At 64.7% G+C, this 57,360-nt stretch carries 50 protein-coding genes and 2 tRNA genes (1 of these 52 only partly in view); 38 read left to right on the top strand and 14 right to left on the bottom strand.

The features are described 5' to 3' along the window. The 10 genes from J8I34_RS26215 to J8I34_RS26170 form a co-directional block, all read left to right on the top strand. Positions 1 to 30 carry the final stretch of an aldehyde dehydrogenase family protein gene (locus J8I34_RS26215; protein ID WP_209807347.1) on the top strand. 1,446 nt of this gene lie to the left of the window's left edge, so the window shows 30 of its 1,476 coding nt (coding positions 1,447-1,476); its start codon lies off the left edge, out of view; it ends in the stop codon at positions 28 to 30. 9 nt (positions 31 to 39) lie between these two features. After that, positions 40 to 954, top strand: coding sequence for a DODA-type extradiol aromatic ring-opening family dioxygenase (locus tag J8I34_RS26210; RefSeq protein WP_209807346.1), 915 nt, complete (start codon positions 40 to 42; stop codon positions 952 to 954). 65 nt (positions 955 to 1,019) lie between these two features. Next, positions 1,020 to 1,901, top strand: coding sequence for a fumarylacetoacetate hydrolase family protein (locus J8I34_RS26205; protein WP_371748140.1), 882 nt, complete (start codon positions 1,020 to 1,022; stop codon positions 1,899 to 1,901). Next, positions 1,898 to 2,896 carry a 2-dehydropantoate 2-reductase gene (locus tag J8I34_RS26200; protein ID WP_209807344.1) on the top strand — a complete coding sequence of 333 codons (999 nt, stop codon included), beginning with the start codon at positions 1,898 to 1,900 and terminating at the stop codon, positions 2,894 to 2,896. Before J8I34_RS26205 ends, J8I34_RS26200 begins: the two co-directional genes overlap by 4 nt. Beyond that, positions 2,889 to 4,352 (top strand): aldehyde dehydrogenase family protein, encoded by a 1,464-nt coding sequence (locus J8I34_RS26195; protein ID WP_371748139.1) that lies wholly within the window; start codon positions 2,889 to 2,891, stop codon positions 4,350 to 4,352. Before J8I34_RS26200 ends, J8I34_RS26195 begins: the two co-directional genes overlap by 8 nt. Positions 4,353 to 4,394: 42 nt before the next feature. Next, on the top strand, positions 4,395 to 5,354 hold the full coding sequence (locus J8I34_RS26190; RefSeq protein WP_209807343.1) for an ABC transporter substrate-binding protein: 960 nt from the start codon (positions 4,395 to 4,397) through the stop codon (positions 5,352 to 5,354). Between the two features lie 40 nt (positions 5,355 to 5,394). Further along, the gene (locus J8I34_RS26185; RefSeq protein ID WP_029050016.1) at positions 5,395 to 6,309 is read left to right on the top strand and encodes an ABC transporter permease; all 915 of its coding nucleotides are present in this window, start codon (positions 5,395 to 5,397) and stop codon (positions 6,307 to 6,309) included. A 2-nt stretch (positions 6,310 to 6,311) separates the two neighbouring features. After that, positions 6,312 to 7,106 (top strand): ABC transporter ATP-binding protein, encoded by a 795-nt coding sequence (locus J8I34_RS26180; protein WP_029050015.1) that lies wholly within the window; start codon positions 6,312 to 6,314, stop codon positions 7,104 to 7,106. 36 nt (positions 7,107 to 7,142) lie between these two features. Then, positions 7,143 to 8,354, top strand: coding sequence for an amino acid aminotransferase (locus J8I34_RS26175; RefSeq protein ID WP_209807342.1), 1,212 nt, complete (start codon positions 7,143 to 7,145; stop codon positions 8,352 to 8,354). Positions 8,355 to 8,372: 18 nt separating this feature from the next. After that, positions 8,373 to 9,080: a B3/B4 domain-containing protein gene (locus tag J8I34_RS26170; RefSeq protein WP_209807341.1), complete on the top strand. Its 708-nt coding sequence runs from the start codon at positions 8,373 to 8,375 to the stop codon at positions 9,078 to 9,080. A gap of 1,042 nt (positions 9,081 to 10,122) precedes the next feature. Here J8I34_RS26170 and J8I34_RS26165 read toward each other — a convergent pair. The 4 genes from J8I34_RS26165 to J8I34_RS26150 form a co-directional block, all read right to left on the bottom strand. Continuing rightward, positions 10,123 to 10,554, bottom strand: a complete 432-nt coding sequence (locus J8I34_RS26165; protein ID WP_209807340.1) for a hypothetical protein — start codon at positions 10,552 to 10,554, stop codon at positions 10,123 to 10,125. Between the two features lie 115 nt (positions 10,555 to 10,669). After that, a complete protein-coding gene (mhpA, locus tag J8I34_RS26160; RefSeq protein WP_209807339.1) occupies positions 10,670 to 12,283 on the bottom strand; it encodes a bifunctional 3-(3-hydroxy-phenyl)propionate/3-hydroxycinnamic acid hydroxylase MhpA in 1,614 nt (537 codons plus the stop codon). 89 nt (positions 12,284 to 12,372) lie between these two features. Next, positions 12,373 to 13,335 (bottom strand): VOC family protein, encoded by a 963-nt coding sequence (locus tag J8I34_RS26155; RefSeq protein WP_209807338.1) that lies wholly within the window; start codon positions 13,333 to 13,335, stop codon positions 12,373 to 12,375. Positions 13,336 to 13,391: 56 nt separating this feature from the next. Next, positions 13,392 to 14,234 carry a fumarylacetoacetate hydrolase family protein gene (locus J8I34_RS26150; RefSeq protein WP_209807337.1) on the bottom strand — a complete coding sequence of 281 codons (843 nt, stop codon included), beginning with the start codon at positions 14,232 to 14,234 and terminating at the stop codon, positions 13,392 to 13,394. Between the two features lie 144 nt (positions 14,235 to 14,378). Between J8I34_RS26150 and J8I34_RS26145 the strand changes: the two genes are divergently transcribed. After that, a complete protein-coding gene (locus tag J8I34_RS26145) occupies positions 14,379 to 15,095 on the top strand; it encodes a TetR/AcrR family transcriptional regulator (RefSeq protein WP_245176145.1) in 717 nt (238 codons plus the stop codon). A gap of 9 nt (positions 15,096 to 15,104) precedes the next feature. Here J8I34_RS26145 and J8I34_RS26140 read toward each other — a convergent pair whose 3' ends face one another. Continuing rightward, positions 15,105 to 16,034, bottom strand: a complete 930-nt coding sequence (locus tag J8I34_RS26140) for a LysR substrate-binding domain-containing protein (protein WP_245176144.1) — start codon at positions 16,032 to 16,034, stop codon at positions 15,105 to 15,107. A gap of 128 nt (positions 16,035 to 16,162) precedes the next feature. On the opposite strand from J8I34_RS26140, the gene J8I34_RS26135 reads away from it, so the two are divergent. From J8I34_RS26135 to J8I34_RS26080, 12 genes are all read left to right on the top strand, one after another. Then, complete coding sequence (locus J8I34_RS26135; RefSeq protein WP_245176143.1) at positions 16,163 to 17,212, top strand: Bug family tripartite tricarboxylate transporter substrate binding protein; 1,050 nt, start codon at positions 16,163 to 16,165, stop codon at positions 17,210 to 17,212. Positions 17,213 to 17,237: 25 nt separating this feature from the next. Then, positions 17,238 to 18,908: an FAD-dependent monooxygenase gene (locus tag J8I34_RS26130; protein WP_371748138.1), complete on the top strand. Its 1,671-nt coding sequence runs from the start codon at positions 17,238 to 17,240 to the stop codon at positions 18,906 to 18,908. Between the two features lie 58 nt (positions 18,909 to 18,966). Continuing rightward, positions 18,967 to 20,070, top strand: coding sequence for a porin (locus J8I34_RS26125; protein WP_209807336.1), 1,104 nt, complete (start codon positions 18,967 to 18,969; stop codon positions 20,068 to 20,070). 17 nt (positions 20,071 to 20,087) lie between these two features. After that, positions 20,088 to 21,584, top strand: a complete 1,497-nt coding sequence (locus J8I34_RS26120; protein WP_209807335.1) for an amidohydrolase family protein — start codon at positions 20,088 to 20,090, stop codon at positions 21,582 to 21,584. A gap of 420 nt (positions 21,585 to 22,004) precedes the next feature. Next, entirely contained in the window at positions 22,005 to 23,228 is a 1,224-nt protein-coding gene (locus tag J8I34_RS26115) for an acyl-CoA dehydrogenase family protein (protein WP_209807334.1), read from the top strand. A gap of 12 nt (positions 23,229 to 23,240) precedes the next feature. Next, positions 23,241 to 23,789 carry a flavin reductase family protein gene (locus J8I34_RS26110; protein ID WP_209807333.1) on the top strand — a complete coding sequence of 183 codons (549 nt, stop codon included), beginning with the start codon at positions 23,241 to 23,243 and terminating at the stop codon, positions 23,787 to 23,789. A 39-nt stretch (positions 23,790 to 23,828) separates the two neighbouring features. Further along, a complete protein-coding gene (gene mdeB / locus J8I34_RS26105; RefSeq protein ID WP_209807332.1) occupies positions 23,829 to 26,486 on the top strand; it encodes an alpha-ketoglutarate dehydrogenase in 2,658 nt (885 codons plus the stop codon). Between the two features lie 18 nt (positions 26,487 to 26,504). Next, positions 26,505 to 27,824 carry a 2-oxo acid dehydrogenase subunit E2 gene (locus J8I34_RS26100; RefSeq protein ID WP_209807331.1) on the top strand — a complete coding sequence of 440 codons (1,320 nt, stop codon included), beginning with the start codon at positions 26,505 to 26,507 and terminating at the stop codon, positions 27,822 to 27,824. 34 nt (positions 27,825 to 27,858) lie between these two features. Beyond that, on the top strand, positions 27,859 to 28,437 hold the full coding sequence (locus tag J8I34_RS26095; protein ID WP_209807330.1) for a VOC family protein: 579 nt from the start codon (positions 27,859 to 27,861) through the stop codon (positions 28,435 to 28,437). A gap of 26 nt (positions 28,438 to 28,463) precedes the next feature. Continuing rightward, positions 28,464 to 29,330, top strand: coding sequence for a fumarylacetoacetate hydrolase family protein (locus tag J8I34_RS26090; protein WP_209807329.1), 867 nt, complete (start codon positions 28,464 to 28,466; stop codon positions 29,328 to 29,330). Beyond that, positions 29,327 to 29,725, top strand: a complete 399-nt coding sequence (locus J8I34_RS26085) for a nuclear transport factor 2 family protein (RefSeq protein ID WP_209807328.1) — start codon at positions 29,327 to 29,329, stop codon at positions 29,723 to 29,725. The genes J8I34_RS26090 and J8I34_RS26085 overlap by 4 nt, the downstream gene beginning before the upstream one ends. A gap of 112 nt (positions 29,726 to 29,837) precedes the next feature. Next, positions 29,838 to 30,317, top strand: a complete 480-nt coding sequence (locus J8I34_RS26080) for an Lrp/AsnC family transcriptional regulator (RefSeq protein ID WP_209807327.1) — start codon at positions 29,838 to 29,840, stop codon at positions 30,315 to 30,317. Positions 30,318 to 30,343: 26 nt separating this feature from the next. Here J8I34_RS26080 and ilvB read toward each other — a convergent pair whose 3' ends face one another. Further along, positions 30,344 to 32,125 carry a biosynthetic-type acetolactate synthase large subunit gene (ilvB, locus tag J8I34_RS26075; RefSeq protein ID WP_209807326.1) on the bottom strand — a complete coding sequence of 594 codons (1,782 nt, stop codon included), beginning with the start codon at positions 32,123 to 32,125 and terminating at the stop codon, positions 30,344 to 30,346. A gap of 250 nt (positions 32,126 to 32,375) precedes the next feature. On the opposite strand from ilvB, the gene J8I34_RS26070 reads away from it, so the two are divergent. Then, entirely contained in the window at positions 32,376 to 33,113 is a 738-nt protein-coding gene (locus J8I34_RS26070) for a TetR/AcrR family transcriptional regulator (protein WP_209807325.1), read from the top strand. Here the strand turns inward: J8I34_RS26070 and J8I34_RS26065 are convergent. Continuing rightward, complete coding sequence (locus J8I34_RS26065) at positions 33,089 to 33,817, bottom strand: TetR/AcrR family transcriptional regulator (protein ID WP_209807324.1); 729 nt, start codon at positions 33,815 to 33,817, stop codon at positions 33,089 to 33,091. The two genes, J8I34_RS26070 and J8I34_RS26065, sit on opposite strands and share 25 nt — an antisense overlap. Positions 33,818 to 33,985: 168 nt before the next feature. Here J8I34_RS26065 and J8I34_RS26060 point away from each other — a divergent pair, with 168 nt between their 5' ends. The 3 genes from J8I34_RS26060 (at position 33,986) to J8I34_RS26050 (ending at position 37,214) form a co-directional block, all read left to right on the top strand. Beyond that, positions 33,986 to 34,963 (top strand): amidohydrolase family protein, encoded by a 978-nt coding sequence (locus J8I34_RS26060; protein WP_209807323.1) that lies wholly within the window; start codon positions 33,986 to 33,988, stop codon positions 34,961 to 34,963. Positions 34,964 to 35,108: 145 nt separating this feature from the next. Next, positions 35,109 to 36,206, top strand: coding sequence for a porin (locus J8I34_RS26055; protein ID WP_209807322.1), 1,098 nt, complete (start codon positions 35,109 to 35,111; stop codon positions 36,204 to 36,206). A 27-nt stretch (positions 36,207 to 36,233) separates the two neighbouring features. Next, on the top strand, positions 36,234 to 37,214 hold the full coding sequence (locus J8I34_RS26050; protein ID WP_209807321.1) for a Bug family tripartite tricarboxylate transporter substrate binding protein: 981 nt from the start codon (positions 36,234 to 36,236) through the stop codon (positions 37,212 to 37,214). Between the two features lie 347 nt (positions 37,215 to 37,561). On the opposite strand, the gene J8I34_RS26045 is transcribed toward J8I34_RS26050, so the two are convergent. The 3 genes from J8I34_RS26045 to J8I34_RS26035 are packed head-to-tail and all read right to left on the bottom strand — an operon-like array spanning position 37,562 to position 43,449. Next, complete coding sequence (locus J8I34_RS26045; protein ID WP_029049737.1) at positions 37,562 to 39,010, bottom strand: short-chain fatty acid transporter; 1,449 nt, start codon at positions 39,008 to 39,010, stop codon at positions 37,562 to 37,564. Positions 39,011 to 39,041: 31 nt separating this feature from the next. Further along, complete coding sequence (lhpI, locus tag J8I34_RS26040; protein ID WP_209777206.1) at positions 39,042 to 39,986, bottom strand: bifunctional Delta(1)-pyrroline-2-carboxylate/Delta(1)-piperideine-2-carboxylate reductase; 945 nt, start codon at positions 39,984 to 39,986, stop codon at positions 39,042 to 39,044. 34 nt (positions 39,987 to 40,020) lie between these two features. Next, positions 40,021 to 43,449 (bottom strand): molybdopterin-dependent oxidoreductase, encoded by a 3,429-nt coding sequence (locus tag J8I34_RS26035; RefSeq protein WP_209807320.1) that lies wholly within the window; start codon positions 43,447 to 43,449, stop codon positions 40,021 to 40,023. 97 nt (positions 43,450 to 43,546) lie between these two features. On the opposite strand from J8I34_RS26035, the gene J8I34_RS26030 reads away from it, so the two are divergent. Further along, positions 43,547 to 44,455 (top strand): LysR family transcriptional regulator, encoded by a 909-nt coding sequence (locus J8I34_RS26030; protein ID WP_029049740.1) that lies wholly within the window; start codon positions 43,547 to 43,549, stop codon positions 44,453 to 44,455. Positions 44,456 to 44,761: 306 nt separating this feature from the next. On the opposite strand, the gene J8I34_RS26025 is transcribed toward J8I34_RS26030, so the two are convergent. Next, complete coding sequence (locus tag J8I34_RS26025; protein WP_209807319.1) at positions 44,762 to 46,285, bottom strand: flavin-containing monooxygenase; 1,524 nt, start codon at positions 46,283 to 46,285, stop codon at positions 44,762 to 44,764. Between the two features lie 185 nt (positions 46,286 to 46,470). On the opposite strand from J8I34_RS26025, the gene J8I34_RS26020 reads away from it, so the two are divergent. Both J8I34_RS26020 and J8I34_RS26015 read left to right on the top strand, forming a co-directional pair. After that, a complete protein-coding gene (locus J8I34_RS26020) occupies positions 46,471 to 46,908 on the top strand; it encodes a hypothetical protein (RefSeq protein WP_156914484.1) in 438 nt (145 codons plus the stop codon). Further along, positions 46,905 to 48,236 carry a GAF domain-containing protein gene (locus J8I34_RS26015; RefSeq protein WP_209807318.1) on the top strand — a complete coding sequence of 444 codons (1,332 nt, stop codon included), beginning with the start codon at positions 46,905 to 46,907 and terminating at the stop codon, positions 48,234 to 48,236. Before J8I34_RS26020 ends, J8I34_RS26015 begins: the two co-directional genes overlap by 4 nt. On the opposite strand, the gene J8I34_RS26010 is transcribed toward J8I34_RS26015, so the two are convergent. Continuing rightward, complete coding sequence (locus J8I34_RS26010) at positions 48,165 to 48,713, bottom strand: reverse transcriptase domain-containing protein (protein WP_500784438.1); 549 nt, start codon at positions 48,711 to 48,713, stop codon at positions 48,165 to 48,167. The two genes, J8I34_RS26015 and J8I34_RS26010, sit on opposite strands and share 72 nt — an antisense overlap. A gap of 443 nt (positions 48,714 to 49,156) precedes the next feature. Then, on the bottom strand, positions 49,157 to 50,059 hold the full coding sequence (locus tag J8I34_RS26005; protein WP_209807317.1) for a LysR family transcriptional regulator: 903 nt from the start codon (positions 50,057 to 50,059) through the stop codon (positions 49,157 to 49,159). A gap of 100 nt (positions 50,060 to 50,159) precedes the next feature. On the opposite strand from J8I34_RS26005, the gene J8I34_RS26000 reads away from it, so the two are divergent. The 3 genes from J8I34_RS26000 to J8I34_RS25990 are packed head-to-tail and all read left to right on the top strand — an operon-like array spanning position 50,160 to position 51,967. Then, positions 50,160 to 50,591, top strand: coding sequence for a DoxX family protein (locus J8I34_RS26000; protein ID WP_245176142.1), 432 nt, complete (start codon positions 50,160 to 50,162; stop codon positions 50,589 to 50,591). 21 nt (positions 50,592 to 50,612) lie between these two features. Further along, positions 50,613 to 51,041, top strand: coding sequence for a nuclear transport factor 2 family protein (locus J8I34_RS25995; RefSeq protein WP_209807315.1), 429 nt, complete (start codon positions 50,613 to 50,615; stop codon positions 51,039 to 51,041). Beyond that, entirely contained in the window at positions 51,041 to 51,967 is a 927-nt protein-coding gene (locus J8I34_RS25990; RefSeq protein ID WP_209807314.1) for an NADP-dependent oxidoreductase, read from the top strand. Before J8I34_RS25995 ends, J8I34_RS25990 begins: the two co-directional genes overlap by 1 nt. A gap of 7 nt (positions 51,968 to 51,974) precedes the next feature. Here J8I34_RS25990 and J8I34_RS25985 read toward each other — a convergent pair whose 3' ends face one another. Beyond that, the gene (locus J8I34_RS25985) at positions 51,975 to 52,868 is read right to left on the bottom strand and encodes an AraC family transcriptional regulator (protein ID WP_209807348.1); all 894 of its coding nucleotides are present in this window, start codon (positions 52,866 to 52,868) and stop codon (positions 51,975 to 51,977) included. Between the two features lie 285 nt (positions 52,869 to 53,153). Here J8I34_RS25985 and J8I34_RS25980 point away from each other — a divergent pair, with 285 nt between their 5' ends. From J8I34_RS25980 to J8I34_RS25960, 5 genes are all read left to right on the top strand, one after another. Further along, on the top strand, positions 53,154 to 53,894 hold the full coding sequence (locus tag J8I34_RS25980; protein WP_209807313.1) for an SDR family oxidoreductase: 741 nt from the start codon (positions 53,154 to 53,156) through the stop codon (positions 53,892 to 53,894). 51 nt (positions 53,895 to 53,945) lie between these two features. After that, complete coding sequence (locus J8I34_RS25975) at positions 53,946 to 54,707, top strand: SDR family NAD(P)-dependent oxidoreductase (RefSeq protein ID WP_209807312.1); 762 nt, start codon at positions 53,946 to 53,948, stop codon at positions 54,705 to 54,707. A gap of 53 nt (positions 54,708 to 54,760) precedes the next feature. Continuing rightward, a complete protein-coding gene (locus J8I34_RS25970; RefSeq protein WP_209807311.1) occupies positions 54,761 to 55,609 on the top strand; it encodes an SDR family oxidoreductase in 849 nt (282 codons plus the stop codon). Positions 55,610 to 56,170: 561 nt separating this feature from the next. After that, a tRNA-Leu gene (locus J8I34_RS25965) sits at positions 56,171 to 56,255 on the top strand. Between the two features lie 504 nt (positions 56,256 to 56,759). Continuing rightward, positions 56,760 to 56,847 (top strand) — tRNA-Ile (locus tag J8I34_RS25960). Positions 56,848 to 57,360 lie beyond the last annotated feature (513 nt).

The raw sequence follows: 57,360 nt of genomic DNA, 5'->3' as shown, positions 1-57,360 counted from the left end.
CCGTTTCGCGCAAGCTTTGCGCATCGATAGGAGCGAATGATGGGACAGATTGTAGGCGCAGCCATTGCGTCGCACCATCCTGGTCTGATGCAGTGCGAAGAATTCCGTCGCGCCATGGGCGCAGGCGAGGATTCGGACTTGATTGCAGGCTACGCGCGTTTGCGGGAGCGCATTACGGCGGCCAAGCCGGATGTTGTCGTGATCTTTGATAGCCATTGGTTCACGACCGGCTACCACCTGGTAGATGGTGGCGACCACTACGAGGGAACTTACCTCTCCGACGAGATGCCGTGGTACTTGCATGGCGTGCCGTACCGCTACCGTGGACATCCCGAGTTGGCGCTGGCCATCGAGGCGGTCTCGCGTGAACGCGGTGGATTCAACCGTGCCGTCAGCCACCCGGACCTGGGGCGACACTATGCGACGGTCAATCTGATCAAGCACCTTTGGCTCGAACTGTCCGACTTACCCGTCGTGACGGCGAGTTCGTGCCAGAACTGCGATTGGCCGCATTTCGTTACGTCGGGCGAAGCCATCGGCGAGGCCATTCGCCGAAGTGACCTGCGCGTCGTTCTGCTGGCGTCCGGAGCCCTCAGCCACAAGTTCAATGGTATCGACTGGAAGCCCAAACACCCGCGGATCTTCCACGAGAGCAACGTCTCATCGCCAGAGAACGTCGTCAGCGACAAGGGCGCGATCGAGCTGATGCAGGAAGGGCGGCATGACCTCATCCTGGATCGCTGGAATGACGAATACAGACGGTTGCCGTGGGAAGCGTTTGGTGCGCACTATCTGCAGATGCTCGGCGCAATCGGCGGGACCGAGTGCCGTGTAAAAGGGGAAGCGCTTTCTGAGTACGAGAACGCCCGCGGCACCGGCAACATCCACGTTTGGTTTGACACGCAAGCGAGCTCCGCGGCGCTCGCGGCTGCGCAAGGGGAGGGGGCATTGTGACGTTTGAATTTCCACTCCAGGAGCTTCCGGCCGTTATGCGGGGACCTCGCGTCGAGCGTCGACGCGTGCTGATCGGAGGCAGCGCGTTCTGGGGCACCATGGTCGAGAGCGGTCCCGATAAGGGAAAGCTGAAACTGGACGACGGCCGGACGCTGGTAGCCGACGCGCAGGTCTACCTGTCCCCGGTAAGCCCCTCAAAGATCATCGCGATCCACATCAGCTACACCTCGCGAAGCGTGGAGACGCGAAACAAGCCACGACCTACGGAGACGCCGACGTATTTCACCAAGCCGCCGACATCGCTCAACGGCCATGGCGGGCAGATTCACAAGCCCGCGGATTGTCGCTATCTGAACTATGAGGGCGAATATGCGGTGGTCATTGGACGGACCTGCCGCAACGTGACGCCAGATGAGGCGTGGGACTACATCGAAGGATTCTGTCCAGCCCTGGATATGGGCTTGCAGGATTTCCGGGATACCGATCAGGGCAGCATGCTGCGCGTGAAAGGTGCAGACACGCTGCTCCCCATTGGTCCCGGAATCGTTCGAGGCATCAATCTGTTTGAACAGACACTGCGTACGTACGTGAATGGCCGGATCGTTCAGGAAGCGCACATTGGCGAGGAAACGATCTGGGGACCTCACTACGTCGTTGCCGACATCGCTCGACACATCACGCTAGTTCCGGGCGACGTCATCCTAATGGGAACGCCCTGTCACTCGCGTAGCGTGGACGCCGGGCAAACGGTGGAGTGCGAAATCACTGGCCTGGGCAGAGTCGGTGGCAAGGTGATCGCCATCGATGCGCCTCGTGCGAGCGCGCTGGGCGTGGGACACGCTCCCACGGATTCGCCTGAAGTTCGGCGCGTCGCGCTCGGATTTGACGAACGCGTCCCCGAGCATTTCAAGGAGAATCTTCGCCTTTGCAAGGGAGATACCGTATGAAGAAGATCTGTATTGTCGGGGCCGGCGCGATCGGCGGTTTTCTCGGCGCCAAGCTTGCTGCGCTGGACGATGTCGAGGTTAGCGCTCTGGCACGCGGCAAGACACTCGAGGCCTTGCGCCAGCATGGCTGGCGACTCCGCACAGCCGAGCGTACCGTGAGTAGTCCGGTCCGCGCGAGCCACAGCGCATCGGAGCTCGGTCCTCAGGAGCTCGTCATCATCGCGGTAAAGGGCCCGGCTCTTGTGCAGGTCGCCGCCGAGATTGCTCCGCTGATCACGCAGGACACCGTTGTACTGCCTGCCATGAACGGCGTGCCCTGGTGGTTTGCAGGGGGTGTGGAGGCGCTCCGCGGCAAAACGCTGGAAAGTGTGGATCCGGGCGGCAGCATTGCGCGCGCTATCCCGCAGCGTCATGTCTTGGGCGCCGTGGTGCATGCCAGCACCTCCACGCCGGAGCCGGGGCTGGTCGCCCACAAGATTGGCAATGGACTCATCGTCGGCGAGCCGGAGGGCGGGGAGAGTGCGCGTGCCCGGCGGGTCGCCCAGCTGCTCTGCCGGGCTGGATTCGATGTCACGCTTTCCACCGGGATTCGTCAGGACATCTGGTACAAGCTTTGGGGCAATCTGACGATGAACCCCGTATCCGCCATCACCGGTGCGACGGTAGACAGGGTGCTGGCGGACCCCTTGGTGCGCGCTTTCTGTTCGTCGGCCATGGCGGAGGCGTCGCAGATCGGCGCTCGGATCGGCTGTGCGATCGAACAGAGTCCGGAGGACCGGCACGTTGTGACCGCGAAGCTTGGCGCATTCAAGAGCTCGATGCTCCAGGACGTGGAGGCCGGTCGTGCCATTGAGCTCGACAGCATTGTCTCTGCTGTCCGGGAACTCGGCCAACATCTTGGCATCCAGACGCCGAATATTGATGCATTGCTGGGCTTGGCCCGCCTGTTTGGGCGCGTCCGGGGGTTGTATCCGGAGGCGGAACATCGTGCCTGAGTATTCTCCTGTCTACTGCAACTACATCGCGGGCGACTGGGTGGCCGGCGATTCCTCCTCCGAGAACATCAACCCCTCGGACACACTAGATGTTATCGGCGTCTACGCCAGAGCGAGTCGCACCCAGGTCGAGACCGCCATCGGGGCCGCCGCGCAAGCGCAGCCGTGTTGGGCTGCGAGTACGCCGCAGCAGCGTTTCGACGCTCTCGATATGGTCGGCAGCGAAATCCTGGCGCGCAAGTCAGAACTGGGCGACCTGCTGGCGCGGGAGGAGGGCAAAACACTTCCCGAGGCAATCGGTGAAGTGGTACGCGCTGGGCAGATCTTCAAGTTCTATGCCGGCGAAGCGCTCCGCATCGCTGGCGAGGTTGTCGGCTCGATCCGGCCGGGGATGGAGGTGGAGATCACGCGCGAACCGGTCGGGGTCGTCAGCATTATCACGCCGTGGAATTTTCCGATGGCCATTCCGGCCTGGAAGATTGCGCCCGCGCTTGCCTACGGCAATGCGGTCGTTTTCAAGCCCGCCGACCTGGTATCGGGCAGCGCGTGGGCACTGGCAGAGATGGTCAGCCGTGCAGGCCTGCCGGCGGGCACGTTCAACCTCGTCATGTCCCGTGGCCGAGACGTTGGGGATCTGCTGTTCACGGACCCCCGCATTCAGGCAGTCAGCTTTACCGGATCGGAAGCGACCGGTCGGCAGGTGGCGCAGGGGTGCGTTGGCCGGCCGGGCACGATGGCGAAATTTCAGCTTGAGATGGGCGGGAAAAACCCTCTGGTTGTCCTCGACGATGCGGATCTGGACGTCGCGGTGGACTGTGCCGTCAATGGTGCGTACTTCTCCTCCGGGCAGCGCTGCACTGCCTCTTCGCGTCTCATCGTGAGTGACGGTATCCACGACCGGTTCGTTGCGGGATTGCGCGAGCGTCTGACTGCACTGACGGTTGGTGATGCCCGGCACCCTGACACCAAGATGGGGCCTGTCGTCGACGCCAAGCAATTGCAACAGGATCTCGACTACATCGAGATCGCTCGGCATGAGGGGGCGACCTTGGCTTTCGGTGGCGAAGCGTTGCCGAAGATCGACGGGAAACCGGGCTTTTACCTCCAGCCCACGCTCTTCACGCAGACCACGAATGCGATGCGTATTAACCGCGAGGAGGTATTCGGACCCGTGGCGAGCGTGATTCGTGTCGCAAGCCTCGAGGAGGCCATTGACGTCGCGAACGACACCCCATTCGGATTGTCGTCGGGAGTGGTAACGACCTCGCTCAAGCATGCGCAGCGCTTCAAGCGTGGGGCGCAGGCCGGGATGGTCATGATCAACGCACCGACGGCCGGTGTCGACCCGCACGTGCCATTTGGTGGCCGGAAGGGTTCGAGCTACGGGCCGCGCGAACAAGGAAGATACGCCGCCGAGTTTTACACGACAGTAAAGACCGCTTACGTCAATCCATAAGGCGAAAGCTCTGTGCCCCCTAAGGATAAGAAGGAAGAGACTATGAAAAACGCCCTCATTCACGCGGCATTTTGCGGCCTGATCTTCGTTGCCAGCGGCGTGGACGCCGCCGAAGCCAGGGTGGCGATGACGGCAATCGTGGATCACCCGGCGTTGGATGCCGCCACGAAAGGCGTCTCAGACGAGCTTAGCGAGTCCGGCTACGTACTGGGAAAGAATCTGCAATTGGAGTATCAAAGCGCGCAAGGAAACAACGGTATCGCGGCGCAGATAGCACGCAAGTTCATCGGGGATCGTCCCAATGTTATTGTGGCAATTGCCACACCGTCGGCGCAGGCCGTCGTCGCTGCCACGCGCGACATCCCCGTTGTCTTCAGCGCGGTGACCGACCCTGTCGCAGCAAAGCTCGTGAAATCATGGCAGGCCACAGGTGGCAACGTGACCGGAGTGTCCGACATGTCGCCGCTCGACCAGCACGTGAAGCTTGTCAAGCAGTTGGTGCCGGGCGCGAAGCGGATCGGGGTGGTCTACAGCCCCGGTGAGGCGAATTCTGTCGTCCTGGTAGAGGGATTGAAGCGGGCGGCAACTGCCGCGGGGCTGACGGTCGTTGAAAGCGCCGCGCCCCGGACTGTCGACGTTGCGAGCGCCGCGCAGAGCCTGGTGGGAAAAATCGATGTTTTCTACGCCCCGACCGACAACAACGTGACGTCAGCATTCGAATCGTTGGCCAAGGTCGCCAACCAGTCCCACATTCCAGTGGTTGCAGCCGATACGGACATGGTACGGCGCGGTGCCACCGCCGCATTGAGCCTCAATTACTACGACCTGGGGCGGCAGACGGGCAAGCAGGTGGTCCGGATTCTACGCGGAGAGGCGCCGGGGAAGATGCCGACGGAGCTGAGCAAGACACTGGAGCTTGAAGTCAACCAAACCGCGGCGCGCAAGCAAGGCGTGGTGATTCCTGGTGATCTCCTGTCGGTCGCCAAAAAGGTTTTCGAATAATCCTCCGCATCGCTGCCTGTTCATTTTCAGAGGTTTTACCATGTCGCTCATCGCAACCCTGGGCGCGTTGGAGATTGGCCTGATCTTCGGATTGGTCGCTCTCGGCGTGTATCTGTCCTTCCGCGTTATTAACTTTGCAGACCTGACGGTCGACGCCAGCTTCCCCCTTGGCGGAGCCGTTGCGGCGACGCTGATCACGTTGGGCTGGAACCCGTTCCTCGCGACAAGCGTAGCGTTCGCCGCAGGGGCGCTATCTGGCTTCGTCACAGGCTGGCTCAATGTCAGGCTGAAAATTCTGCAACTGCTCGCGGGCATCCTGGTGATGATTTCTCTGTATTCGATCAATCTTCGCATCATGGGCAAGCCCAATGTCGCGCTGATTAGCGAGCCGACGATATTCACCATGCTCGCGATCGACGGCGTGCCGGACTACTGGCTAAAACCGCTGGTGCTTCTCGTGACCGTCATTGTCGCCAAGGTCGTGCTGGACCTCTACTTTTCGTCGGAGGATGGTCTCGCGATGCGCGCCACGGGTGGCAATGCCCGCATGGCGCGAGCCCAGGGGATCTCCACTGACCGGCACACACTACTCGGACTCGCACTGTCCAATGGCATTGTCGCGTTGGCGGGCGCCTTCTTTGCGCAGTCACAGGGTGGCGCGGATGTCTCCATGGGCATCGGCACCATCGTGATCGGCCTGGCCGCCGTGATCATCGGGGAAACGCTGATGCCGTCCCGCAGCCTTCCCATCGCCACACTGGCATGTGTGCTGGGTGCCATTCTCTATCGCTTCTTCATTGCTCTGGCTCTCAACGTGGATTTCATTGGCCTAAAGGCACAGGACCTGAACCTGGTCACCGCGGTGCTGGTGGGCGTTGCGCTCGTGATGCCGGCATATCGTCAAAAGCTCGCTAGGCTGCGTGTGCCTCGCTCGCAGGTTCAGAAGGAGGCCTGATCATGCTGGAAGCCAAGGGTCTTGCCATTACGTTTCACCCGGGAACACCGATCGAGAACCGCGCGCTGCGCGGCCTGGATCTCACGATCCCGACAGGCCAGTTTGTCACCGTCATCGGCTCGAATGGCGCGGGAAAGTCCACATTCCTCAATGCGCTGAGCGGCGACCTGAAGGTCGACCAGGGTTCCATCAGCATCGATGGAAAGAATGTGACGCGACTGAATGCCTGGCAGCGCAGCCACCTTGTCGCTCGTGTATTCCAGGATCCGCTTGCCGGCACCTGCGAAGCGCTCACGATCGAGGAAAACATGGCATTGGCATGGCGGCGCGGAGACGCGCGCAGGCTCCGCTTTGCCGTGAATGCGGAACTGCGTGAGATGTTCAGGGAGAAGTTGAGCATTCTTGAGCTCGGCCTCGAGAACCGGCTGGAGGACCGCATCGGCTTGCTGTCCGGCGGGCAACGTCAGGCCGTCAGCCTGCTGATGGCTTCCTTGCGCCCATCGCGAATCCTGCTGCTCGACGAGCACACCGCGGCGTTGGACCCGAAGACGGCCGCGTTTGTGCTGGATCTCACCGCGCGGATCGTGGGGCGGGGGAAACTGACCGCCATGATGGTCACTCACAGCATGCGCCAGGCGCTCGACTATGGGGAGCGAACCATCATGCTCCACGAGGGGCGCGTGATCCTTGATGTGAGTGGCGAGCAACGGCGCGGGCTCGACGTGCCGGATCTGCTGGCAATGTTTGAACGCACACGTGGAGAAGCGCTCGCGGATGATGCGCTTCTGCTCAGCTAGGCCGGTTGGAAATTAGAGTAATCAAGGATTTTTGCTATGTTCGATAACGTCACCGCCTATGCAGGCGATCCCATTCTGAGCCTCAACGAGGATTTTCAACGTGACCCGCGTTCCGACAAGGTCAACCTGAGCATTGGCATCTATTTCGATGATGCCGGACGACTGCCGGTCATGGCCGCGGTGGACGAGGCAGAGCGGGAATTGGTCGCGCAGCGCCGCACTCGTCCGTACCTACCCATGGCGGGCATTGCAGACTACCGCGCTGCAGTGCAGGAATTGGTGTTCGGCGCCGATAGCGCCGCGCTGCGCGAAGCGCGGATCGCCACACTGCAGACAATCGGTGGGTCCGGTGCGCTAAAGGTCGGAAGCGATTTTTTGAAACGCTATTTTCCCGATTCGCAGGTCTGGATTAGCGACCCTTCCTGGGAAAACCACCGCGTGGTCTTCGAGGGCTCGGGATTTCAGGTCAATACATATCCGTATTATGACGGCGCCACAGGGGGTCTGCGCTTTGAGGATATGCTTAAGACAGTGGAAGGATTGCCTGCCGAGAGCATCGTCCTTCTTCACGCGTGCTGCCACAACCCGACCGGCGTGGACTTGAGCCAGGCGCAGTGGGAGGCCATCCTCCCGGTGCTCCGCGCGCGTCGTCTGATCGCGTTCGTTGACATGGCCTACCAGGGCTTCGGCAGTGACCTCGAGCAGGATGCCTTTGCGGTTCGCGCGCTTACCGACGCGGGCGTGACCTGCCTGGTTGCGAATTCCTTCTCGAAGAATTTCTCGCTCTATGGCGAACGCTGTGGTGCCCTTAGTGTCGTCTGCCGCAGCAGCGAAGAGGCCACGCGCGTGCTGGGCCAACTCACTTGCACGGTGCGCGCCAACTACAGCAATCCTCCGACACACGGCGCACGAATCATTGCACGCGTCCTTGGCGATGCTGCACTGCGCTCGAACTGGACGGCGGAACTTGCCGCCATGCGGGGGCGGATCCAGGTCATGCGTCAGGCAGTGCACAGCGGATTGGAAGGCCATGTGGCAGGGCGGGCGCTATCACGTTACCTGGATCAGCGCGGCATGTTTACCTACACAGGGCTGAGTCCGGATCAGGTCGACTGCCTCCGTGAGGTGCACGGCGTGTACCTCTTGCGGTCTGGCCGTATGTGCGTGGCTGGTCTGAACCAGCGCAACGTTGGAGTGGTCGCCGCGGCCATCGCGAGTGTGTTGAAGCATACGCCTGCTAACTGGTAGGCGTTGGGGAAGGAAGTGATGGAGTACCTCGTATCAGACGACATCTTTAGTGATCATCCGCACTACTGCCGCGGGGTCATCTTGGTCCAGGTCAGGGACAACCGTTCGGCGTCTCCGGAACTCGTCGCGCTCCTGCGTGCTGCAGAGCATGGTACGCACGCTTCGATCACAGGTAACGTTGCGGAGCATCCGCGGATCTCTGCCTGGCGGGACGCCTTCCGGCTTTTTGGAGCGAGGGCGTCGGAATACCGCAGCTCGATTGAGTCGCTCGTCAGGCGGGTCGCAAAGGGCGATGCGCTTCCTTCCATTAACCCGCTGGTTGATATCGGTACCATCGCTTCGCTTCGCCACCTCCTGCCCGTTGGTGTCCACCCCGTTCCTGCCAGCGCTGCACTGCAACTCCGGCGCGCGCGACCAGGCGACAGGTTTGCCCCACCGGATGGCGGGGCACCCGAGCCCATTGCGGAGGGAGAGATCATTCTCGCGGCATCCGCTGAAGTGCTGACGCGTCGGTGGACCTGGCGGCAGGCCGCTAACACCCAGACGCTGCCGGATACCTCAATGGTGTTCGTCAATATCGACGGCCTCCCCCCCGCTACGCGGGCCGAGGTTCAGGCCGCCATGCAAGACGTGCAGCACCTCATCGAGGCGCACGGTATCGGCGTGGCGGTACAGTCGGCAGTGCTCAGCCGCGAGCTGCCTTCCGCGCTCTTGCACGTTGGCTAGATAGCGGTCGCATATCCGCGTGCAGGATGTCGAGATGATGTTCCCAACCTCGCAGCGAGAAAATCTGCTTCATGCCATTCGCCGGGTCAGGCGGGAACTCGCAGGCAGCTCCCATCAAACCGATCTATGTCCGGAAAGGCTGAGGCATGCCGAGCACCGGGTAGATATGATGATGGAGATGCAACTGAGCCACGGGAGCGACGCAATGGCCATCATTGTGGCCGCCGCGGCCTCGGAGCTTGGCCTTTCCGTGACGGATGATCAGTGGGCGCGCTGCTTACTGGCCGCCGAGAGGTTGATGGATCATCGATTGTCTGGCTTGTTCTGGGCACTATCCCGTCGACGACAGCGGCGAGACAGCCATGTTGCGTCCCGAGGCGGCTGAACGCGAAGTCATCGCAGTCATGGGCTGGCGAGCCGCCTAACCTCGCTGGCTGCGATGCTTCCGCGATCGCCGCGAAGACGACATTCGACTTCGGGAACGCCGCCATGTCGATGCCGTGGTGTGGCTGAACGACAGATTCTTGGTTGGGAGCAGACATCCGACGTCCGGACAGCGACGTGGGCGAATGTCTCTTCATGGCCGGAAACCGACTTCCGCCGCATCAGTCTTGACGTTGCCTGAGCACCACCACATCGGAACCCAGCCGCGCCCGCAGCATGGCATTCTCAGCGAGCAAAACCTCCCCATTACCCAGGGTCACCAACACATCGCGACATTGCCGATACACCGGTTATCTTCGGCTGTGCACCACGCATGCCCGTTGCTGCGGATGGACGTACTTTCCGCCAACGACCGAACCATCTGGCGGTGGTCTTTGAAGATAGTGACGGGCTGGCTGTCCCGCCAGGAAACAATATTTGAACCGTAGCCTCCAGCCAGGGCGGTACCCGGTCGCAGCCAGCCTTCCGCAACGTCTGCCTTGATGTCGTCGAGCTCCGTCTGGATCTCTGGCAGCAGGGGCAGTACGGATCGGTCGGATGGATGAAGACGGTGGCCTTGCGCCGGTTCAGTTCGGCGAACACGGGATCGAGGCGCGCATCACCCAGATAGATGCCGTGGTAGTTGGACTCCATCACCACGCCGTCGGCGTGCGGCGGCATCGTCACCAAAATGCAGGCCGGGTGCCGAGATGGACAGCATGGCGGTGGCAATGCCGAGGCTGTCCATCAGGCCGACGTGCCCGGCGGCGCTCCACTGGGGTATCGCCGGCATGCCCGATGGCTTGCCGTGGCCGGCGGCTTCGAGCGCGGCACGGTATTCGGGGGGAACGTAGTGCGCGTGGACGTCGATGCGCCCCAATGCGTTCGATGCGACCGTAGTCGGCTCAGCCGCCGCAGCCGGCGATGCGCCCACCCCGAGCCCGCCCATGGCGGAGGCTGTGAGGCCGACGACGCTGGCCAGCGCCTGGCGTCGGCCCGTACTGATGGCAGGGTAGCTGTCCGCGTTCCGTCCTGTTCCCGCTTGCGACATGTTCGATGGTCTCCGTTATCGGTCCTGGAATGTGCTGTCGATTCTATGAGGTGCGCAGGGGGTGACCAAGATAGGGAATGCGCCCCGTTCGGCGTAGACAGTTGTGTACCGGCGCTCAGGCGGCCATGCGCTGCGGCGGGTCGTCGGTCAGGGCCAACTGCTGGCCCAGTCGTGCCAGCAGGGCGGGCAGCTGTGCCGGATCGCTGACGCCGCCGTAGACGTAGTAATCCGGGCGCACCACGATCACGCGCACGCCGTGCTCCGCGAAAAAGCGCGTATAGCGGCCGCTGACGTCGCGCAGCAAGCGGCCGGGGCGCACCAGTTTCGGATCGGTCGTCACGCCGATCGTGCTGCCGGCCAGCCGGGTGAGCAGGCCGGCCGATTCCCCGTCGATGTACTCGCCGGGATCGGCGTCGACGGCTATCACGTGGAAGCCGCCGGCGCGCAGGTCGTCAAAGCGCGCGGTGCGCCCGCTATCCTCGACTTGGCCATGCACGCTGAGCAGTCCGGCCACGCCCGCGACGCCGAAGTCCGCGCTGATGACGCCGCCGGTCAGGCCGGGGAAGGGCGGCAGCGGCGGTACCTGGCCACTCAGGAATGCGGCGTCGCGGCGCGCGGCGGCTTCGGGATCGGCGATGCAGACGACCTGACCCATGGCGATCGACGCATCGATGACGGCGCGCACCTGCGGCAGGCGCTCGGCGGTGTACGAGTCGAGCAGCGCATCGGTGGCGATGCCGCGAAGCAACAGGTCCAGACGCCACGCCAGGTTCCACGCGTCACGGATGCCGGAGCACATGCCCTGGCCCATGAACGGCGGCATCAGGTGCGCGGCATCGCCCGCCAGCAGCACGCGGCCATGGCGCCATTGCGTAGCCAGCAGCGAACGGAACCTGTAGACCGCGTGGCGCACCAGCGTCGCGTTGCCGGGATCGACCCACGGCGACAGCAGCTCCCACACTTTCTCGGGCTTTTGCAAATCCTCGATGGTCTCGTGCGGCAGCCGCATGAATTCCCAGCGACGGTAGCCGGGGCCGCCCGGCACCATCGTCGTGGGTCGCGCCGGATTGCACCACTGGCCGATGTCTGGCACGTCGAGCTTCACACCGGGATCTGGCTGGATATCGACGACGAGCCAGTCTTCCTGGAAGCCGAGGTCGTCCTGGCCGATCCCGACCGCCTTGCGCACGAAACTGTTGGCGCCGTCGGCGCCAATCACGTAGCGCGCACGCACCGTACGCGTCTGGCCGTCCGGCACCCATTGACCGTCCTGCAGGGCGCCGTCGCGCAACTGCAACTGGCAGTGATCGTCGTGCTGCACCAGTGCAGTGGCTTCCCAGCCCTGGTTGACCTCTACCGCCCGCAGCGAGCGCGCCCTGGCGTCCAGCAGGCCCTCCAGCATGGGCTGGTTGAACAGGTAGCCCACCGGCCCGTCGCTGATCGACTCGGCCGACCAGTCGATCTCCACCAGGGTCTTCCAGTCTGCGTTGAACCACTGGTATGCGGCCGACGGCTGGGAAATGGCGGCCACCGCGTTGCCGATGCCGATGGCATGGAACACGCGGCGGATCTCGTGATCGTGGAATACCGCGCGCGGCAAGGGGTAGAGCGATGGCCAGCGGTCAAAGGCCGCCACGCGGTAGCCCCGTTCGCCGAGCAGGATGGACAGGGATTGGCCCACTGGGCCGTAACCGACGATGGCCACGTCGAGGATCTGCGTATCAGTCATGATGCGTTCCGTGTAGCAGGCGCGAACGCTCCCCTGGCGGCCGAGGCGGTCGGCTGCCATGCGGAGGGCGTTACGCCAGGTTGCTGGGGTTAGTGCACGGGGGAGTCCGGCGCTTCCGTGTTGTGGATGAAGTCGGACGGCACGTCCGGACCCCATTGGTAGAGTGAATCCTCGGGTGCGAAGTCGCCCGCGGGCCAGGGGTGATCAGCGGCGACGAAATCGATGTCGGCCGAATACTCGTTGAACGACCCCCACGGATCCTGAACGTAGTGGAAGTAGTTGGAGCCCAGTACGTGGCGGCCCGTGCCCCAGCCGTGGGTGTAGCCTGCGGCGGCCATCTGGGCGGCGCCCTGGCCGACCATGTCAAGGTCGCGCACGTCCCACGCCGCGTGATGCCAGCCGCGTGCTCCGCTCTTCGCGAACGCCACCAGGTGATGGTCGCTTCCGTGCGGGGCATGCGTGAAGGCGATGATGTCGAGCGACTTGTCGGACAGGCGCAGGCCGATGGCACGCGCATAGAAGTCGATCGCGCGCAGCACGTCGGGCGTGAACAGCAGCACGTGCGACAGCCGCTCCGGATGTATCGTTTGCACCTGCGAGCGCATCACCGCACCGCGTGCATTGGCGCCGGCACCCACCGTGACGTGCGGTGCCTTGGCGCTGGGGCTGGGGCTGGTCTTGGGCCCGACCCGCACCTGCAGCAGGTTGCCATCCGGATCGTGGAACCACAGGCCACCGGACTCGGCACCCGGCGGGGCGTCGGCGCGTACGGCGCCGGACTGTTCGACCTGGCGCGCCAGCGCGTCGAAGTCGCGCGCGTAGCAGTTGAAGCTCAGGTATGCGAGCGACTTGGCAGCGGCGGGCAGGATGCGCGCCCAGCGGTGGCCGTCGGCGGCGCGCAGCTCAAGTTCGGTGCCGTCGTCGGATGTCTCCACGCCAAGGCCGAACGCGCGGTAGAAGCGGGCGGCGTCGGCGACGGACGGAACGTTCAGCGCGAAATGATCGATGGAATGCACGGCCGCATGCGGCCGTGCCGCCTGGATTTCGGTCATGGCTGTCTCCGGGGTGCGCCGCCGGCTCATTGTCGCCGGCGGTCGTTTCTGGGAATTTACCTGGCTTCGTCGACGATGGGGCTCGACAGCGTGCCGATCTTTTCGACAACCACCTCGCACACGTCGCCATGCTGCATCAGCAGCTTCGGCTCGCGCGCCCAGCCGATGCCGGCCGGCGTGCCGGACACGATCACGTCGCCCGCTTCCAGCGTGATGGCTTCGGAGATGGTCGCAATCAGCGTCTCGACGTCGAAGATCATGTCGTCGGTGCTGGCCGATTGCACCACCTGGCCGTTCAGCTTCGTGTGCAACTGCAGGCCGCGCGCCCCCGGCGGCAGTTCATCGGCTGTGACGAGGTCCGGCCCGAACGCGCCGGTGCCGTCGAAGTTCTTGCCCACCGTCCATTGCGGCGCCTTGAACTGGTACTCGCGCACCGAACCATCGTTGAACAGCGAGTAGCCCGCAACGTGCGACAGCGCGTCTTCCTTGCGGATATGGCGGCCGCCCTTGCCCAGGATCACGGCTACCTCGCCTTCGAAGTCCAGGCCCGCGCTGTCGTCGACGGCCGGACGCACCATCGGCTGCCCATGCGCGACCAGGCTCGTGTGCACGCGGAAGAACAGGGTCGGGTAGTTCGGCTGCTCGTACGGGCTTTCCTTGGTGTGGTCCGCGTAGTTGAGCCCCACGCAGATGATCTTGGGCGGGCGCGACAGCGGGGGCAGCAGCGTGACGTCGGCGGCGTCGAGCAACTCGCCGGACGCCTGACGGGCATACGCCTGCAGGTCCACACCACGCGCAAGCAGCGCTTCCAGCGATTCATTGCCCAGCACGCGGATCTGGCTGCCTTCGCGAACCCCCACGGCACGCTTACCCTGAAATTTAAAACTGACGTAACGCATCCTGGAGTCTCCGGTTTTCATCTTGACGAACTTGTCAGGACGAATTCTAGTTAAGTTGACGAATTCATCAATATGAAAATGCCCTAGGAAAAACCCGGAGTCGACATGCTGCTAGAATGCAATCCATTCCATGGAATGACAGATATGTCAGGCAATACAGAGATCGAGATACCTGAAGCCGGCACGGAAGACCACCGCACCCGCGTGGCGGCCCTGCGCCGCGAAAAGACGCGCAACCGGCTGATGGAGTCGGCCCTGGTGGTCTTCGCGGAAAAGGGGCCCGATGGCGCGATGATTGACGACTTCATCGCCGCTGCCGGCGTGGCGCGGGGCACGTTCTACAACTACTTCCGCACCACGGGCGAGCTGCTGTCGGCAGTGGCCGGCGAGGTGAGCGACGAGGTGCTGGCGGTGATCGACCCGGTGGTGCGGCAGTTCGATGACCCGGCCATGCGCATGGCGGTGGGCTGCCGGCTCTACATGCACATGGCGATCCGCTATCCGCTGTGGGGCGCATTCATCACGCGCGTGGGCACGCGGCGCGGTTCGCGGGGGCGCCTGCTGGACGCTTACATGACGCGCGACCTGGAGATCGGCATCGCGAGCGGACGATTCCCGATTGCGCAGGTGGAAGTGGCGCGCGACCTGTCGCTCGGGGCGCTCGTGTACGGCATCGGCACCATGCTGCGGCCCGGCGCGCCGGCCGACTATCCCGAGCAGGTGATCCTGGCCGTCCTGCGGGCGCTCGGACTGCCCGAAGCCGAGGCCGCAGCGCTTGCGCACGCGCCGCTGCCCGACACGCGGAAGCCGCAGGGTGTGATTTTCGAGCGGATTGCCGCGAATCCACCGGCCACGGACTGAACGCGTCGGCTAGCCGGGCATTGCCTGCCGCGTCACGCGCTGGCGGGCGTAGTGGCCGGCCTCGCGCTCGAACAGCGTGGCCAGATGCGACGCCGCGGGCGTCAGCGGCAGGCCGGCACGCGCGATGCGAACGATGTCGGCGCTGTCCATTCGCTCCGCGATGGCAATCATTTCCACCACGCCGGCGAACAGTGGCGAGTCGATCCACTGCCGGGGAAGCAGGGCGAGGGCGTCGGTCATGGAGAGCAGCGCCGCCACCCCGATCATCGATTCCGCCTGAACCATCGCTACCGGCGGGTTCAGGCCGTAGCCGGCAAACACCTCGGCAAACTCGCGGTCCAGCGGCTCTCGGGCGCCGGTCAGGATCCATTCCGCATTGACCAGTTCCGCCAGTTGCCGGGCCTGACGCAGCGGGTGGCCGCGGCGCCCGGCAACCACCCGGTCGTTCTGGAACAGCAGGTCCACGCTGTAACGGTCGGCATCGATGCGTTCGGGGCGGGGGCCAATGTAGAAATCGAGCGTGCCGTCCGCCAGGCGGCCCTCCAGCGCCGGAAAGAAGCCTTCCACCATCCGCAGGCGAACGTCCGGATGCGACTTGCGAAACGCGGGAAACACCTCGGGCACCAGGCCAAGCCAGGTGGCGCCGGACAGACCCACCGCGACGCTCCCCGTCTGCGTGCCACGCAATTGCGCAACTTCCTCCTGCGCCCGCCGGATTTCTTCCATGGCGGCATGCGCGCGACGCAGGAACGCCTGGCCGATAGGCGTGGGGATCACGCCGCGCGCGTGCCGCTCAAGCAGCGGCGCGCCCAGTTCGGTCTCCAGTTCGCGCAGGCTGCGCGTGAGCGCCGGCTGGGTCAGGCCGAGCTGGCGCGAGGCGCCACGGATGCTCCGTGTCTCGGCAATGGCGACAAAGTCGCGCAGATGATGAAGCTTCATTGGCAGCCCCGATTCGCGGTGACTGATGCCAAACAGGCATCGACGGGGCAATTTTGCCATCTGTTGGTTGTCAGTGGGGCTTTCTAGGATGTGGTCACACATACATAAGAATCAAACGGAGACAGTTCATGACACGCCCCTACGCTGGCCGCATCGTGCCGGGCGGCGCCCCCGCGCCCATTGCATTCTCACCTCGCGCCTTGCTGACCGTTGCGGCCATGTCCGCCGGCGCGGCGCTCGCACTGCTGGCGACGGCAGCGCCGGCGCACGCCCAGGCCTTTCCGTCGCGCGCGGTCCGGCTGATCAGTCCGTTCCCGGCCGGCAGCGGCCCCGACGCCGTGTCGCGCCTGCTCGGCGAGCAGCTGGGCAAGGCCTGGAACCAGCCGGTAATCGTTGATTCGCGCCCGGGTGGCAACGGCTTCATCGCGATGGAGGCGGGCAAGCGCGCGCCAGCCACCGGGCACGAACTGGTGGTGGCCGACGTGGGTCACCTGGCGATCAATCCGGGCCTGTTCAAGCGGTTGCCCTACGACCCGCGTCGCGACTTCGTGCCGGTCACCGGCCTGTACCGGACGGCCTTCTTCATCGTGGTGTCGCAGCAAAGCCCGATCCGCACCGTGCCCGAACTGATCGCGGCGGCGAAGAAGGCGCCCGATGCCGTGACCTATGGCTCGTGGGCGGTCGGCAGTACCGGCCACCTGGGCGCGGCACAGCTCGAAGCCGCCACGGGCACGCAGATGCTGCACGCCCCATACAAGGACACCGCGCAGCTCTACACGGCCGTGGCCAACGGCGAGGTTACATGGGCGCTCGGCACCTATGCCACGGCGGGTCCGCTGATCCAGGCGGGCAAATTGCGTGTGCTGGCAGTGGCCGACAGCGTACGGTCTCCCGTGCTGCCCAACGTGCCGACGCTGGCCGAAGCCGGCGGTCCCGCGGGCCTCGAGGCGTCGAGCTGGGTGGCACTGCTGGCACCGGCCGGCACGCCGCCGGCGACGGTCAGCGCCATCGGCAAGGCCGTGCGCACGGCGCTGGGCGACCCCGACGTGAAGGCAAAGCTGGCGACCTTCGGCTTCTCGCCGGCGCCGGGCAGCGGCGACGACGTGGCCGAATGGGTGGCGCGCGACAGCCAGCGCTATGCAGAGCTGATCAAGCGCACCGGCGCCACGGTCAATTAATCCAAAGCAGACAGGAAGGTCAGTTGTGAACACATCAGTTGCATACACCGTGGATACCGATGTCGTGATCGTCGGCGGCGGTCCGGCCGGATTGATGCTGGCCATCGAACTGGGCTGTCGCGGTGTGCGATGCCTTGTGCTGGAAGAGGATGTCGATCCGCCGGACTTCCCGAAAGCCAACGCCACCTCCGCCCGCACGATGGAGCACTACCGCCGCCGTGGCTTTTCGGCTGACGTGCGGGCGCTGGGCCTGCCGCCGGATTACCCGCAAGACCTGGTCTACTGCACGCGGCTGGCCCATGCCGAGCTGTCGCGGTTTCGCGTGCCGAGCCGCGCGCAGGCGGCCAGCCGGGAAGTGTTTGGCGACTACGGCGCGTCGGCATGGCCCACGCCGGAGCTGCCGCACCGGGCGCAGCAGATGTACATCGAACCGATCCTGCGCCGCGAAGCCGCCAGGTATCCGAGTGTCGACCTGCGCTTCGGGCATCGGGCCGTCAGGGTTGCCGACCTGGGCGATGGCGTCGAGGTGGACGCCGCACCGCATGACGGCGAGGCGCCATGGCGCGTGACGGGGCGCTATGTCGTCGGATGCGACGGCCCGCGCAGCCTCGTGCGCAAGACGCTCGGCATCCAGTACGAGGGGCAGGGCGCCGAGAAGCGCGACTTCTTCGGCGGCCAGATGCTGTCGATCTACTTCCGGTCCAGCGATCTGTACGACGTGCTGGGCAAGGAGCGGGCGTGGCAGTACTGGGCCGTGAACGCCAGCCAGCGCGGGCTGCTGATCGCCATCGATGGCGTCGACACGTTCCTGCTGGCCGTGCAGCTGAAGGACGGTCAGCAGCCGAGCGATATCGATCCGCGTGCGACGGCGCTGGCCGTAGTGGGCGCACCGCACGATTTCAGGCTGATCGGCATGATGCCGTGGGTGGCCGGCTACACGCTCGTGGCCACGCGCCTGGGCGCGGGCCGGTGCTTCCTGGCCGGCGATGCCGCGCACCTGTTCACCCCGACGGGCGGCATGGGCTACAACACGTCGATCGACGACGCCGTGAACCTGGGCTGGAAGCTGGCGGCCGTACTGCAGGGGAGCGCGCCGCCGGCGCTGCTCGATAGCTACGATCTCGAACGCCGACCGATGGCGGTGCGCAACACCGCGTTCGCGCGCCGCATGGCTGACAGCATCGGCAACGTACCGATCGCCCCAAGCCTGGAAACGGAGGGCACGCCGGGTGACGCGGCGCGCGCCGAACTTGGTCGTGCGCTGGCCGTGCATGTGGCGGCCGAGATCAATATCCCCGGGCTGCAACTTGGGGTGCGATACCTGGATAGCCCGATCGTCGCGCGCGAGCCGGGCACGCCGCCCCCCGACGACCCCAACCACTACGTGGCGAGCGGCTGGCCAGGCTCGCGGGCACCGCACGCGATGGTCGACGGCGCACCGCTGTTCGATCGCTTCGGCCGGGACTTCACGCTGCTGTCGTTCGACCGCGGGGATGCCGCGGCGTGGCGACAGGCCGCACAGGCGCTCGGCATCCGGCTCGACGTCCTGGAAGTGGACGACGCCGGGATTCAGGCGCTCTACGGCGCGCCCACGGTGCTCATTCGTCCCGACCACCACATCGCATGGCGCGGAAACGCGGCCGCGGATGCCGCCTCCGTGCTGGTGACGGTCACCGGAGGCGCCCGGCCCAACTGACTTCCAGCGGTACCCGGCCAGGCAGCCGGCACATTAAAAAACGACAAGGAGGAGACCCATGAAGTTTCGCAACCTGGTGCTGGCCGGTGCCAGCGCCATGCCCGCACTCGCCTGCGCGCAGGCATCGCCGTCGTCGGTCACGCTGTATGGGGTGGTCGATACGGGCATCGAGTATGTCAACCACGTGGGCGCGCCGAGCCAAAGCGTCGTGCGCATGAACTCGCTCTCCGGCATGGTCCCGTCGCGCTGGGGTTTGCGCGGCACCGAGGACCTTGGCGGCGGCACCAAGGCCAGCTTCGTGCTCGAATCGGGCTTTGCGCCGGACTCGGGTGTCATGAACCAGGGCGGCCGGCTGTTCGGGCGGCAGGCGTGGGTTGGCCTGTCGGGCAACTGGGGGCAGGTATCGCTGGGCCGCCAGTACACGATGCTGTTCTGGGCCATGCTCGATCCGGACATCCTGGGCCCGAACACGTTCGGCTCGGGATCGCTGGACAGCTACATTCCGAATGCCCGCGCCGACAACGCCATTGCCTACAAGGGAAAGTTTGGCGGGCTGACATTGGGCGCCACCTACAGCTTCGGCCGTGACGTGGCCAATGCCGGCCCCAGCCCAGCCGGCACCAACTGCGCCGGCGAAAACCCGGCCGCGCATTCCGACTGCCGGGAATGGTCGGCCATGATCCAGTACGAGACGCCGCGCTTTGGCGTGGCGGCCGCCTATGACTCGCTGCGCGGGGGACCGGGCGCGTTTGCCGGGCTGAATTCCGGCGGCAAGTCGGACGATCGGCTGTCGCTGAGCGCCTACGCGCTGTTCGACCGCACGAAGCTGGGCGCAGGCTGGCTGCGGCGCGACAACGACGGCAGTGCCACCCGGCTGAGCGACCTCTGGTATGCCGGCGCTTCGTACGATCTCACGCCCGCTTTCAACGTCGCGGGACAGGTGTACTACCTGCGCTACCACGGCAGCGACAACAAGGCCATGCTCTATGCGCTGCGTGGCACGTACAGCTTCTCCACGCGAACGGCAATCTACGCCACGGCGGGCTACATCAACAACGATGGCCAGCTCGGACTTTCCGTCAGCAGCGGATCGGCCGGCGCCAACCCGGCACCGGCGGGCTCGCAGCTGGGTGCGATGGTCGGCGTCCGGCACGTGTTCTAACGAGCACCGGAGCCGACATGAAGACTCGATTCCTGTTCACGGCCGTGCTGGTCGCGGCCGGCGTAGGACTGGCCGCGGCCTGCAACGGCGGCGACGACACCACGCCGGTGACTTCCGGCACGGTCATCGACCACGTGGCGATCGTCAACACGCGTGACGGCAGCACAAGTTCCGACATGGCCGTACTGGTCGACGGCGGTGTGATCCGCAGCATCGCCCGGGGCGGCAGCTTCCGCGTCGAGGGCGCCGCGACGCGCGTGGATGGCACCGGTCAGTACCTGGTGCCGGGCTACAACGACATGCACACGCACGTGCTCGACCAGGCGGACCTGCCGCCCACGCACTTTTTGCAGATGATTGCCAACGGCATCACGGGTTTCCGCGAGATGGCCGGCTCGGCGGCGCTGATTGCGCGGGCGAAGACACTCAACGCCGACAGCGCAGCGGGCAAGGTGCTTGCTCCGGAACTGCTGGCAATGCCCTCCACGCTCATCACCGTGCCGCAGGCCGATGCCGCAGTGCAACTCGTCCAGCAGGCCCGCGCCGATGGTGCCGACTTCGTCAAGGTCGTCAACGCGACCCCGGCAAGCTTCCCGGCCATCATGGCCGAGGCGGGCAGGCAACGGTTGCCCGTGGTGGGCCATCTGTCGCCGACGGTGTCGCCGGCTGCCGCGTCGGCCGCCGGGATGCGCGGGATCGAGCATCTGGGGCCGGCGCTGGGCGTGCTGCTTGGCTGCTCGACAGATGAAGACGCCATTCGCGCCGACATCCTGAAGGCTCCGCCCATCGTGCCCAATGTCACCAGCCCGTTCCTGCCGCGCACGCCGGAAGCGCCCTGGTTCCAGCGCGCGATGGATACCTTCAGCGAGGAAAAGTGCCGCGCGCTCGCCCGTACGTTCGTCGCGAACGGTACCTGGCAGACGCCCACGCTCTATCGCATCAGGACGATGCAGTTCAGTACCGATGCCGTCTTTCGCAACGATGCCAATCTGAAGTACATCGAGCCTGGCCGCCGCGCGAACTGGCAGGCGCTGGCGGACCAGTACGCGGCCACCATGTCGCCCGGCAACGACGCGATCTTCCGCAGTTTCTACGACTTCGAGGTTCGCGCGCTGCAGATCTTCCGTGCCGAGGGCGTGAGGATGCTGGCGGGCTCCGATGCAGGCGGTATCTGGTGCATTCCTGGCTTCAGCCTGCAGGCCGAGTTTCGCCAGCTTGCACAGGCGGGGTTCACGCCGCTGGAGATCTTGCGGATGACCACGCTCGACGCGGCCGATTTCCTCGGCCGCACATCGAGCATGGGAACCGTGGAGCAGGGCAAGAACGCCGACCTTGTGCTGCTCGAAGCCGACCCACTGGCCGACGCGGCGAACCTTGGCCGCATTGCCGGTGTGTTCCTGAAGGGGCGATACCAGTCGAAGGCGGTGCTCCAGGCGATGCTGGCCGACGTCGAGAACGCGTACATGAAGCAGCCCGCCTCGGCGTATCGCGAGGATCCCAACCACAAGCACTGATGTGCCGCGGACGCGGTCATGGTCCGCAAGCCCGTTTATTCCGCACACAGGCGACTGGTCTACCGGTCGCCTGTGTCACTTCCGGCCCTCGCTCCACTGACAGATTGTCAGAGTGACGGCGGTCAGTGCCCACATACGGGCAAGTCCCGAGGAGATTCATCTTGTCGCACGATCCCTCACGGTCTAAATTAGACATGAATGTCGATCTGACAAAATAGTATAAGTATCGGAGACAACATGCCCTCAAAATCCTGGTGTCAACGACACCGTTCGCGCTAGCCCCCGCTGGCGCCCACACGCCCTTCCCAGGCGTGCTTTTCCCTTCCGACTGACGTTTCGGTCCGTGTGAACGGGGCCAGGGGAAGGTGCACGCCTGCGCTTTACCCGCAGTCCATCACACATACCACTACCGAGATCGCCATGTCCCAGCCATCCGCAGCCGTCATCGAAGCCTTCCACGCCCCGCGCGCCACGCCGTCGCTCGAGGAGCTGATCTGCCGTGCCGAAGCCCTGCAGCCGCTGCTGCGCAAGAACGCCGCCGCCTCCGAACAGAACCGCCGCGCCGCCGACGAGAATATCGACGCCATCGCCGAGGCCGGCCTGTTCCGCCTGATGGTGCCCAAGCGATACGGCGGCTTCGAGGGCTCGACGCGCGCCCACCTCCAAGTCACCGCCGCGCTGGCCGAAGCCTGCGGCGGCACGGCATGGGTGGTGGCGCTGACCAACGTCTGCGCATGGTTTACCGGCTTGTTCCAGCAGCAGGCGCAGGACGACGTGTTCGGCGAGAACCCCGACGCCCGCGTGTCGGGCGTGTTCACGCCGTCTACCCAGTGCCGCCGCGTGGAAGGCGGGCTGCAGATCTCTGGCAAGTGGTACTTCTCGTCGGGTTCGCTGCATGCCGACTGGGCCATGGTTGGCGTGGTCGAGTCGGACGACAACGGCGCGTTCAAGGCCCAGCACCTGGCGCTGGTGCCGATGAGCGACGTGACGATCGAAGACACTTGGTACACGGCCGGCATGCGCGCCTCGGGCAGCAACTGCATCGTCGGCAACGACGTGTTCGTGCCCGAGTACCGGCTGATGAACATCCTTGATGCCGTGGACGGTGTCTACCCGACCGAGATGAAGGACGAGGCCGCCTATCGCGCCGCCTTCGTGCCGGTGGCCGCGCTGATCCTGGCCGGCGCCCAGCTCGGCATGGGCCGCGCCGCGCTGAAATACGTGATCGAGAAGGCCCCGCAGCGCGCCATTGCCTACACCTCCTACGACAAGCAGAGCCATTCGGTAATGTTCCAGGGGCAGGTCGCCGACGCTGCCGTCAAGATTGACACCGCCCACGTGCTCGCCTGCGCCGCGGCCGACGAGATCGACCGCGCGGCGCAGGAAAACCGCGAGCTTGACTACCTGACCAAGGCGAAGCTCCGCGCCCACACCGGCCAGGTCATCACGCACGTCACCGACGCCATCAACGTGCTGCTATCCGCCCACGGCGCGGGCAGCTTTGCCGAAGCCAGCCCGATGCAGCGCTGGTGGCGCGACGCCAACACCGCGGCCCGTCATGCGGTGGCGCTGCCCGCTGTCGGCTTCGAGATCTACGGCAAGGCGCTGCTCGGCGTAGAAAACACCGTGACCCGGCTGGTCTGAAGGCCCGATGCCATGAACGCCGCCCAATCCTCTCAAGTCCCCGCATCCGTCAGGCTCGACACAAGACTGCTGCGGCTAACCATGGGGCACTTCGCCACCGGGGTGACCATCATCACCTACACCGCCGACGGCGTGCCGGCCGGCATGACGGCGAACGCCTTCATGTCGGTGTCGCTGGAACCGCCGCTGGTGCTGGTCTCAGTGCGGGCGGCATCGCGTTTCCATCAGCACGTGCGCGAGGGCGTCTGCTACGGCGTCAACTTCCTCGCCGAGGATCAGCGCCACTTGAGCGGCCACTTCGGCGGGCGTCCGGTCGAAGGCGTTGAGCCGCCCTTCATCCATCGCGGTGACACGCCGCTGCTCGATGGCAGTCTTGTCCACCTCGTGGCGCGCACGGTCGACGTCCACCCTGCCGGCGACCACTTGCTCTACATCGCGCAGGTCGAGGACGTCCGCTTCGGCTCGCCGCGCGGACCGCTGTTGTTCTACGGCGGCAAATACCACCACATGCCGACGCGGCTGCCCGCCATCGAGCATCCGGACGCCGCCGACTGTTGCTGATTTGCTGATCTTTCCCTCACCACCGACCTGATTCCATGTATGCACGCCCAACGCATTGATTCCATCGACGCTAGCGCGGACGACCCCGACCGCCAGGAAACCGGGGAATGGCTCGACGCCCTGGCCGGTGTGGCCCGCCACGGCGGCGCCGAGCGCGTCGGCTTTTTGCTGCGGCGCCTCGCCGAGCACGCCAGCCACCTCGGCGTGGCGCCAACCGCCCATCCGTACCAGCTCTACCAGAACACCATCCCGCTGGAAGCGCAGTCCGCCTATCCGGGCGACCTGGCAATGGAGGAGCGTCTCACCTCAATCATCCGCTGGAATGCGCTGGCAATGGTGGTGCGCGCCAACAAGGCATATGGCGAGCTGGGCGGGCATATCGCCAGCTATGCATCCGCCGCCGAGATCTTCGAGGTCGGCTTCAACCATTTCTTCCGCGCCGATGGCGAGCAGGGCAAGGGCGACCTGGTCTACTTCCAGCCGCACTCGGCGCCGGGCGTCTACGCGCGCGCGTTCCTCGAAGGGCGGCTCGACGCCTCGCATCTGGAGCGCTACCGGCAAGAGGTGGCGGGCAGCGGCCTGTGCTCGTATCCGCATCCCTGGCTGATGCCGGAGTTCTGGCAGTTCCCGACTGGCTCGATGGGCATCGGCCCCATCAGCGCGGTCTATCAGGCGCGCTTCCTGCGCTACCTGGAACACCGCGGCATCGCTGCGACGGCTGGCCGGCGCGTCTGGGGCGTATTCGGCGACGGCGAGATGGACGAGCCCGAGTCCATCGCCGCGCTGTCGCTGGCCGCGCGCGAGAAGCTCGACAACCTGACTTTCATCATCAACTGCAACCTGCAGCGGCTCGACGGGCCGGTGCGCGGCAACGGCCAGATCATCCAGGAGCTCGAATCGCTGTTTGCCGGCGCGGGCTGGAACGTCATCAAGGTGGTGTGGGGATCGGACTGGGACGCGCTCTTTGCCCGCGATCACAAGCACGCGCTGCTGCGCCGCTTTGCCAACACGGTCGACGGTCAGTACCAGACGCTCGGCGCCAACGACGGTGCCTATAACCGGGCGCACTTCTTCGACCTCGATCCGGAACTGCAGGCGCTGGTCTCGCACATGACCCCCGAAGAGATCGACGGTCTACGCCGCGGTGGCCATGATTTCCGCAAGTTGTATGCCGCGTTCGACGCCGCGCGCCGCCATCCCGGCCGCCCGACCGTGATCCTCGCCAAGACCAAGAAGGGCTACGGCATGGGGCAGGCGGGCGAGTCGCGCAACACGTCGCACCAGCAAAAGAAGCTCGACGTCGATGCGCTGCGGGCCTTCCGCGACCGCTTCCAACTGCCGCTCAGCGACGAGGCGGTCGAGACCATGCAGTTCCTGAAGCCCACTGAAGACAGTCCCGAGATGCGCTACCTGCAAGCGCGCCGGGCCGAACTCGGCGGCTACATGCCGCGCCGCGTCACCACCGCGCCGCCGGTGCCGGTGCCGGCGCTGGAGAGCTACGCGCAGTTTGCGCTGCAGCCCGACGGGCGCGAGGTGTCCACGACGACTGCGGTCGTGCGCCTGTTCACCAACCTGCTGAAGGACAAGACACTCGGCCCTCGCATTGTCCCCATTGTTGCTGACGAGGCGCGTACGTTCGGCATGGCCAACCTGTTCCGCCAGGTCGGCATCTACTCGCCGCACGGCCAACTCTACGAGCCCGAGGACGCTGGCTCGATGCTCTACTACAAAGAGTCACGCGACGGGCAGTTGCTGGAAGAGGGCATCACTGAGGCCGGCGCGATGTCGTCGTGGACCGCGGCGGCGACCTCGTACAGCGTGAACGGCGTGGCGATGCTGCCGTTCTACATCTACTACTCGATGTTCGGCTTCCAGCGTATTGGCGACCTGATCTGGGCCGCCGCCGACCAGCGCGCCCGCGGCTTCCTTGTCGGCGCGACGGCCGGGCGCACGACTTTGTCGGGCGAGGGCCTGCAACACCAGGATGGCACCAGCCACCTGATTGCTTCCACTGTCCCCAACTGCCGCGCTTGGGATCCCGCCTTCGCCGGCGAGGCCGCTGTCATCATCGACCACGGCGCGCGTCGCATGCTGGAGCAGCAGCACGACGAGTTCCACTACCTGACCGTCACCAACGAAAACTACGCACAGGCACCGATTGATCCTGCGCAGCACGCCGACATCCTGCGCGGCATGCGCCTGCACGCGACGACTGGCACCGGCACGCCACAGGTCCGCCTGCTCGGCTCCGGCGCGATCTTGCGCGAGGTCATCGCTGCCGCCGACGTGTTGGCTGACGAATGGGGTATCGGCGCCGAGGTCTGGAGCGTGACGAGCTTCTCCGAACTGGCGCGCGAGGCGCAGGCCGTACAGCGCGAGCGTCTCTTCACCCCCGACGGGGAAGCGCGCAGCCATCTGGAAACATGCCTGGCTGGCACCGCGCCGGTGGTGGCTGCCACTGATTACGTGCGAGCCTACGCCAATCTGATCGCGCCATACATGGACGCGCCATACACGGCGCTCGGCACCGACGGCTTCGGCCGCAGCGACACACGCTCCGCGCTGCGCCGCTTCTTCGAGATGGACTGCCGCCACATCGTGCTCGCGGCGCTGGCCGCCGTTGACCCCGACAAGCACCGCGAGGCGCTCGCGCGCGTCGACGCTACGGACCTGCCCTTCGCACCCTGGCAACGCTGATTCCGGAACGAGATATCCATGCAGATTCTTACCATCCCCGACATCGGGGACTACGGCCAGATCCCGGTGATCGAAGTGCTGATCCGCGCTGGCGACGCCGTGGTGGTCGAACAGCCCATCGTCACGCTCGAATCGGATAAGGCTACGATGGATGTGCCGAGCGACCGCGCCGGGACCATTCGCGAGGTGCTGCTGAAGCCAGGCGACCTCGTGTCGAAGGGAACGCCGATTGCGCGGATCGAGTTCGGGGACGTGCCGGTGGTGGGCCCGGTGAATGAAATCGCTAAGCCTGTCGCGGTGACGGAGACCGGCAAGCCCGTTGCCGCACCGGCGCCGGCAGAAATGCCGCAACCGGTGTCCGCGCCGGTAGCGGTAGCGGTTGCGGCGGCAACGTCCGAATTCGCGCCGGTCGTCCCTGTCGCCCCGAAGGGCACCCCCGCCCACGCAGGTCCCTCCGTTCGCAAGCTCGCCCGCGAACTCGGCGTCTCGCTGGCCGAGGTGCGCCCGTCAGGCCCCAAGGGCCGCGCGCTGCGGGCGGATGTGCTGACCCATGCAAAGACCTTGCTGGCGAAGCCAGCCGTCAGCGCACCCCGGGACGGCGGGGACCTCGACCTACTGCCCTGGCCCCAGGTGGACTTTTCCCGGTTTGGCGAAGTTGAACGCCAACCGCTGAGCCGCCTGCGGCGCATCTCGGGCGCCAACCTGCATCGCAACTGGGTGCGCATCCCGCACGTCACCAATTTCGACCAGGCCGACATCACGGAACTAGAAGCGTTCCGTTTGGCGCTGAACGGAAAGGCGAAGCCCGACGCGGCGCGCGTCACGCTGCTCGCCTTCCTCGCGCGCGCCGCCGCGGCGGCGCTGCGTGCCTTCCCGCAGTTCAACGTCAGCCTTGACGGGCAAGACGTGATCCGCAAGCACTACGTCCACGTCGGCTTCGCCGCCGACACGCCGAACGGGCTGATAGTCCCCGTGATCCGCGACGCCGACACCAAGGGCGTGCTCGCCATCGCCGCCGAGATGGCCGACCTGGCCGCTGCCGCCCGCGCCGGCCAGCTCAAGCCCGAGCAGATACAGGGCGGCTGCTTCTCGATTTCGTCGCTCGGCGGCATCGGCGGCTCGCATTTCACGCCCATTATCAATGCACCCGAGGTGGCGATCCTCGGCGTTGGCAAGGCCGCCACGCAGCCCTGCTGGGACGGCAGCGCGTTCCAGCCGCGTCTGCAACTGCCGCTGTCACTGTCGTGGGACCACCGCGCGGTCGATGGCGCCGAGGCCGGCCGCTTCCTCGCCCATTTGGCCAGCCTGCTGGCCGATTTCCGCCGCGTCCTGCTCTGACGGCAACCTACATCATCCACACAGGAGACCAACCATGACTACCCTGCAAGCGGTGCAAGCCGACCGCGTCGTCCCGTTCAAGATGGCCCACCTGGTCTACCGCTGCGCGCGCCGCGCGGAGACCGTCGCCTGGTACATGGCCGTGTTCCAGGCAAAGCTGGTCTTCGAGGACAACGTGCTGACCTTCATCACCTACGACGACGAACACCACCGCCTGGCCTTCTTCAATATGCCCGGCATCCCGGACAAGCAGAGCGAGGCGGCGGGCGTCCACCACGTCGCCTACAGCTACCAGTCGGTCGGCGAACTGCTGCAGACCTACCAGCGCCTAAAGGAAGGCGGCATCCGGCCGGTCTGGTGCATCAACCACGGCCCGACCACCTCGCTGTACTACCGCGACCCCGAAGGCAACAACATCGAACTGCAGGTCGACAACTATCCCGACCCGGCCGACTGCGCCAATTTCTTCCATACCGAGACCTTCGCCAATAACATCATGGGGATCGAGTTCGACCCCGACGGGCTGGTTGCGATGTGGGAAGCCGGTGCCAGTGATGAAGAACTTTGCGCACTGGGCGCCGCCCGTGCGGCGGAGCAGAAGGGTCCCCAATAACGCCCGACGACTACCGAGAGATTTAAATGAAACTTGCCACTTACCAAACCGGCGCCGGTACCGTGCACCTCGGCCTCGTGGTGCCTGGCGGTCTCGTGCAGATCGATAGCCACCTGCCCGAAGCCCCTCGTGACATGATCAGCTTGATAGACGCCTTCCCGACTTGGCGCTCTCGTCTCGAAGACCTGGCCGCCAGCGATCGCGTCGACGTGCCTTTGTCGTCTGTCACGCTGCTCGCCCCGATTCCCCGCCCGGGCAAGATCATGGCCATCGGCCTGAACTACGCCGATCACGTCGCCGAGTCCGGCATGGCCAAGCCCGCCGAACAACTGTGGTTCGCCAAGATGCCGACTGCGGCAACCGGTCCATACGCGCCCATCGAACGTCCGCGCGTGTCGGAACAACTCGACTACGAGGCCGAATTGGCTTTCGTGGTCGGTCGGCGTTGCAAGCATGTGAGCCGTGACAACGCGAAGGACGTGATCTTCGGCTACTGCGTCTCGAACGATGTCAGCGTGCGCGACTGGCAGCTGCGCACCTCGCAGTTCACGCTCGGCAAGTCGTTCGACACGCACGCCCCCTTCGGCCCGTGGATCGTTACGGCAGACGAGGTGCCCGACCCGCACGCGCTCGCCATCCGCTGCTTTGTCAATGGCGAGAAGCGCCAGAACTCGAATACCGCGCAACTGATCTTCGACTGCTACGAGCAGGTGGCCCACCTGTCGGCGGCCATGACGCTGGAGCCGGGCGACGTGGTGATGACTGGCACGCCCGGCGGCGTCGGCGTCGCGCACAAGCCGCCGTCGTGGCTGCGGCCGGGCGACCGCGTGCTGGTCGAGATCGAAGGGCTGGGAGAAATAGAGAACGTGGTGGTGGAGGAGGGCGCGCGATGAACGCCATCGACAGAAGTCTCGATCCGGACGCCGTGGCGGCGGAAATCGCCCGGCTGGAGAACGAACGGTGCCGCGCGCTGGTCGCCGCCGACGTTGACGCACTCGATGCGCTGGTGGCCGATGATGTGATCCACATCCACGCCAACGGCAAGGTCGACGATAAGCCGGCCTATCTCGCCATCGTGCGCAGCCAAATCACGTTTCTGAGCGCGCAGCGCGAAGGACTAGAGGTGCGCGTGCAGGGCGACATGGCGGTCGCGGTCGGCCGTCTGCTCCAGTCAATCGAGATGCGCGAGACCGGTCAGCGGATCGAGATGGACGTGATGACAACGCAAGCCTGGCGGCGTGAAGCCGGCCGCTGGCGGCAGGTGACGTTCCAGGCGACCAATCGCTGATGCGAGGCGGGCCAGGAGACCTGGTCTGCCATATTCAGGTCGAGGCCTGCGCCGCTACGGGTGGCGCGGGCTGCTTTGCTTTCACAGGATCGCCTTCACAGGAAGCCCTACGATGTCCGCCCCCGACCTCGATGCCACCCACATCAAGATCCTCGACGCCCTCCAACGCGACGCCAGCCTGACCAACGTCGAATTGGCCGAACATGTCAACCTGTCGGCCTCGCCGTGCCTGGCGCGGGTGCGCGCTCTGGAGGAGCGCGGCCTGATCCGGCAGCGGGTGACGCTGCTGGACCCGCAGAAGCTGGGTCTCAACGTCAACGTGTTTATCCATGTCTCGCTGGAGCGGCAGGCGCGCACCGGCCTCGACGCGTTCGAGCGTGCGGTGCGCGCGTTGCCCGACGTGATGGAGTGCTACCTGATGACCGGCGACGCCGACTACATGATCCGCGCCGTGCTGCCCGACGTGCAGGCCGTGGAACGCCTCATCGTCGACGAGATAACGCGCATCCCCGGCGTGGCCAGCATCCGAACGAGCTTCGCGCTCAAGCAGGTGCTATACAGCACGGCGCTGCCGCTGCGGCACCTGCGCTAGCGACAATGCGACGCGCGAGGGGAGGGCTAAGGCGTGGGCTCGAGCGCGCCTTCGCCCAGCAGCATCTCATCGAGCCCGCGGCCACCGCGGATCATCGGCCAGACGTTCTCGCTGCCGTCCACGTGGATGTCTAGGAATACCGTGCGCGTCTTCAGCGCCAGCGCCTCTCGCAGCGCAGGTTCGACATCGGAAGGCTTGGTTACGTGGATGCCGACATGCCCGTAGGCGCGGGCCAGCGCGGGGAAGTCGGGCAAGGCTTCCATGTACGACTGCGAATAGCGCCGCTCGTACTCGACATGCTGGAGCTGCCGCACCATGCCGAGGTAGCCATTGTTCAGCGACACGATTTTGACCGGCAGATCGTACTGGCGGCAGGTGGACAGTTCCTGGATGCACATCTGGATCGAACCGTCGCCGGTCACGGTAATGACGTCGCTGTCCGGAAAGGCATGCTTGACGCCCATCGCGTAGGGCAGGCCGACGCCCATCGTGCCAAGGCCGCCCGAGTTGATCCAGCGGCGCGGGCGCGCGAAGCGGTAGTGCTGCGCCGCCCACATTTGGTGCTGGCCGACGTCGGAGCAGATGAAGGCGTCGTCGCCGGCCATGTCGCACAACGTCTCGATGACGAACTGCGGTTTGATGCGATGCGCGTCGCGCTGGTACGCGAGGCATTGCGTCGCGCGCCAGGCGGCGATGTCGCGCCACCAGGCGTCGCGGATGCCGGCCTCGGGTGGCGCCTCGCACAGCTGGGAAATCAGGCTGCGCAGCACGCGGCGGGCATCGCCGACGATAGGGACGGTCGGCTTCACGCGCTTGCCGATGCTGGCCGGGTCGATGTCGATATGGACGATCTCGCGCGGGGTGCCGGCGAAGCTCGCCACGTTGCCGATCACGCGATCGTCGAAGCGGGCGCCGATGGCGACGAGTACGTCGCAGTCCTGCATCGCCCGGTTGGCCTCGTAGGTGCCGTGCATGCCTGGCATGCCGACGAAGCGCGGGTCGGAGGCGGGGAAGCAGCCAAGCGCCATCAGCGTGGTGGTGACGGGCGCGTCTGCCAGCCGGGCCAGGGTGGCCACGTCGGCCGCCGCCCCTGCCGCAACTGCGCCGCCGCCCACGTAAAGGTAGGGACGGCGCGCCATGCGCAGCAGCTTCGCCGCGTGGCGGATCTGGCCTTCGTGGCCATCGAGCGCGGGACGGTAGGAGCGAATCTCGATGGTGTCGGGGTAGGCGAACGTGCCGGTTGCGAGCGCGACGTCCTTGGGGATGTCGACCAGCACCGGACCGGGCCGTCCCGTACGCGCGAGGTGGAAGGCCTTCTTCAGCGTGACGGAGAGCTGGGCTACGTCGCGCACGAGGAAGTTGTGCTTGACGACGGGGCGCGTGATGCCGACTGCGTCGCACTCCTGGAAGGCATCTTCGCCGATCATCACGGTCGGCACATTGCCCGACAGCACGACCAGCGGGATCGAGTCGAAATAGGCCGTCGCAATACCGGTGACCGCGTTCGTCACCCCCGGACCGGAGGTGACGAGCGCTACGCCGACCTCGCCCGTCGCCCGCGCATAGCCGTCGGCGGCATGGACGGCGGCCTGCTCGTGCCGTACCAGCAGGTGGCGCAGGCCGTCCTGAGCGGCGATGGCGTCGTAGATCGGCAGCACCGCCCCGCCGGGGTAGCCCCATACCGACGTCACGCCCTCGGCAAGCAGCGCCTGTACCACCATCTCGGCGCCGCGCAGTGTGGGCGACACGCGGCATGGCTGCGAAGCGGAAGCGTTGGTGCGGCGGAATTCCGGGGCCGGCATGTTCATGGCGTGAGTCTCCGTGATTGGTCGAAATAGTCGAAAGGGGATGCAACCGATTCTAGGGAGAAGGGGGCCGCAGAGGCTGCCGGAATGCGGGGCGCACAGTGCCCACGGCAGTGGAAGATGCTGCGGCATGCGCCCCCCGCGGTGGATTCTGCCGGAGTGGAAAAGCCCTAAATCCAGTGCAAAAATGCGGCCGGAAACGAAGTTCTTGAACAAGCGTGACGGCCACGACCGTCACTGTGGAGACCGCACCATGATGTCAACGATCCCGCAGGAATCCCTGCACGCTGGCCAGCACTGTGGCGTGCCGAACCATCGCTCGCGAGTGGCGCACAGCAAGCGCGTCGCCACGCGGGCACGCATCGTGTCCGCTATCCTCGATCTCGTAGCCGACCCGGCCAACCTGACGGTGTCGATCGAGGACGTGGTGAAAGCCGCCGGCATCGCGCGCGGCACGTTCTACAAGCACTTCACCTCGATGGACGAGGCGCTGCTCGCGATGGGCCGGGAGGTGCGCGACCAGTTCACGGCCGCGATCCTGCCCGACTACGACGTGCTGACGCATCCTCTGCAGCGCTTCAGTTGCGGGATGTACTGCTTTCTGGCACACGCCCATGCCGACCGTCGCTGGGCCGGTTTCGCGCTGCGCGAGGAACTGGTGCCGGGGCGCTCGCTGTTGCTCGACTGCGTGACGGCCGACTTGCGTGCCGGCGCGTACCACGGCTGCATGGAGATCGACGACCTGCAGGCTGCGGTGGACCTCGTGCTGGGCTGCATACTCGAAGGCATCCGCACGCTGTGCTTCGGCCGCATGCGCGATCCGCGCCACTACATCGACACCAGCATCCGCATGGCGCTGCGCAGCCTCGGTGCCGACAAGACTGCCGCAGCCGAGGCGGCAGCGTTCGCCCGCGCCTATGCGCGGCGATGCGAGGCCGTGGCCCTCACGGGCGAGGCGGCCGTGGCTCAGGCGGCCGGGGCCTCCACATGATGGGCGAGAAATACCTTGCCGTCCTTCGAGTTCAGGTTCAGCGCCCATAGAGGCCGGCTGGCGGTCAGTTCGCCGCTTGCCCATGCCCTCAGGTAGGACTGCGAGAAGGCGACCCCCTGGTCGCACAATGCGTCGCTGCAGCCGACACTGCGGAGCGCCATGCGCGTGGCGGCGTCCATATAGGACGGTGGGTCGTCGACCCCCTGGCCCACTGCCTGGATGCAGCGCGCCGACGCACCCATCAGGAAGTCGGTGGCCGCCTCGATGCTGTCGATGCGGAACTGCCCGCGGGCCTTGCCGGCGGCCAAATCACCCGACATGTACTTCGCAAGCTGGGTGGTGTGCGGCCATGCCTCGATGCGGATCACGAAGCCGGCCCACTTGCGGTCGAGCAGCGCGCGCACCATGAACAGCCGGAAGCCGACCGCCGCGCGCTGCCACGGTTCCTCTAACACGTTGTAGACAGGAAGGATGTCCGTGATCATCTGGTTGTTCATTTCCTGCCCGATCGCGTTCACCACCTCCTCGAGCGAGGTGAAGTAGTTGTAGAAGGTGCCGCGCGACACCTTCGCCTCACGGATCACGTCGTCGATCACCGGCGGCGTGCCGGTTTGCTCGCCGATCACCCGCATCGCTGCATCCAACAGCTTCGTGCGCATCAACAGCCGCTTCTTTTCCGCCACCTTGGTGCGATGGTCGCTCATGCATCTTTCCCTCGGATGGTTTGACAAATCGTCATAGTGACAAATTATAACGGCACCGAATGGGACATACACCTATGAGAAACCGCTTGTTGTCGTGGCGCGCAATGTCTAGAGTAGACATAAATGTCGGAATGACGAAATAGTTTAAAACTAGAGAGAAGACGCATCATGACACACGCCCCCACCCATGCTCCCAAGCGCCTGCTCACCCGCATCATCGATGTCCACTCGCATGCGATCTTTGCGGACCTCGGCGCGCAGGCGCCGATGTCCGACCTGCCGGCGTGGTCGCCGGAACAGACGCTCGCATTGATGGATGCGCACGGCGTCGCGGCCTGTGTCTTGTCGATCCCGTTCGCCGCAAATTTTGCCGACGGCGCACAGGCGTGCGACACCGCCCGCCGCGTCAACGAGCGGCTCGCGGAGATCGTGCAGCGCCATCCGTCGCGCTTCGGCGCGGTGGCGTCGTTGCCGGGACGTTCGGTCGATGGTTGCCTCGAGGAAATGGCATACGCGCTCGACGTACTCAAGCTTGATGGCGTGACCACCACCACGAACATCGACGGCGCCTATCTTGGCGACGCGCGCTTCAACCCGTGGTTCGCCGAGATGGACCGGCGCGGCGTGACGCTTTTCGTCCACCCGATCGGCAATCCGGCGGCAGGCAAGGTCGATCTTGGCCTGAATCCATCGTTGCTGGAGTTCATGTTCGACAGCACGCGCATGGTCGCCAACATGGTCTGCAGCGGCGCGAAGCGGCGCTTCGCGAATATCCGCATGATCTCGACCCACGGCGGCGGCACGGTGCCGTACCTCGCCACTCGCCTCGAAACGCTGACGCAGGTCTTCGGTAACGGCGAAGGTCGTACGCCCCTGAGCGCGGAAGAGATCCGCGCCGGACTGGCATCGTTCTACTACGACATCACGGCCGCTACCTCGCCCGCGCAACTTTACGCACTGCGCCAGCTCGTGCCTGCCTCGCAGCTTCTGATGGGACTCGACCATCCGTTCATGCCGGCATGGACGTTCCAGCCAGCCATTGATGCCGCTGCGCGCTGGGACGGTTTCAGCGACGGCGACCTCACCGCGGTCGCGCACGGCAACGCGGCGCAGCTCTACCCGGCGCTGGCCCACCGCATAGGCTAGGCCGCAGCCTCCCGCGCGCGGGAATTCCCTACCTGCTGTACCGCATTTTGGGCCGCCGCCCCGGCGGCCCCGGGCGCTTTCGTCCCTGCCTTCAGCCAGGACTGCATTGCCACGGTTACGACAACAGAAGAAAACGGAGGAGATCATGAAACTCGGGCATCTCGCCCTGAGCTGCGCTGCCGCATGTCCGGTGTTCGCGCATGCGCAGGCACAAGCATCAGTGACGCTGTACGGCGTCGTCGATACCGGCGTGGAGTACGTGAACCATGTTGGCGCCGGGCAGGACAGCGTCACGCGCATGCCGTCGCTGACCGGCACCGTGCCGTCGCGTTGGGGTCTGCGTGGCGCGGAGGACCTCGGCGGCGGCCTCAAGGCCCAGTTTGCCTTGGAATCCGGCTTTGCCCCCGACAGCGGCACGGCCACGCTCGGCGGCCGGCTGTTCGGGCGGCAGGCGTGGGTGGGGCTGTCGGGCAACTGGGGCCAGGTCGCGTTCGGCCGCCAGTACACGATGATGTTCTGGTCGACCCTCGATAGCGACATCCTCGGGCCGAACACCTTCGGCTCCGGCTCGCTCGACCCCACCATCCCCAATTCGCGTGCCGACAATGCCGTGTCATACAAGGGAAAGTTCGGTGGGCTGACCATCGGTGCCACCTACAGCTTCGGGCGCGATACGGTCGGCGCGCCGCTGAGTCCGTCGAGCACCAACTGCGCCGGTGAGAATCCGGCCGACAGCCGCGCCTGCCGCGAATGGTCGGCCATGCTGATGTACGAAACGCCGCACTTCGGCGTGTCGGCTGCTTACGATTCGGCGCGTGGCGGCCCCGGTGCATTCGGCGGCCTGACCAACAGTAGCCTGGCCGACAACCGGCTGGCGCTGAGCGGCTACGCATTGTTCGACCGCATCAAGGCGGGCGCCGGCTGGCTGCGGCACGACAACGACGGCAGTCCCACGCCGCGCAGCGACCTGTACTGGCTGGGCGCCTTGTACGACATCACGCCGGCCTTTACCGTCGCCAGCCAGGTCTATCACCTGCGTTACCACCACAGCGACAACAAGGCATGGCTGTACGCGCTGCGCGGTACCTACAGCTTTTCGACGCGCACAGCTATCTACGCCACGGCCGGGTTTATCGACAACGGCGGGCAGCTCGCCATGTCGGTCAGCAGCAACCCCGGCGCGACGGCCTCGCCGGGCGGCACGCAACTCGGCGCGATGGTGGGCGTCAAGCACGTGTTCTGATGAATGAAAGCCCGACGGAGATCCCGAATGTCCCGCAGATATGTCCTGGCGCTCGTCGCCCACCTCGTTCTCGGCATCGCATTTACGGCGGCTACACGCGCCGAGAGCTTCCCTTCCAAGCCGATCCGCATCGTCAGCCCGTTCGCGACCGGCAGTGGGCCCGACGCCGTCTCACGCATCGTGGGCGAGCAGCTCACGATGCGCCTGGGCCAGCCTGTAGTGGTCGACCCGCGCCCCGGCGGCAACGGCTTCATTGCGATGGAAGCCGGCAAGCGCGCGCCGGCCACGGGCCATGAGCTCGTGATCGGCTCGATCGACCAACTCGCCATCAATCCCGGCCTGTTCCGCAAGCTGCCGTACGACCCCGTCCGCGATTTCGTGCCGGTGGCTGGCCTGTACCGTGTGGCGTTCTTCGTGGTGGTGTCGCAGCAGAGCACGGTGCGCGGCATTCCCGACCTGATCGCCAAGGCGAAGGCCGGAGACGGCAAAGTGTCCTACGGCTCATGGGGCGTCGGCAGCGCCGGGCACCTTGGCGCAGCGCAGATCGAGGCGGTGACCGGCTCGCGGATGCTGCATGTACCGTTCAAGGACACCGCCCAGCTCTACAACGCGGTTGCCAATGGCGAAGTCACGTGGGCGTTCGGTACCTATGCCACAGCGGGTCCACTGATCCAGGCAGGCAAGCTGCGTGTGCTCGCGGTTGCCGATACGAAGCGCTCCACTGCGCTGCCTGATGTTCCCACTCTGGAAGAGGCGGGCGGCCCGCGCGGCATCGAGACGGAAAGCTGGATCGCGCTGATGGCGCCGGCCGGCACGCCGCCGCAGGTCGTGGCAACCCTGAACCGGTCGGTCCGCGCAGCGCTGGAGGCGCCCGAAGTCAAGGCGAAGCTGGGAACGTTCGGCTTCGCGCCGGCTTCCGGACCAGGCGACGAGGTCGTGCAGTGGATGGCGCGTGACACGAAGCGCTATGCCGGACTGATCCGTCGCACTGGCGCGGCCGCGGATTGAAGGCCTGGCTGCGGCTTAACGACGGTCTGCCGTCTGCCACCAGTTGTCATGAATGGGAAGACCGAAGGTGTTCTTGCCCCACCAGACAGCCTCCGGGTTCAGCGGCTCGCCAACGCTGGCCATGAATCTCACGCGGCAAGTCTATTCCAGCGGCAAGCGCCGAGGCAGATAGGCTTGGTTTGTTTCCGTTTGACGACCTTGACTCACCTGTAATCGGCGCCTTGGAGTACAGGCAAAATAAAGCCCGCTGCAATGGCGGGCACGAATCCCTTGAGGAGAAAAGGGAGGAGACGGAGATAGTATAAGCGCTTACGAAGACTCTCGCAGGCCCCGCTTGTGGCGGGGTCTCAGGGCAATACCGGAGGACGGTAGGAAAGGGTCGTAGCGAAGGCCCATAACATGAACAGCACCAGCGGCGTATGCACCAGCAACTGGGTGAAGGTAAAGCCGACCACGTCCTTGGCCCGGATGCCGAGCACACCGAGCAACGGCAGCATCCAGAAAGGATTGATCAGGTTCGGCAGCGCTTCAGCGGCGTTGTAAACCTGCACCGCCCACCCAAGGTGAACCTTCAGCTCGTTGGCGGCCTGCATCACATAAGGCGCCTCGATGATCCACTTGCCGCCGCCGGACGGCACGAAGAAGCCGAGCACAGCGGAATACACGCCCATGACCGCAGAGAACGACTCCGTGGTCGCCATCGAGACAAAGGCTGACGCCAGATGGTGCGACAGCGTGGCGCCGTCGCCGCCTGTTGCCTTGGTCAGGATATAGGCGATGCCTCCATACAGCGGGAACTGAATCAGGACGCCGGCCGTGGATGGCACTGACCTTGCGACGGCGCGCAGGAAGCGCTTCGGGCGCCAGTTCAGCAGCATGCCGAGCAGCAGGAACAGGAAGTTGTAGGTATTCAGATTGGAGATGGCGAGGATCGGATCCTTTGCGGAAAACTCCTGGTATAGCCAGCTCGCGCCCATGGCGACCAGAATCAGCGTCAGGATCGGACTGTATTCCAGCCATTCGCCCGGCCGGGATGGCCGCGCCACAACTTCATCGGCATCGTTCAGGTCAACCCCCATATCGGCCGCGGTGCGGGCACGCGCCTCGGTCGGGGCCGAGAAGTACGCCACCGCCAGGGACACGATGATCAACACGGCGGTCATCGCCATGGATTGCCAGAGAAAGATCGTGTCGGAGAACGGGATGACCCCGGTGATATCCAACAGCGATTTGGGCAGGCTGGCGGGATTGGCCTGCAGTTGCGCGGCGGAGGAACTTAGCCCCAATGCCCAGGTAGCCCCCATGCCGAGGTAGGCTGCCGCGCTGGCTGCCCTGTAGTCGACACGGAAGCCGCGGCGCCTGGCAATGGCGCGCACCAGCAAGCCACTGAAGATCAGGCTGATCGCCCAGTTGAGCAGCGACGTCGACAGGCTCACCATTGCCACGAAAGCGACGGCCCCGCGCGCCGTGCGCGGCAGGGCCGCCAGGCGTTCGATCAGCAGGGCTGCCGGCGGCGACACCGCTACCACGTAGCCGGCGATCGCAACCACGGCCATCTGCATGGTGAACGGGATCAGGCTCCAGAAGCCGTCGCCAAATGCTTTCGCCACGGCTGGCGCCGGTGCGCCCACCATCACGGCGCCCAACGCCACTACCACCACGGCGATGGCCGCAAAAATATACGAGTCGGGGAACCAGCGCTCGGACCAGTCGGTCACGCGTATCGCCAGGCGTTCCAGCCCGCCTTGCTGTCGATTTCCGGCATCCGCAAATGCCATGCTTGTCGTCTCTTTCATCCTGAACTCCTTGGCAGTTTCCTTCATCGTTCTAATGGTTCGCCACGGCTTCGAAACACATGGCGGCCGCGGCCAGGTCTTCCAGCGCGGTCCCCACCGCCTTGAACACCGTGATCTCCTGCGCCGAACACCGGCCCGCATGCCCGGCCCGGCACAGGCCGGCCAGATCGCTGCGGATGTCTTCGGGGGCGATCACGCCGTTGGCGATGGGCGACAGCAGGTCGCCGGCCTTGCCTACGGCTTCGTCCGTATCGACAAACACCGAGGTGCCGTCAAAGCACGCGTCATCGGCCTCCCGCATGGCGGGCGTGAAGCCCCCGATCAGGTCGACGTGGGTGCCGGGACGGAGATATTCCCTGCGGATCAGCGGCTCGGTGGACAGTGTTGCCGCGCTGACGATATCCGCAGCACAGCTGTCGGCATCGAGCCGCTCGACCACGTGGGCTTCGAAGCCGTCGGCACACAGGTGTGCGACCAGCCGACGGGCCTGGTCCGTATCGATATCCCATACGCCGACGCGCCGCACCTGGCGGACTGCGCGATAGGCATACGGAAGCAGGCTGGCCACCCGCCCGGCGCCTAGCACCAGCATCGAACTGGCGTCTTTGCGGCTCAGGAACGAGGCAGCGAGCGCCGACGCCGCGGCTGTCCGCCGGGAAGTAATCTCATTGCCATCGATCAACGCCAGCGGCTTGCCTGTCTCCGCACGGTACAAGATGTAGGTAGAGTAAAGGCCCGGCAGTTTGCGCCGGTGGTTACCGGGATAGACGCACACGGTTTTTACGCCCATGTACCCGCTCGCCGCATTCCACGCCGGCATCAGCAACAGCGTGCCCGGCTCGTCCGGCGCAGCGGTGACCGTATGGTTGTGCCGCAACGGTACCTCGCAGCCAGATGCGAAGGCATCCTTCAGGACTGTGACAAGGCGGTCGAACGGCAGGGACGCCCGCGTGGTGGGCGCATCGATGTTCAGCATGGCGATAGCTCTTCAAAGGAATGGGAATGGCGATTCATGCGTCAATGACGAGATCGCTTGTCGGCACCGCCTGGCACGCCAGGCAAACGCCCGGGTCATCGGGTGCCTCGCCATGCAAGTGGTGTACGGACCCGGATACGATCCGGACGGCACAGCTCTCGCACTGGCCGACGCGGCAGCCGCTGGGCAGCCGAATGCCCAGCGCCTCGGCGAAGCCAAGCAGGGGGCCATGTTCGGAGCGCCACGCAAACGTGGTGTCCGACTTGCGAAACCGGACCCGGAAGGCCTGCCCGGGCTCGATCCGCGGCGTCGCCGGCGAGCGGAAAATCTCCTTCTGGATATCGAAGCGCGGCAGACCCCTGGCGGCCAGCCCGGCGGCAAACGCCGTCATCATGGTGTCTGGCCCGCACATGTAGACCAGCGGACGCGAGGCCAGCAGCGCATCCGGCACGGCCGCCGCGGAGACGCGCCCTTGCACCTGGAAGTCGCAGCCGAAGATGTCGTCATCCGCGGGAGCGTCATAGAAATTGATGACCGTGAGCGCAGGGATCAATCCTTCCAGTTCGCGTAGCCGGTCCCTGAAGGCGTGCGTGGTGCCGTTCTGGTTCGCATACAGCAGCAGCATTCGGGGCGCTTCCTGTCGATCGACGAGCGATTCCAGCAGGTTGATGAACGGCGTGATGCCGATGCCGCCGGCAAGCAGGACCAGCGGTCTTGCCGTACGCGTCGGCATCACGAATGTGCCTGACGGCGCGCGCAACTCGACGGTGTCGCCGACCGACAGTTGCGTGTTGATGAAGGTCGAGGCGACACCGGACACTACCTCGCCGCTGGCGAGCCGGGTCCTCGCATGCCGCACGGCGATCGCATAGCTGCGGCGGTCCGTGACGGCCGCGGGTCCGGTCAGCGAGTACGAGCGGACCACTTCCAGCCTGCCGGGGCCGACAAAGAACCTGAGGGTCACGTGCTGGCCTGGCAGGTAGTCCGGCAGCGTGCCGCCGTCAGCAGGCTCCATGTGCACCGCGGTCACGTCGGCGGCTTCCTTGCGCAGCGCGACGATGCGGAATGGGCGATATCCGTCCCAATGCCTGCGCCATATATCGAACGCAGGGTCGCGTTCCACGTTGCAGCGGCACGATCGCAGCGGCGAGGAGCCGCTGATCGGGTCCTGGCGGGTCGCATCGATCAGCGCGTTAAAGTTCGCGCTGTCCGTGCCAAGCGCGGCGGTCGGCTGCTGACCCATGGCATCGCACCCTTGCCACCAGCCATACTCGCCGACCAGCACGGCGGGATGCAGCCCGGGCTGGACGCGCGCGGTAAATCGGGCGCTGCCGGCCGGCGTGGACACCCTGACGGGATCTCCCGTGCGGATATCCTTGGCGGCGGCAAGCTCGCCGGAAATATCGAGCTGCGGCAGCATTGCCTTGCGACGCAAGGACGCCACGCTGCGCTGCTGGCTGTGGCAGTAGTACCCGTTCTTTGCCGACGTCATCAGATAGGGAAACGATCCGCTCTCCTGTGCTGCGTCGTTCCATGCCGATTCCGGCAGGCCGGGCAGTGGTGGGTAGCCATGCCGGAGCAGGCGCTCGGAGTAGAGCTCCACCAGCCCGGTCGGCGTATTGAAGGGCAGGCCATCCGTGCCGGCGGCGTACTTCATCTCCACGTCCTTGACCGGCACGCGTATCCCTTCCGGGGCGTGGCGCAGCTCCGCCACGGTCAGCCCCATTGGCGCCAGCATGTGGTTCCAGCCGGCTTCCAGGCTGCCGCCGAAGAAGGCGTCGCCGAGCCCGATGCGCGCGGCCAGTGCGAACACGATGTCGTTGTCCGAGCGAGCTTCGCCGCGCGGCGTGACCATGCGCTGGCGCAACTGCACGAGCTGCTCCGCCGCGGCGGACACCTCGAAACCGATCCGCAGGCCCTCGCGTTCCCACGGCGTGTTCACCGGCAGCAGGATGTCCGCGTACCTGGCACTCGGGTTCTCGAACAGGTCGCAATGCACGTAGAACTCGAGTTCGCGCAGCGCCTGCTCTGCGTTGGCCACATCGGGCTGCGACAACAGCGGATTGGTCCCGAAGGCAATCAGCGACGTGACCGCATAAGGCGCCTTGTCGGTAATCGCGCGGTAGAGGTCCCGTGCGGTGACCCAGCCTTGCGCCGGCGGACCGAGCGGGCGCGAATCCAGCCCCAGCGCCTTGCGCGCCTGCTCCGGGCTCAGCAGGTCGAACCGACTTACCGCGTTGAACGGCGGCTTGCGATAGACACGGTTGCCGCCGCTGCGGTCGAAGCTGCCCGTCAGCGCATACAGGCAGGCAATGGCGCGCTCCGTCTGCGTGGCGTTCTCATGCTGGCCCACGCCGGACCAGGCGTGATAGGCAATGCGCCCGGCCGCGCCGATCAGGCTTGCCGCATGGCGGATATCGCCCTCGGCGATCCACGTCAGCGCGGCCGCGCGCTCGGCCGGATAGCGTGCGCATTCCGCCGCATACAGATCGAAGGCCGGCCGGCACAGCAGGGTTTCCCCTTTGCCGCCGCCCATCAGCGGGGTGGCAAAGGTGCCGCGCAGCGCGATGTGCCTCGCGTCATCGACGGCCTTGCCGGCCGGCACCGCCATGCGCTGGCGCGCGTCCCAGACCAGCAGGCTGTCGGCATCCGCCAGGCCGATGTCGCCCCCGCGCAGAAAGGCACCATTGTCCTGGCGCACGAGCAACGGGCCATTGGTCCAGTGCCTGACAAAATCGATATCGAAGGCGTTGGCTTCGATCAGCAGGTTGGCAAGCGCCATGGCCAGCGCGGCATCGCTGCCGGGCTTGACGCGCAGCCACTGGTCGGCGTCATCCGCCAAGGCCGTCTGTCGCGGGTCCACCACGATGAGTCTGGCCCCAGCCGCTCGGCCGGCTCCGATCGCCTCTGCCTGCGCCAGCCACGTATTGGTCGGGTTGTGGCCCCACAGCAGAATCAGTCCGGCATTGCGGTAGTCCGCCGTCGGCATGCCGCAGCCGAAGGTGAAGGCATGCGCGAAGTCCTTGTGCCAGTTGCAGATCTCGGTGGCGTAGCAAATGTTCGGGCTGCCATAGAGGCGGATAAAGCGCTCGATCCAGTCGATGCTGTCCGACAGCGGGGTACCGCTGGGCGTCGTCACCGCGAACGCTACGGACTCGGCACCGCGCGTGGCGCGGGTGCGCAGCAGGCGCGCGGCGATTTCGTCGAGCGCCTCGTCCCAGGAAATGCGCACCCAGCCCGGATCGTCCGCGCCTTTCGGGGTGGTCCTGCGCATGGGGTACAGGACCCGATCGGCGCTATGCACCAGCTCCGGGGCGGCCTTGCCCTTCAGGCACATCGCCTTGCCGGTGGGGTGGTCGTTGTCGGGACGGACTGCGACCAACGTTTCGCCGTCGACAACGTTGATCGTGCCGCAGCGCGAACGACACAACGTGCAAAACCCCTTCTTTTCTACTTCGCTCATCGCCAGATCCCAGCAACTTGTCTTCGAGCTGGATGCTAGCTAGCATGAGGCGTTATAGCTAATTCATAGTTTTGACATTGCAATATCGGAAAAATCGATGCTGCCAACACTCAAGCAAATACAGCACTTCGTTGCGATTGCCGAGACCGGGCAGGTGTCGCGGGCTGCACAGCGCTGCAACGTTTCGCAGTCCTCGATGACGGCATCGCTCAAGACGCTGGAGGACGCAGTCGGCGCAACGCTGTTCTCCCGGCACGCCGCGGGGGTAAAGCTGACAGCCGCGGGCATCCGCTTCCTGCGTCATGCGCAGCAGATCGACGTGGCCGTGCGCGAGGCAGTCACCGCGGCAGCAGTTACGCCCGCGGCGCTGACCGGCGTCGTCCGCCTTGGGGTCACCGAGACGATTACGGCGTACGTCCTGCCTAAGCTGTTGCCTGCCCTGGAGCAAAAGTTTCCCGGGCTGGAACTGCAAATCCTGGAGCGACCGCGCGGCGATATCGAGGCGCATATCCAGGCCGGCAAGCTCGACCTGGCCTTGCTGCTGGTTTCCAACCTGCCCGAAATGGATCACGTCGGCTGCGAAACGCTGCTGCGCTCGGCGCGCCAGCTTTGGGGACATCCGGACCATCCGCTGATGCAGCTGGAAGAGATCAGACTGTCTGACGTGGCGCGGCACGACTACATCCTGCTCGACATGGACGAGCATATCGCCACCGTGATCAAGTACTGGGGGCAGTACGGGCTCGCGCCCAGCGTGCGGCTGCAAAGCTGTTCGATCGAGGCCGTGCGCAGCCTGGTGGCGTCGGGGCGCGGCGTGTCTATCCTGTCCGATCTCGTCTATCGGCCCTGGTCGCTGGAAGGGCAGCGCATCCTGCGGCGCAGCCTCACTGACAGGGTGCCGTCCATGGATGTCGGATTGATCTGGCGGCTCGACGCCGGAGCGGACCCGCAGATGCAAAGTTTGCGGGAGTTTCTGCGGGTTGCATTGCGGGAGACGCTACGTTAGCGCTTTTACTGCCCGCCATCCACGGTGGTGGTCAAAATCAATCGCGGGTACGAGCCCTGCCCATCAGCTCACGGGGTCATACCCAAACTCGCGGAGTTCCTGCGAGCCGCGGCAAGCTTTGGCGATCGCTGGCCTGCCCTTTGCCGTGTTCATCATCGGCCGGAGTTCGTCGCGGAGAAAGGCGCCTGACAGCGCCAGATGCGGCAATGGGACGGCTCCCTTCACGGTTCGCCGCGCCGGGCCCCTCGCAGCCCGGACGTACAGCGTGCGTGGGCGACTGGAATGGCTGGCGACGCAAGGCGCGGTTCAGGCGACGACGGCTTCCGGGCTGCCGATCAAGCTGCGCAACCGCAGCTCCTCCGGCGTAAACGCCGGGCTGCGTATTGCCCCGAATGCCTGAGCGGCTGCCAGCGACCGGGCCGGCGCATCGTTCAGGCGGTCTGGGCCTTGCAAGCGGAACGAGACCGGCGAGAGGGGGCCGAACAACAGCGCGCGTTCAAGCTCGGACCAGCGCGCCAGATCGGGCTCCACGCCGATCTGGCGCGCCAGCGAAACCGCAAGATCATGTAGCACTGGCTGCTGCCCGCGCTGCCGCATCGCCCGGCACGCCGCCAGCCCCTGCGCCATCTGTACCGGCGACGGCATGGGTGTCAGGCCGGCCAGCGTGTAGGCAATCCAACGGGCCTGCAGTTCGAGCACCGGCAGATAGGGGCCGACCAGGTTGTAGAGGCCGACAAAGGCTAGTCCCCGGAGGTCCGGATGAAAGGTATGGGCGTGCAGGTCTAGCCCCCTGCCGTCGTAGTTCAGCGTCCGTGCAATGTCTGGCGCCAACCACGGCACTGACAGGCCATAGCCGGTTCCGAAGAGAATCGCATCGGGCGTTGCGACTGTGCCGTCGGTAAAGCGCGCGGTGCCCCCGTCGATGCGGTCGATCCAGGGGCGCACGGTAACCCGGCCTTCGGCGACAGCCGGCAGGAAGCCCTGTGACTGGGAGATGCCCGCCGCGAACACATTGGCATCGGGCACCGGCGCCCCAAACTGGTCGGGCGCGCCGCCGGCCCGAAGCACGGCTGCCTTCAGGCCCTCCGCTAGCGCCTCGGCAGGTAGCGCCTCGCCCGCCAGCGCCGCCGCGCGGTGGAACAACACATGTTCGGCCGGCACGCCTGCAATCAGCTTAGGGACGATATAACGCTGGCGGCGGTAGGCTACGGTGACATTTGCTCCGCCAAAAGCGAGATCAGAGGCGATTTCCAGGGCGCTAATCGAACAGCCGGCCACCAGCACAGAACAGCCTCGGTAAGGCTCAGCACCCTTGTAACGCGCGGTATGTGCGATACCGAGCGCGCCGGTAAAGTTCGCCATGCCAGGAATATCAGGCAGTAGCGGCACGGCTTGCGCGCCTGTCGCCACGATCACCTGTCTAAAGCTCTCTTCGTGCATTCTGCCCGCACTGCGCGAACGTAGCCGCCAGCAGTCACCCTCCGCCGCCTCGAGGCGCTCGACACGCGTACCGAAGCGGATGCAGCGCAGTAAATCGAAGCGGGCTGCATAGCGCTCCAGATAGGCAAGCATCTGGTCCTGGCGCGGATACGTCGCAACATCTGTGGCATGGTCCAGGTCGGAGAAGGCCGACATGACTCGGCTGGTGTTTGTGCGCATGCCGGGCCAGGTCGCGCTGGCCGCGCTGCACAAGTTCCATTGACCGCCGAGCCGGTCGCCGGCCTCGAACAGGATCGGCTCAAAGCCGTGCTGCAGCAGCCAGCGAGCCGAGACCAAGCCGCCCGGGCCGGCGCCGATGATGGCAACCTGCCTGCCTTTCGGATGTTGCATGGTGGGACTATCCTTTTGTCGATGGTCCCAACGTTATAATCTGCCACACAAAATAGCGTCGCTAAAAGGTCGCTAAGCGGCTGGCCGTACTTCCTAAGTTACTCCTAACGGTTTCCGAAGCGAAGACAATCTGGGGCAATATGCGGCTGTCAGACGAGATCCTCGACTTTATAGCGAGCCCGGTGATGATCATCATCGGCACGCGAAATCAGGCCAATCGCCCCTCGATAGCCCGCGCCGTCGGTGGTCGCGCTGTCAACAAGGAAACCGTCGAGGTTATCGTGTCTGCCTGGCAATGGCCGGAAGCGATAGCCAACATGGCCGCCAACGGGCAGGCCGCCATTACCTTCGCTCGCCCTGCGGACTATGTCTCCTATCAATTGAAAGGCTCCACCCAGCTCCGCGCCGGTGACCCGGCAGACCTGGAACTCTCCCGGCGTTACCGGGCTGATATCTATGCCTTGTTCGGCGGCCTCGGTCTCCCGTTCGAGCTGGTCTCGCCGTGGCTGGCGGATAGGGAGCTGACGGTCGCACGACTGCACGTGCGCGAGGCCTACATCCAGACCCCGGGGCCAAAGGCAGGCAACGCCGCCGACTCGCCCACGGAAAGGGGTGGGGGATGATGCCACTGCGCGACCTCGACGACTGCTTCGAAGGCGTAATCCCCTCGATCATCGCCACAACTGCGGCCGACGGCACGCCCAATATCTCCTACCTGTCGCATGTGGTGATGGTGGACGACGCGCATATCGCCATCTCCAACCAGTTCTTCGCCAAGACAGCCGCCAATATCCGCGCCAATCCGCATGCCTCCCTGCTACTGGTCAGCGCTCGCCACGGCGGTCAGTACAAGCTGGATATCACCTGGGTTTCGTCCCGCGACGAAGGGCCGCTGTTCAAGCGCGTGGCAGACCAATTGCGGGCCAGTAGCGCCCAAGTCGGCATGGCTGGCATCTTGCGCCTCAAGGCCATCGACGTGTTCCGCGTCGATAAGATCGAACCTGTGGTTTCCCCCGCGGGGACGGATCATGCAGGCGACGCATCGCCGGCGCCCGATCTTGCCGTCCTCGGCCAGGTGATGAAAACCATCAGCGCACAAGGCGATACGGAAGGCGTAATGGGTGCAATGCTCGATGGCTGCGCGCAATTAGGATTCCCGCATGCCATCGTGCTGCAGAGCGATCCTATCCGCCGCCTGCTTACCACCGTGGTCAGCCGCGGCTACGGCCGCTCCGGCGCCGGTTCCGAAGTGGCATTCGACGAGGGACTAATTGGCATCGCCGCCATCACCCGGCGCCCGGTGAAAGTCAATGACCTGAGCCGGGTTCGGCGGCTGGGCGACGCGATCGAAGCCACCAGCCCCGCCGACGAAGACCGCACCCGCATCATTGGGCTGCCCAGCCTGCCCGACGCCATGAGTCAGATAGCCGTCCCTATCATGGCTCAGGACACGCTGCGCGGCGTGTTGTTTGTGGAAAGCCCGGAGCGGATCGCCTTTCGCACGGCACATGAAACGACACTTGAAATGATCGCCAGCCAGTGCGCACTGGCTCTGGCGCTCTGCGAAGCGCTGGTCCCGGATGCCCGCCCGTCAGCGCTCCGGGCGGTGCCCGGACAGCCAGGTGATCGCGTCATCCACGTGACGCACCACGCTATTGACGATAGCGTCTTCATCGACAACGCCTACGTCATCAAGGGCGTCGCGGGACGCCTGCTGGCCTATATGCTGGGCGTCTACATCAACGAAGGCCGGAACGCCTTCAGCAACCGCGAGATCCGACTGGCGGAGGCGCTGCGGCTACCAGAGATCAAGGACAACCTCGAAACGCGGATGCTGCTGCTTCGGCGGCGGTTGGGGGAGAAGAATCTGCCCGTTCAGTTAATTCATGCGGGGCGTGGGCAGGTCCGGCTGGTTGTGGATGGGCTGCCTGTGCTTATGAGGGCTGGGTGAGCGGCGAAAGACAGATAGAGACGCGCCAAGACGGGGGCGACCTTCCTGACTTTGCCAGCCCCGCACCGTCGTCCTCATCCGGTTCAACGCATCGTTGCTCACCGCCGGCAGGAAACTGGTAAATCGCCGCTTGTATTTGCTCGATGCGTCCCTGGGCCTGAACGTAAAGCCCAGAAACGTAAACTGCACGTTTGGATAAGTGCCAGTACGGTTGCTGTCCTTGCAGTACACAATCCGCGATTTCTCCGGATGCATCGTCAGCCCGCACTCTTCCAGCCGGGGCGCGATAGCCCGCATCACCGCTTCGGCCTGCGCCAAGCTGCGGCAGTGAACCACCGCATCATCGGCGTAACGCGCGAAAGGACAGTGCGGGTGAGTCCGCCGCATCCAACTGTCGAACACGTAATGCATGAACAGATTCATCAGGATCGGACTGACCACACCGCCCTGGGGGGGTACCCCGCGTGCGGGACACACACCTGCCCCTTCTCGCGAGAGTGGCCGGGCGAATCGCGGACGGCCGAGTTCTGAAGCTCATCCAGTCCTTTCTCAAGCAAGACATCATGGAAGACATGACGCGTTGGACGCCGACTTCTGGGAGTCCACAGGGGGGCGGTTATCAGCCCTCTGTTGGCGAACCTCTACCTGCACGAGGCTCATCAATTGGCGCGCCAATCCCGATGTGGAAACAACTGACTGGAGAGCCCGTCGCGGGAAAACCGCAGGGAGGGACGGCGCTCGCCGTTTCCTACCCCTATCCCTTGGCCGTTCTCGGCAATTCGCAGTGTGGCGCGGGGCCGAGCTCTGGTGGACCGACGGGCAACTTCCGTTGCCGACCCATCTCGGCCTGTCATGTCCTTACCGTATCTGGCTGAAATTGGATGAGCAGGAGACATCGCTCTTCCCAAGTTACATGCCGGTTAGTGGATGTCTCGTGCGTCTCTTAGCCGCTTGAGAAACCACCTTCCGGCAGGGCCGGGCGGCGAGTCCTTCCTAAAAACTGCAAACATGGCGATTGGCGGCGTATGTGGCTGAAACGCTTCAAGTCGCAAGGGCACGAGCTTCCCGGAATCCAGGTCATCTTGAACCATTGCTACCGGCATATGGCCCCATCCAAAGCCAGCGCGCAAGAATGCGTGCTTAGCGCCCAGATCGGCAAGGCGCCATATCTGCGGCGAGAAAACGCCGAACGTCGTGCCTTCCGTAAGGGTCGTGCGGTCCGTCAGCACGAGCTGCACGTGCTCCTTCAGATCGGCCGGCCGGAGGATCCGATTCTTTGATGCCAGAGGATGGGACGCGGCAGTGACCGTAATCATCGGCACATCCAGCAATTTCTCGGCATCGAGGATTTCCGGGACCGATGGCATCGATCCGCTGATGCCGAGCCGGCATGTCTGGGCCAGTACCGGCTGCATGACAGCGCCAAGCGCTTCGACGTAAAGCCGCAATGGTGTGTGCGGAAACTCGCTTCGGAATGCACCGACGGCGTCGGTCAACGATGCCATTGGATACATGACGTCCACTACGACGGACAGCTCCGGCTCGAGTCCGTCGGAAATCGCCCGGGCCTTCGCCTTGAAACCGTCCATGCCACCCACCACCAGCCGCGCTTGTGCGAGCAAGGCCGATCCTTCGTCCGTCAGCCTTGGATAACGGCCCGCGCGATCAAAGAGGTGCACGCCGATCTGGCCCTCCAGGTTGGCCAGCGTGTGGCTGACCACGGACTGCGCTCGACGGAGTTTGCGGCCTGCGGCGGAGAAACTGCCTTCGTCGGCGGCCGCGATGAAGGTGCGAAGCTGGTCCAGCGAGACGGCATCGAGCATGGATCTATAGAGTAGATGGATTGCATCTAGAAATATAGGCTACCTGGATAGGTGTCAACTCTTTATGCTTCGTCCATCCACTCTCGAAAGGATGAACACCATGAACTTGAACCTGAACACCTCGCTGAACGAACACTCCGCAATCCCCGCCGTTGGCCGCACCCTGATCGCGGTCATCTTCTTCATCAGCGGCTTCGGGAAGCTGATGGCCCCTGGCGCAACGATGGCCTATATCGCATCGCTGGGTCTCCCGGCGCCGGCCCTCGGACTGATTGGCGCACTGGTCCTGGAACTGGCGGGCGCCGCGCTCCTGGTCATTGGCTACAAGACGCGCGTGGTGGCTCTCCTGCTTGCTGCGTACGCTGTCGTGACCGCGCTGATCTTTCACCACGCGCTCGCTGACCAGAACCAGATGTTCCATTTCCTGAAGAACCTGGCGATGGCCGGCGGTCTCTTACAGGTGGTCGCGTTCGGCCCCGGCGCCTTCAGTCTTGACAACCGTCACGCGCCGGCCAAGCGCGTTGCCGCCTGACACATCGCAGGAGAGGAGATCATGAGCATTTCCACAACGCTTCTGGAGCAACATCTCCAGTTCCTCGTCGACAAGCCAGAGCAATGGCAGGAATTGATCGCCGACGACATCGTCTGGGACCTGCCTTACGCACCCAGCCTGGGTCATCCGCTGAAACTCGAGGGTCGCGAATCTGTGCTGCGGCATGCAAGCTGGTTCGTGGGAGCGGTCAAGAACTTTTGCTTCTCTGATGCCATCGTGACTGCGACGGACGACCCGCAGCATGCGATTGCACGGGTGCGTGGAGAGGGCCTGATCGTGGCGACCGGCCGCACCTACCGCCAGGAGTATGTCGTTTTTCTGACTGCCCGTGACGGACGCATCCTGCATCTGCGCGAGTATTTCGACCCGGTTCAGGCAGCCCTTGCCCTCGACGCCCCTGTAGTGGGCGTCGCTTCCAGGAGCATCTGATGAAAGCCATCCAGGTAACTGAGTACGGCAGCCCCGACGGCATGACGCTGGTTGAGGTGTACGACCCCGTCCCGGGCGACAACGAAGTCTTGATCGATGTCGCCGCCGCGTCGGTCAATCCCATCGACTGGAAAATCGTAAGCGGCGCCATGCAGGCTTTCATCCCGCTGCCGTTGCCATTCACGCCGGGCGTAGACGCAGCAGGGACCGTCATCGCCGTCGGGCGCAACGTGACCACGCTGAAGCCGGGAGATGAGGTAATGGGATTCATCGGCATTGTCGGCGCCTTCGCCACGCGCGCCGTGGTGGAGGCAACCCGGCTGGCACGCAAGCCCGCGTCCTTGGCTTTCGCAGACGCCGCGGCGATCCCCGCGGCGACGTTGACGGCATGGCAGGCGCTGCACGAGCATGGTGTCTTGCAACCCGGCCAATCCGTCCTGATTCACGGTGCGGCCGGCGGCGTCGGCAGTGCAGCCGTGCAGCTTGCCAGGCTGGCCGGTGCCCGGGTGATCGGCACGGGCTCCGGCCCGAGTCGCCAATACGTGGAAAGTCTTGGCGCTGACGCCTTCATTGATTACCACACGGAGGATTTCGCCGAGCGTGTCTCGACGGTAGATCTTGTGCTGGATCTGATCGGCGGCGAAACCCAGGAGAAATCATGGCCCGTACTGAAGCCGGCCGGCACGTTGGTTTCGACGGTCACCAGACCTGATGCTGCGCGCGCCAAAGCCGCCCAAGCAACCGGCAGACACTTCGCCACGCGTAGCGACGCGACGCAGCTCGCGCACCTGGCAGCACTCCATGCGTCGGGCGATCTGCGCACCCATATCGATTCCGTCTTTGGGCTTTCGGACGTCGGCCAGGCGCTTCACCACAGCAAGGGCGGCCACGTAAGAGGCAAGATAGTTGTGGACGTGGCCCAGTAGCGCCCGCCTAAGCGGCAAATCGCACCGCCGGCGAGAGCGTGAAGGACTCACGCATGTCGCGTGCCTCTTCCACCGGCGTTCGCCCGAAAAGCCGCTTGAATTCCCTGCTGAACTGCGAAGTGCTCTCGTAGCCGACGCGTCCCGCTGCAGCCGCAGCGGTGACGCCGTCGCGGATCATCATCAGTCGCGCTTGATGAAGGCGGGTGGACTTGATGTACTGGATTGGCGAAGTGTGGGTCACCGTGCGGAAGTTGGCGTGAAAGGCTGGCACGCTCATGCCGGCTTCTTTAGCCAGGCGTGCCACATTGAGGGGCGCCGCGTAGTCCGTATGGATGCGCTTCAGCGCTCTCGCGACCCGGCCGAAGCGCCCGTGGTGGGCAAGCGCGGCACGCATTGCACCGCCCTGTGTCCCCGTCAACACGCGGTAGCAGATCTCCCGCACCAGGCTTGGGCCCAGAATCTCGGCATCCATCGGCACCGTCAATGCCTCCAGTAGCCTGACGGTTGCGCCGGCCAGATTCGCGTCCAGCTGCGTGGACACCATGCCGTTTGGCGGCGCTTCAGGCTGCTGTGCTGCTGCACCGATCTGCGTGATCAGCTCGCTGAGTTCGATGAGGTCCAGGCGGATGGACACCGCCAACATGGGTTCTTCTGGCGTAGCCTGGGTTTCCGTGGAAAACGGCAACGGTACGGACAGGACCAGATAGTGCTGTGCGTCGTAGACGTAGACTTCATTGCCCAGGAAGCCCAGCTTGCGGCCCTGGCACACGATCACGATGCTCGGCTCGTATAGCACCGGTGTGCGCCCAAGGGGGCGGTCCGAGCGCATCAGCCGAACGCTGTCGAGCGTCGAGTGTGTGTAGCCCTCGTTGGGGGCCAGTTTCTCGATCAGACGAACCATCTTGACGGAAGCGGGGGAGCGGACCTTCGACACCGCAGTCTCCTGTTGTTTGCCTACAGTCGCCATTCTAGCCGCGCCTCTCCCGCTGCGCCAGCCAGTTCGATAGGAATAGGCAATAACGGCATCGGTCCGTGTATTCGCCAAGAGTCAGGTCATCCCTATCATTCACTCACCGGCCAACGAACCATACCGCTTGATTGAAGGCCGATACGCGGCTGCACGGCGTGCCACCTATAGTACGGACCCCGCGTGGCCAGACCCGAACCGACAATAGGAGTATGCAAGATGACAAGCCGCACCAGCGAATCGAAAGTCATTCTGATCACCGGCGCCAGCAGCGGCATTGGCGAGGGCGCCGCCCGATTGCTTGCCAGGCAAGGACACCGGCTCGTCATCGGTGCACGTCGCACCGACAGGCTGGCGGAGCTGGCGCAATCGATCGAAGCGTCAGGCGGTATCGTTCGTTACCGCGAACTCGACGTGACCTCGGTCGATGACGTGGCCGCATTCGCACGGTTCGCGCTCGATGCCTTCGGCCGGATCGATGTGCTGGTCAACAACGCAGGCGTGATGCCGCTTTCGCCGCTCAACGCCCTGAAGGTCGGCGAATGGAACCGGATGATCGATGTGAACATCCGCGGCGTACTGCACGGTATTGCTGCCGTTCTGCCCACGATGGAAGCGCAAGCGGTAGGGCAGATCATCAATATTTCCTCGATTGGCGGGCTCTCCGTGTCGCCGACTGCCGCGGTCTACTGCGCCACTAAGTTCGCCGTACGCGCTATCTCCGACGGGCTGCGTCAGGAAACCGACAAGATCCGCGTGACGGTGATTTGCCCCGGCGTCGTGGAATCCGAACTGGCCGACTCGATCTCCGACGAAACAGCGCGCAGTGCCATGCAGGAGTTCCGTCGCATTGCCATTACGCCCGACGCCATCGCACGCGCCATTGCGTACGCGGTGGAGCAGCCCGCCGAAGTCGACGTCAGCGAGATCGTGGTACGGCCAACCGCCAGCCCGTTCTGACCCATCCCACCGAGCAAGCATTCAGTACGCAACCCTGTCAGGAGGACATTCATGACGACACGCAACACAGCAAGCGGCGCCTTTGCAGGCAAGGTCGCCATCGTGACCGGTGCGGCCAGCGGCATCGGACTGGCCACCACGGAACTGCTCCACGCCGAAGGTGCAAACGTGATTGCCGTTGGGCGCAGCGCCAACGTGGAAGCACTGGCGCGACCCGGCGTCGTTCCCATCATCGCCGATGTGGCACGAGAGGAAAGCGCCGTGCACGCCGTTGCCACGGCAATCGAGCGGTTCGGCAGGCTCGACATCCTGGTCAACAACGCCGCGGTCATCATCAACAAGCCGCTGGTCGATATGTCGCTGGAAGACTGGAATGGCATTCAGTCCGTCAATGCCACCGGCGCGTTCCTGTTCTCCCGGGAAGCCATGCGCGTCATGGTGCCGGCAAGGACGGGTGCCATCGTCAATGTGGGGTCCTACGCCTGCTATCAGGCTTTTCCGCTCATTGCAGCGTATGCGGCGTCGAAGGGCGCGTTGGCGCAGTTGACGCGCGCCCTCTCGCTGGAAGCCATCGAACACGGCATTCGCGTCAATGCAGTCGGTTCTGGCGATGTCATTACCAACATAACCAACCACATCCATGCCGACGGGCAGGCATTCCTCGCCGAACATGGCAAGAAGGCGCCGATCCGCCGCGCAGCACAGCCCAAAGAGATTGCGGAGGTCATTGCCTTTCTCGCATCGGAGAAGGCCAGTTTCATCGTCGGCGCCGTGGTTATGGCCGACGGTGGCATGAGCGTGGCCCTGCCCTGAAGACCATCCACTCCACAGCGCATTGTTCTTTACTGACTCACGGAATTTGCATCATGAAACAGGCATCCCAAACATGGTTCATCACCGGCGCATCGAAGGGCGTCGGCCAGAAACTCGTTACGCATTTGCTGGAGCAAGGTCATCGGGTGGCGGCAACCTCCCGGACGGCCGCTTCGCTGACAGACACGTTCGGTGAGGGATCCGACCGCTTTCTACCGTTGGAGGTCGATCTGACCAATGATCGCAGTGTGCAGCAGGCAATCGAGAAGACTGTGCAATGGTTCGGCGCCATCGACGTAGTCGTCAACAATGCCGGCTACGCCCAGCAAGGTACCGTCGAAGCCTTGTCAGACGACGAGCTGCGCCGCAATTTCGAGGTCAACTTCTTCGCGCCGATGGCTGTCCTGCGCCATGCGCTGCCGCAGCTTCGCCGCCAGCGCAGTGGACACATCATCAACATCTCTTCCATTGTCGGCTACCAAGGCGGGTATGCGGGGTGGGGCAGCTACGTCGCCAGCAAGTTCGCACTATCGGGCCTGACGGAATCCCTGGCGGCAGAAGTTGCCGAACTGGGTATCCGCGCGACGGTGGTGTATCCGGGCCCCGTGCGCACGGACTTTCTGTCGAACGGTGCTCTGGCGGTAGCCAGGCGCCAGATCGACGACTACGCGGAGGCGAAGGCTTCGCTGGACCTGCATCTCGATACGTTGCATGGCCATCAGGCAGGCGACCCGGACAAGCTTGCCCTGCTGATCATCCAAGCCGCCACAGTTGAGGAACCTCCGCTGCATCTTTTCGCCGGCAAGATCGCCAGTGAACTTGCTGCAGCGAAGGTAAGCGCCGTCACAAAGGATCTCGATGCCTGGAGGGGATCGTCCGAAGCCACCGACTTCGCAGACTGATTGAAAGCGCGCATGTTCCGGCTTCGCTGGGACTGTTATCTTCTGAATCCCAAAACACGAACTGCGCGCTCTGCCCATGTACCCGCTCAGGTGTTGCAATGACAGTTTCGGCCAGGAAGCGACATTCGAAGAGCGCAGCGACATGTCTCAAACTGGCCGACTAGCAACGTCCGCAAGCGCTCAGTCCGGTGCAGGGGGGCTGGAAAAGAGCAGGGTGGTCAGCCCCCCGGCCAGCTGGTCGGCGCGAAGGCGGGTTTTCCAGGGGACAAACATAAGATCCATAACCCTTGTGCTTTCGCGAGTTACTGAGGCAACGTCGGGCGTCCTCGGCGTTGAAATGGCGGTCGGAACTTTAAACTGCAGGTAGGAGGTAAAAACGGCGTACCCCATTCTCGACTCAGCAGAAACGCCACATCTCGGTACTACGTCTTACGTCTGGGTCGTAAACAGCAAGAATCTTGAGATAGAATGCAAGACTTGAAGGGCTTATGCGAAGGGCAACTGCGCCAACATAAGTCCTGCAGACCTGAAGCCCGGTACCGGGCAATGTGTTTCTCCTCAGCCGACGTGGTGAAATTGGTAGACACGCTATCTTGAGGGGGTAGTGGCGAAAGCTGTGCGAGTTCGAGTCTCGCCGTCGGCACCAAGCAACTTTCTTGGCAATGCCTCCAGGGGGCAATTGTCCACTGTAACGCTCGATCGGGAAGTCGGAGTCCTGCAAATTGAGGCCCTCCAGCCGCGTTGGCGCGATGCATTAAAAGCTTCTGCTGGCACAAGCTGCAGCCGGTTCAGCTGTTGATCGAGCCTCAACTGCATCCGAGCGAAAGCTGCGCCGAAGAAGGCCGCCGTGAAAGCCGTGACCAAGAAGCTGGCTCCGGCAAAGAAAGTGGTTCCGACCGTAGCGACACCTGAAGTTTCGGCTCGATCCTTGCCTCGGCCGGCACGGTACTTCGTTGACCGGTCGATACGGAAGCTGGGCGCAGCTTGCGCCCAGCCGAATACTCGCCTGAACCCCCGTCGGCCGCAATTGCGTTTCGGTGCCTATCCGTTTCGATGCCCGTGGGACCTAGATTCGCCCGTTCGCTACTGACGGGAGAGGCGGTCATGGCAAATTCTGCGAACTTCAGGCTAGATTCCGCGCGTCGCTACAGGGCCGGACGCCGTGTTGGTTGCAGGCAGCGGACTCATAATCCGCCGGAGACATCCCACCGTGGGTTCGAATCCCACCCGGCCCACCAGGCGCGATGTACTCATAGCTCTTCGCTAGGATCAGCAATATCCAGCCTGAACTGCGGTCCTTCGCAGGCGCCTCAACATGCGCCGAAGGTCCTCGACCTTCTCGCCATCGACAACGACAAGCGGTAAATGCCCATCCTGCGCGCCTCGTCCAGCTCGAAAAGATTTGTCGCGCGCTCGCCGTTAGGCACACGCGTTACGATCTGAAAATTCCGTACGCAAGCTTCCGGTCTATCGACAAGTGAAGTGCGAGGTCGGTGGTGACGACCGCTTACCGCGGATCGCGTCAGCGCCCGCGCTACAATTAAGGCTTCGGTCGTCGCCTGCGGGCGCTGGCTGATGCAGTGCCATGAGCAACCGCGCGACAGGATAATTTTCCCGCCGGCCGAGAAAAACAGGCCGCCAGTCAAACTGGACTCGTGGCGCAGTTTGGCTACCAGGCTGATTGGCGAGGCGCTACTCGCTCCATTCCGCGTCGACGTCCCGAGCAAGATGTCCCGCGAGGATGTAGTCCC

The organism is Cupriavidus phytohabitans (genome assembly GCF_017815025.1).
In the GTDB taxonomy this organism is placed as follows: domain Bacteria; phylum Pseudomonadota; class Gammaproteobacteria; order Burkholderiales; family Burkholderiaceae; genus Cupriavidus.
Note: the sequence above shows the minus strand (reverse complement) of the source record. Positions and strands in the feature narration are given on the sequence as shown.

Bases quoted from the DNA above. Each gene is read 5' to 3' on its own strand.
- J8I34_RS26210 (WP_209807346.1), top strand. From the start codon at position 40: ATGGGACAGATTGTAGGCGCAGCCATTGCGTCGCACCATCCTGGTCTG.
- J8I34_RS26200 (WP_209807344.1), top strand. From the start codon at position 1,898: ATGAAGAAGATCTGTATTGTCGGGGCCGGCGCGATCGGCGGTTTTCTC.
- J8I34_RS26190 (WP_209807343.1), top strand. From the start codon at position 4,395: ATGAAAAACGCCCTCATTCACGCGGCATTTTGCGGCCTGATCTTCGTT.
- J8I34_RS26185 (WP_029050016.1), top strand. From the start codon at position 5,395: ATGTCGCTCATCGCAACCCTGGGCGCGTTGGAGATTGGCCTGATCTTC.
- J8I34_RS26180 (WP_029050015.1), top strand. From the start codon at position 6,312: ATGCTGGAAGCCAAGGGTCTTGCCATTACGTTTCACCCGGGAACACCG.
- J8I34_RS26175 (WP_209807342.1), top strand. From the start codon at position 7,143: ATGTTCGATAACGTCACCGCCTATGCAGGCGATCCCATTCTGAGCCTC.
- J8I34_RS26170 (WP_209807341.1), top strand. From the start codon at position 8,373: ATGGAGTACCTCGTATCAGACGACATCTTTAGTGATCATCCGCACTAC.
- J8I34_RS26165 (WP_209807340.1), bottom strand. From the start codon at position 10,554: ATGTCGCAAGCGGGAACAGGACGGAACGCGGACAGCTACCCTGCCATC.
- mhpA (WP_209807339.1), bottom strand. From the start codon at position 12,283: ATGACTGATACGCAGATCCTCGACGTGGCCATCGTCGGTTACGGCCCA.
- J8I34_RS26155 (WP_209807338.1), bottom strand. From the start codon at position 13,335: ATGACCGAAATCCAGGCGGCACGGCCGCATGCGGCCGTGCATTCCATC.
- J8I34_RS26150 (WP_209807337.1), bottom strand. From the start codon at position 14,234: ATGCGTTACGTCAGTTTTAAATTTCAGGGTAAGCGTGCCGTGGGGGTT.
- J8I34_RS26145 (WP_245176145.1), top strand. From the start codon at position 14,379: ATGTCAGGCAATACAGAGATCGAGATACCTGAAGCCGGCACGGAAGAC.
- J8I34_RS26140 (WP_245176144.1), bottom strand. From the start codon at position 16,034: ATGAAGCTTCATCATCTGCGCGACTTTGTCGCCATTGCCGAGACACGG.
- J8I34_RS26135 (WP_245176143.1), top strand. From the start codon at position 16,163: ATGACACGCCCCTACGCTGGCCGCATCGTGCCGGGCGGCGCCCCCGCG.
- J8I34_RS26125 (WP_209807336.1), top strand. From the start codon at position 18,967: ATGAAGTTTCGCAACCTGGTGCTGGCCGGTGCCAGCGCCATGCCCGCA.
- J8I34_RS26120 (WP_209807335.1), top strand. From the start codon at position 20,088: ATGAAGACTCGATTCCTGTTCACGGCCGTGCTGGTCGCGGCCGGCGTA.
- J8I34_RS26115 (WP_209807334.1), top strand. From the start codon at position 22,005: ATGTCCCAGCCATCCGCAGCCGTCATCGAAGCCTTCCACGCCCCGCGC.
- J8I34_RS26110 (WP_209807333.1), top strand. From the start codon at position 23,241: ATGAACGCCGCCCAATCCTCTCAAGTCCCCGCATCCGTCAGGCTCGAC.
- mdeB (WP_209807332.1), top strand. From the start codon at position 23,829: ATGCACGCCCAACGCATTGATTCCATCGACGCTAGCGCGGACGACCCC.
- J8I34_RS26100 (WP_209807331.1), top strand. From the start codon at position 26,505: ATGCAGATTCTTACCATCCCCGACATCGGGGACTACGGCCAGATCCCG.
- J8I34_RS26095 (WP_209807330.1), top strand. From the start codon at position 27,859: ATGACTACCCTGCAAGCGGTGCAAGCCGACCGCGTCGTCCCGTTCAAG.
- J8I34_RS26090 (WP_209807329.1), top strand. From the start codon at position 28,464: ATGAAACTTGCCACTTACCAAACCGGCGCCGGTACCGTGCACCTCGGC.
- J8I34_RS26085 (WP_209807328.1), top strand. From the start codon at position 29,327: ATGAACGCCATCGACAGAAGTCTCGATCCGGACGCCGTGGCGGCGGAA.
- J8I34_RS26080 (WP_209807327.1), top strand. From the start codon at position 29,838: ATGTCCGCCCCCGACCTCGATGCCACCCACATCAAGATCCTCGACGCC.
- ilvB (WP_209807326.1), bottom strand. From the start codon at position 32,125: ATGAACATGCCGGCCCCGGAATTCCGCCGCACCAACGCTTCCGCTTCG.
- J8I34_RS26070 (WP_209807325.1), top strand. From the start codon at position 32,376: ATGATGTCAACGATCCCGCAGGAATCCCTGCACGCTGGCCAGCACTGT.
- J8I34_RS26065 (WP_209807324.1), bottom strand. From the start codon at position 33,817: ATGAGCGACCATCGCACCAAGGTGGCGGAAAAGAAGCGGCTGTTGATG.
- J8I34_RS26060 (WP_209807323.1), top strand. From the start codon at position 33,986: ATGACACACGCCCCCACCCATGCTCCCAAGCGCCTGCTCACCCGCATC.
- J8I34_RS26055 (WP_209807322.1), top strand. From the start codon at position 35,109: ATGAAACTCGGGCATCTCGCCCTGAGCTGCGCTGCCGCATGTCCGGTG.
- J8I34_RS26050 (WP_209807321.1), top strand. From the start codon at position 36,234: ATGTCCCGCAGATATGTCCTGGCGCTCGTCGCCCACCTCGTTCTCGGC.
- J8I34_RS26045 (WP_029049737.1), bottom strand. From the start codon at position 39,010: ATGAAAGAGACGACAAGCATGGCATTTGCGGATGCCGGAAATCGACAG.
- lhpI (WP_209777206.1), bottom strand. From the start codon at position 39,986: ATGCTGAACATCGATGCGCCCACCACGCGGGCGTCCCTGCCGTTCGAC.
- J8I34_RS26035 (WP_209807320.1), bottom strand. From the start codon at position 43,449: ATGAGCGAAGTAGAAAAGAAGGGGTTTTGCACGTTGTGTCGTTCGCGC.
- J8I34_RS26030 (WP_029049740.1), top strand. From the start codon at position 43,547: ATGCTGCCAACACTCAAGCAAATACAGCACTTCGTTGCGATTGCCGAG.
- J8I34_RS26025 (WP_209807319.1), bottom strand. From the start codon at position 46,285: ATGCAACATCCGAAAGGCAGGCAGGTTGCCATCATCGGCGCCGGCCCG.
- J8I34_RS26020 (WP_156914484.1), top strand. From the start codon at position 46,471: ATGATCATCATCGGCACGCGAAATCAGGCCAATCGCCCCTCGATAGCC.
- J8I34_RS26015 (WP_209807318.1), top strand. From the start codon at position 46,905: ATGATGCCACTGCGCGACCTCGACGACTGCTTCGAAGGCGTAATCCCC.
- J8I34_RS26005 (WP_209807317.1), bottom strand. From the start codon at position 50,059: ATGCTCGATGCCGTCTCGCTGGACCAGCTTCGCACCTTCATCGCGGCC.
- J8I34_RS26000 (WP_245176142.1), top strand. From the start codon at position 50,160: ATGAACTTGAACCTGAACACCTCGCTGAACGAACACTCCGCAATCCCC.
- J8I34_RS25995 (WP_209807315.1), top strand. From the start codon at position 50,613: ATGAGCATTTCCACAACGCTTCTGGAGCAACATCTCCAGTTCCTCGTC.
- J8I34_RS25990 (WP_209807314.1), top strand. From the start codon at position 51,041: ATGAAAGCCATCCAGGTAACTGAGTACGGCAGCCCCGACGGCATGACG.
- J8I34_RS25985 (WP_209807348.1), bottom strand. From the start codon at position 52,868: ATGGTTCGTCTGATCGAGAAACTGGCCCCCAACGAGGGCTACACACAC.
- J8I34_RS25980 (WP_209807313.1), top strand. From the start codon at position 53,154: ATGACAAGCCGCACCAGCGAATCGAAAGTCATTCTGATCACCGGCGCC.
- J8I34_RS25975 (WP_209807312.1), top strand. From the start codon at position 53,946: ATGACGACACGCAACACAGCAAGCGGCGCCTTTGCAGGCAAGGTCGCC.
- J8I34_RS25970 (WP_209807311.1), top strand. From the start codon at position 54,761: ATGAAACAGGCATCCCAAACATGGTTCATCACCGGCGCATCGAAGGGC.